Source organism: Ottowia flava (assembly GCF_008017535.1).
In the GTDB taxonomy this organism is placed as follows: domain Bacteria; phylum Pseudomonadota; class Gammaproteobacteria; order Burkholderiales; family Burkholderiaceae_C; genus Ottowia; species Ottowia flava.
The window spans coordinates 54,428-108,408 of record NZ_VRUA01000009.1; the positions used below are offsets into that span (position 1 = coordinate 54,428).

General features: G+C 66.1%; 56 protein-coding genes, 2 tRNA genes and 1 pseudogene (1 of these 59 cut by a window edge). 20 read left to right on the top strand and 39 right to left on the bottom strand.

Annotated features, from left to right (window positions below; genetic code table 11):
- Positions 1 to 138: 138 nt before the first annotated feature.
- The 3 genes from FVQ98_RS10705 to FVQ98_RS10715 all read left to right on the top strand — a co-directional run bounded on the left by FVQ98_RS10705 (position 139) and on the right by FVQ98_RS10715 (position 2,582).
- The gene (locus FVQ98_RS10705) at positions 139 to 558 is read left to right on the top strand and encodes a MarR family winged helix-turn-helix transcriptional regulator (RefSeq protein ID WP_147913433.1); all 420 of its coding nucleotides are present in this window, start codon (positions 139 to 141) and stop codon (positions 556 to 558) included.
- 164 nt (positions 559 to 722) lie between these two features.
- Entirely contained in the window at positions 723 to 2,138 is a 1,416-nt protein-coding gene (locus tag FVQ98_RS10710; protein ID WP_147913434.1) for an FAD-binding oxidoreductase, read from the top strand.
- A 48-nt stretch (positions 2,139 to 2,186) separates the two neighbouring features.
- Positions 2,187 to 2,582: a DUF3427 domain-containing protein gene (locus tag FVQ98_RS10715; protein WP_147913435.1), complete on the top strand. Its 396-nt coding sequence runs from the start codon at positions 2,187 to 2,189 to the stop codon at positions 2,580 to 2,582.
- A 91-nt stretch (positions 2,583 to 2,673) separates the two neighbouring features.
- Here the strand turns inward: FVQ98_RS10715 and FVQ98_RS10720 are convergent, their stop codons facing one another.
- A complete protein-coding gene (locus FVQ98_RS10720; protein WP_147913436.1) occupies positions 2,674 to 4,443 on the bottom strand; it encodes a DEAD/DEAH box helicase in 1,770 nt (589 codons plus the stop codon).
- Positions 4,444 to 4,993: 550 nt separating this feature from the next.
- Positions 4,994 to 5,503, bottom strand: a complete 510-nt coding sequence (locus FVQ98_RS10725; protein WP_147913437.1) for a MarR family winged helix-turn-helix transcriptional regulator — start codon at positions 5,501 to 5,503, stop codon at positions 4,994 to 4,996.
- Between the two features lie 163 nt (positions 5,504 to 5,666).
- Here FVQ98_RS10725 and FVQ98_RS10730 point away from each other — a divergent pair, with 163 nt between their 5' ends.
- From FVQ98_RS10730 to fahA, 4 genes are read left to right on the top strand one after another with little or no spacing between them, the layout of a single operon-like run.
- Positions 5,667 to 7,358, top strand: a complete 1,692-nt coding sequence (locus FVQ98_RS10730) for an FAD-dependent monooxygenase (protein ID WP_147913438.1) — start codon at positions 5,667 to 5,669, stop codon at positions 7,356 to 7,358.
- 20 nt (positions 7,359 to 7,378) lie between these two features.
- Positions 7,379 to 7,573, top strand: a complete 195-nt coding sequence (locus FVQ98_RS10735) for a DUF2783 domain-containing protein (RefSeq protein WP_147913528.1) — start codon at positions 7,379 to 7,381, stop codon at positions 7,571 to 7,573.
- Positions 7,574 to 7,615: 42 nt separating this feature from the next.
- On the top strand, positions 7,616 to 8,164 hold the full coding sequence (locus FVQ98_RS10740) for a VOC family protein (RefSeq protein ID WP_147913439.1): 549 nt from the start codon (positions 7,616 to 7,618) through the stop codon (positions 8,162 to 8,164).
- A 28-nt stretch (positions 8,165 to 8,192) separates the two neighbouring features.
- Positions 8,193 to 9,506, top strand: a complete 1,314-nt coding sequence (gene fahA, locus FVQ98_RS10745) for a fumarylacetoacetase (RefSeq protein ID WP_147913440.1) — start codon at positions 8,193 to 8,195, stop codon at positions 9,504 to 9,506.
- 202 nt (positions 9,507 to 9,708) lie between these two features.
- Here fahA and FVQ98_RS10750 read toward each other — a convergent pair whose 3' ends face one another.
- The 16 genes and pseudogenes from FVQ98_RS10750 to iscR all read right to left on the bottom strand — a co-directional run bounded on the left by FVQ98_RS10750 (position 9,709) and on the right by iscR (position 18,767).
- Entirely contained in the window at positions 9,709 to 10,098 is a 390-nt protein-coding gene (locus tag FVQ98_RS10750; RefSeq protein WP_147913441.1) for a tautomerase family protein, read from the bottom strand.
- Between the two features lie 49 nt (positions 10,099 to 10,147).
- On the bottom strand, positions 10,148 to 10,564 hold the full coding sequence (locus tag FVQ98_RS10755; protein WP_147913442.1) for a MarR family winged helix-turn-helix transcriptional regulator: 417 nt from the start codon (positions 10,562 to 10,564) through the stop codon (positions 10,148 to 10,150).
- A 267-nt stretch (positions 10,565 to 10,831) separates the two neighbouring features.
- Positions 10,832 to 11,308 carry a hypothetical protein gene (locus FVQ98_RS19670; protein WP_187265703.1) on the bottom strand — a complete coding sequence of 159 codons (477 nt, stop codon included), beginning with the start codon at positions 11,306 to 11,308 and terminating at the stop codon, positions 10,832 to 10,834.
- Between the two features lie 36 nt (positions 11,309 to 11,344).
- Positions 11,345 to 11,500: pseudogene (locus tag FVQ98_RS20320) on the bottom strand (DUF6538 domain-containing protein); the annotation flags it as partial.
- Positions 11,501 to 11,586: 86 nt separating this feature from the next.
- Positions 11,587 to 11,662: transfer RNA gene (locus tag FVQ98_RS10765), tRNA-His, on the bottom strand.
- A 258-nt stretch (positions 11,663 to 11,920) separates the two neighbouring features.
- A tRNA-Val gene (locus FVQ98_RS10770) sits at positions 11,921 to 11,995 on the bottom strand.
- Between the two features lie 35 nt (positions 11,996 to 12,030).
- Positions 12,031 to 12,753: a DNA polymerase III subunit epsilon gene (gene dnaQ / locus FVQ98_RS10775; protein ID WP_147913444.1), complete on the bottom strand. Its 723-nt coding sequence runs from the start codon at positions 12,751 to 12,753 to the stop codon at positions 12,031 to 12,033.
- 12 nt (positions 12,754 to 12,765) lie between these two features.
- Complete coding sequence (gene fdx / locus FVQ98_RS10780) at positions 12,766 to 13,104, bottom strand: ISC system 2Fe-2S type ferredoxin (protein ID WP_147913445.1); 339 nt, start codon at positions 13,102 to 13,104, stop codon at positions 12,766 to 12,768.
- Positions 13,105 to 13,119: 15 nt separating this feature from the next.
- Positions 13,120 to 14,979: a Fe-S protein assembly chaperone HscA gene (gene hscA, locus FVQ98_RS10785; RefSeq protein ID WP_147913446.1), complete on the bottom strand. Its 1,860-nt coding sequence runs from the start codon at positions 14,977 to 14,979 to the stop codon at positions 13,120 to 13,122.
- A 54-nt stretch (positions 14,980 to 15,033) separates the two neighbouring features.
- Positions 15,034 to 15,555: a Fe-S protein assembly co-chaperone HscB gene (gene hscB, locus FVQ98_RS10790; protein WP_147913447.1), complete on the bottom strand. Its 522-nt coding sequence runs from the start codon at positions 15,553 to 15,555 to the stop codon at positions 15,034 to 15,036.
- Between the two features lie 5 nt (positions 15,556 to 15,560).
- Positions 15,561 to 15,797, bottom strand: a complete 237-nt coding sequence (locus FVQ98_RS10795; protein WP_147913448.1) for a hypothetical protein — start codon at positions 15,795 to 15,797, stop codon at positions 15,561 to 15,563.
- Position 15,798: 1 nt separating this feature from the next.
- Complete coding sequence (iscA, locus tag FVQ98_RS10800; protein WP_147913449.1) at positions 15,799 to 16,122, bottom strand: iron-sulfur cluster assembly protein IscA; 324 nt, start codon at positions 16,120 to 16,122, stop codon at positions 15,799 to 15,801.
- Between the two features lie 26 nt (positions 16,123 to 16,148).
- Complete coding sequence (locus tag FVQ98_RS10805; RefSeq protein WP_147913450.1) at positions 16,149 to 16,472, bottom strand: cupin domain-containing protein; 324 nt, start codon at positions 16,470 to 16,472, stop codon at positions 16,149 to 16,151.
- 6 nt (positions 16,473 to 16,478) lie between these two features.
- Positions 16,479 to 16,865, bottom strand: coding sequence for a Fe-S cluster assembly scaffold IscU (iscU, locus tag FVQ98_RS10810; RefSeq protein ID WP_147913451.1), 387 nt, complete (start codon positions 16,863 to 16,865; stop codon positions 16,479 to 16,481).
- Between the two features lie 71 nt (positions 16,866 to 16,936).
- Positions 16,937 to 18,157 (bottom strand): IscS subfamily cysteine desulfurase, encoded by a 1,221-nt coding sequence (locus FVQ98_RS10815; protein WP_147913452.1) that lies wholly within the window; start codon positions 18,155 to 18,157, stop codon positions 16,937 to 16,939.
- Positions 18,158 to 18,233: 76 nt separating this feature from the next.
- Entirely contained in the window at positions 18,234 to 18,767 is a 534-nt protein-coding gene (iscR, locus tag FVQ98_RS10820; protein WP_147913453.1) for a Fe-S cluster assembly transcriptional regulator IscR, read from the bottom strand.
- Positions 18,768 to 19,190: 423 nt separating this feature from the next.
- On the opposite strand from iscR, the gene FVQ98_RS10825 reads away from it, so the two are divergent.
- Complete coding sequence (locus FVQ98_RS10825; RefSeq protein WP_147913454.1) at positions 19,191 to 19,769, top strand: BON domain-containing protein; 579 nt, start codon at positions 19,191 to 19,193, stop codon at positions 19,767 to 19,769.
- A gap of 194 nt (positions 19,770 to 19,963) precedes the next feature.
- Here the strand turns inward: FVQ98_RS10825 and uvrB are convergent, their stop codons facing one another.
- Entirely contained in the window at positions 19,964 to 22,027 is a 2,064-nt protein-coding gene (gene uvrB, locus FVQ98_RS10830; protein ID WP_147913455.1) for an excinuclease ABC subunit UvrB, read from the bottom strand.
- Positions 22,028 to 22,328: 301 nt separating this feature from the next.
- Between uvrB and FVQ98_RS10835 the strand changes: the two genes are divergently transcribed.
- Positions 22,329 to 23,525 carry an amino acid aminotransferase gene (locus FVQ98_RS10835; protein ID WP_147913456.1) on the top strand — a complete coding sequence of 399 codons (1,197 nt, stop codon included), beginning with the start codon at positions 22,329 to 22,331 and terminating at the stop codon, positions 23,523 to 23,525.
- A 120-nt stretch (positions 23,526 to 23,645) separates the two neighbouring features.
- Here FVQ98_RS10835 and dnaB read toward each other — a convergent pair whose 3' ends face one another.
- From dnaB to tolB, 8 genes are all read right to left on the bottom strand, one after another.
- Positions 23,646 to 25,061: a replicative DNA helicase gene (gene dnaB / locus FVQ98_RS10840; protein ID WP_147913457.1), complete on the bottom strand. Its 1,416-nt coding sequence runs from the start codon at positions 25,059 to 25,061 to the stop codon at positions 23,646 to 23,648.
- Positions 25,062 to 25,245: 184 nt separating this feature from the next.
- A complete protein-coding gene (gene rplI, locus FVQ98_RS10845) occupies positions 25,246 to 25,698 on the bottom strand; it encodes a 50S ribosomal protein L9 (RefSeq protein WP_147913458.1) in 453 nt (150 codons plus the stop codon).
- 19 nt (positions 25,699 to 25,717) lie between these two features.
- Positions 25,718 to 25,999 carry a 30S ribosomal protein S18 gene (gene rpsR / locus FVQ98_RS10850; protein ID WP_147913459.1) on the bottom strand — a complete coding sequence of 94 codons (282 nt, stop codon included), beginning with the start codon at positions 25,997 to 25,999 and terminating at the stop codon, positions 25,718 to 25,720.
- Positions 25,986 to 26,306 carry a primosomal replication protein N gene (gene priB, locus FVQ98_RS10855; protein WP_147913460.1) on the bottom strand — a complete coding sequence of 107 codons (321 nt, stop codon included), beginning with the start codon at positions 26,304 to 26,306 and terminating at the stop codon, positions 25,986 to 25,988. The genes rpsR and priB overlap by 14 nt, the downstream gene beginning before the upstream one ends.
- A 27-nt stretch (positions 26,307 to 26,333) precedes the next feature.
- A complete protein-coding gene (gene rpsF, locus FVQ98_RS10860; RefSeq protein WP_147913461.1) occupies positions 26,334 to 26,702 on the bottom strand; it encodes a 30S ribosomal protein S6 in 369 nt (122 codons plus the stop codon).
- A gap of 223 nt (positions 26,703 to 26,925) precedes the next feature.
- Positions 26,926 to 27,708, bottom strand: a complete 783-nt coding sequence (ybgF, locus tag FVQ98_RS10865) for a tol-pal system protein YbgF (RefSeq protein WP_147913462.1) — start codon at positions 27,706 to 27,708, stop codon at positions 26,926 to 26,928.
- 11 nt (positions 27,709 to 27,719) lie between these two features.
- Entirely contained in the window at positions 27,720 to 28,253 is a 534-nt protein-coding gene (gene pal, locus FVQ98_RS10870) for a peptidoglycan-associated lipoprotein Pal (RefSeq protein WP_147913529.1), read from the bottom strand.
- A gap of 58 nt (positions 28,254 to 28,311) precedes the next feature.
- Positions 28,312 to 29,613 (bottom strand): Tol-Pal system beta propeller repeat protein TolB, encoded by a 1,302-nt coding sequence (gene tolB / locus FVQ98_RS10875; RefSeq protein WP_147913463.1) that lies wholly within the window; start codon positions 29,611 to 29,613, stop codon positions 28,312 to 28,314.
- A 192-nt stretch (positions 29,614 to 29,805) separates the two neighbouring features.
- Between tolB and msbA the strand changes: the two genes are divergently transcribed.
- Positions 29,806 to 31,656 carry a lipid A export permease/ATP-binding protein MsbA gene (msbA, locus tag FVQ98_RS10880; protein ID WP_147913464.1) on the top strand — a complete coding sequence of 617 codons (1,851 nt, stop codon included), beginning with the start codon at positions 29,806 to 29,808 and terminating at the stop codon, positions 31,654 to 31,656.
- A 55-nt stretch (positions 31,657 to 31,711) separates the two neighbouring features.
- Here msbA and rng read toward each other — a convergent pair whose 3' ends face one another.
- The 8 genes from rng to FVQ98_RS10920 form a co-directional block, all read right to left on the bottom strand.
- On the bottom strand, positions 31,712 to 33,202 hold the full coding sequence (rng, locus tag FVQ98_RS10885) for a ribonuclease G (protein WP_147913465.1): 1,491 nt from the start codon (positions 33,200 to 33,202) through the stop codon (positions 31,712 to 31,714).
- A gap of 27 nt (positions 33,203 to 33,229) precedes the next feature.
- Positions 33,230 to 33,832 carry a Maf family protein gene (locus tag FVQ98_RS10890; protein WP_147913466.1) on the bottom strand — a complete coding sequence of 201 codons (603 nt, stop codon included), beginning with the start codon at positions 33,830 to 33,832 and terminating at the stop codon, positions 33,230 to 33,232.
- Between the two features lie 40 nt (positions 33,833 to 33,872).
- Positions 33,873 to 34,343 carry a 23S rRNA (pseudouridine(1915)-N(3))-methyltransferase RlmH gene (gene rlmH, locus FVQ98_RS10895; RefSeq protein WP_147913467.1) on the bottom strand — a complete coding sequence of 157 codons (471 nt, stop codon included), beginning with the start codon at positions 34,341 to 34,343 and terminating at the stop codon, positions 33,873 to 33,875.
- Positions 34,344 to 34,352: 9 nt separating this feature from the next.
- Positions 34,353 to 35,105, bottom strand: a complete 753-nt coding sequence (gene rsfS, locus FVQ98_RS10900) for a ribosome silencing factor (protein ID WP_147913468.1) — start codon at positions 35,103 to 35,105, stop codon at positions 34,353 to 34,355.
- Positions 35,105 to 35,743, bottom strand: coding sequence for a nicotinate-nucleotide adenylyltransferase (nadD, locus tag FVQ98_RS10905; RefSeq protein ID WP_147913469.1), 639 nt, complete (start codon positions 35,741 to 35,743; stop codon positions 35,105 to 35,107). The genes rsfS and nadD overlap by 1 nt, the downstream gene beginning before the upstream one ends.
- Positions 35,734 to 36,654 carry an oxygen-dependent coproporphyrinogen oxidase gene (gene hemF, locus FVQ98_RS10910; protein WP_147913470.1) on the bottom strand — a complete coding sequence of 307 codons (921 nt, stop codon included), beginning with the start codon at positions 36,652 to 36,654 and terminating at the stop codon, positions 35,734 to 35,736. Before hemF ends, nadD begins: the two co-directional genes overlap by 10 nt.
- Complete coding sequence (gene purD, locus FVQ98_RS10915) at positions 36,654 to 37,940, bottom strand: phosphoribosylamine--glycine ligase (RefSeq protein ID WP_147913471.1); 1,287 nt, start codon at positions 37,938 to 37,940, stop codon at positions 36,654 to 36,656. Before purD ends, hemF begins: the two co-directional genes overlap by 1 nt.
- Before the next feature lie 262 nt (positions 37,941 to 38,202).
- Positions 38,203 to 38,931, bottom strand: coding sequence for a YebC/PmpR family DNA-binding transcriptional regulator (locus tag FVQ98_RS10920; protein WP_147913472.1), 729 nt, complete (start codon positions 38,929 to 38,931; stop codon positions 38,203 to 38,205).
- 60 nt (positions 38,932 to 38,991) lie between these two features.
- Here FVQ98_RS10920 and FVQ98_RS10925 point away from each other — a divergent pair, with 60 nt between their 5' ends.
- From FVQ98_RS10925 to FVQ98_RS10935, 3 genes are all read left to right on the top strand, one after another.
- A complete protein-coding gene (locus tag FVQ98_RS10925; protein ID WP_147913473.1) occupies positions 38,992 to 40,527 on the top strand; it encodes a helicase HerA-like domain-containing protein in 1,536 nt (511 codons plus the stop codon).
- Between the two features lie 76 nt (positions 40,528 to 40,603).
- Positions 40,604 to 41,236, top strand: coding sequence for a uracil phosphoribosyltransferase (gene upp / locus FVQ98_RS10930; protein WP_147913474.1), 633 nt, complete (start codon positions 40,604 to 40,606; stop codon positions 41,234 to 41,236).
- 138 nt (positions 41,237 to 41,374) lie between these two features.
- Complete coding sequence (locus FVQ98_RS10935) at positions 41,375 to 42,457, top strand: YeeE/YedE family protein (protein WP_147913475.1); 1,083 nt, start codon at positions 41,375 to 41,377, stop codon at positions 42,455 to 42,457.
- Positions 42,458 to 42,501: 44 nt separating this feature from the next.
- Here FVQ98_RS10935 and FVQ98_RS10940 read toward each other — a convergent pair whose 3' ends face one another.
- From FVQ98_RS10940 to FVQ98_RS10950, 3 genes are all read right to left on the bottom strand, one after another.
- A complete protein-coding gene (locus tag FVQ98_RS10940; protein ID WP_147913476.1) occupies positions 42,502 to 42,942 on the bottom strand; it encodes a CopD family protein in 441 nt (146 codons plus the stop codon).
- Positions 42,943 to 43,190: 248 nt separating this feature from the next.
- Positions 43,191 to 43,733 carry a peptide-methionine (S)-S-oxide reductase MsrA gene (gene msrA / locus FVQ98_RS10945; protein ID WP_147913477.1) on the bottom strand — a complete coding sequence of 181 codons (543 nt, stop codon included), beginning with the start codon at positions 43,731 to 43,733 and terminating at the stop codon, positions 43,191 to 43,193.
- A 22-nt stretch (positions 43,734 to 43,755) separates the two neighbouring features.
- Positions 43,756 to 44,652 (bottom strand): LysR family transcriptional regulator, encoded by an 897-nt coding sequence (locus tag FVQ98_RS10950; protein WP_147913478.1) that lies wholly within the window; start codon positions 44,650 to 44,652, stop codon positions 43,756 to 43,758.
- Positions 44,653 to 44,757: 105 nt separating this feature from the next.
- On the opposite strand from FVQ98_RS10950, the gene FVQ98_RS10955 reads away from it, so the two are divergent.
- The 5 genes from FVQ98_RS10955 to FVQ98_RS10975 all read left to right on the top strand — a co-directional run bounded on the left by FVQ98_RS10955 (position 44,758) and on the right by FVQ98_RS10975 (position 51,450).
- Positions 44,758 to 45,942, top strand: a complete 1,185-nt coding sequence (locus tag FVQ98_RS10955; protein WP_147913479.1) for an acyl-CoA dehydrogenase — start codon at positions 44,758 to 44,760, stop codon at positions 45,940 to 45,942.
- A 173-nt stretch (positions 45,943 to 46,115) separates the two neighbouring features.
- Positions 46,116 to 47,138 (top strand): bifunctional riboflavin kinase/FAD synthetase, encoded by a 1,023-nt coding sequence (locus FVQ98_RS10960; RefSeq protein WP_147913480.1) that lies wholly within the window; start codon positions 46,116 to 46,118, stop codon positions 47,136 to 47,138.
- A gap of 126 nt (positions 47,139 to 47,264) precedes the next feature.
- On the top strand, positions 47,265 to 50,096 hold the full coding sequence (gene ileS / locus FVQ98_RS10965) for an isoleucine--tRNA ligase (RefSeq protein WP_147913481.1): 2,832 nt from the start codon (positions 47,265 to 47,267) through the stop codon (positions 50,094 to 50,096).
- Between the two features lie 183 nt (positions 50,097 to 50,279).
- Positions 50,280 to 50,795, top strand: a complete 516-nt coding sequence (gene lspA, locus FVQ98_RS10970) for a signal peptidase II (RefSeq protein ID WP_147913482.1) — start codon at positions 50,280 to 50,282, stop codon at positions 50,793 to 50,795.
- 94 nt (positions 50,796 to 50,889) lie between these two features.
- Positions 50,890 to 51,450 (top strand): HdeD family acid-resistance protein, encoded by a 561-nt coding sequence (locus tag FVQ98_RS10975; RefSeq protein ID WP_147913483.1) that lies wholly within the window; start codon positions 50,890 to 50,892, stop codon positions 51,448 to 51,450.
- A 147-nt stretch (positions 51,451 to 51,597) separates the two neighbouring features.
- Here the strand turns inward: FVQ98_RS10975 and FVQ98_RS10980 are convergent, their stop codons facing one another.
- Positions 51,598 to 52,578, bottom strand: coding sequence for a quinone oxidoreductase family protein (locus FVQ98_RS10980; RefSeq protein ID WP_147913484.1), 981 nt, complete (start codon positions 52,576 to 52,578; stop codon positions 51,598 to 51,600).
- Between the two features lie 94 nt (positions 52,579 to 52,672).
- On the opposite strand from FVQ98_RS10980, the gene FVQ98_RS10985 reads away from it, so the two are divergent.
- Both FVQ98_RS10985 and FVQ98_RS10990 read left to right on the top strand, forming a co-directional pair.
- Entirely contained in the window at positions 52,673 to 53,575 is a 903-nt protein-coding gene (locus FVQ98_RS10985; RefSeq protein WP_147913485.1) for a DMT family transporter, read from the top strand.
- Between the two features lie 79 nt (positions 53,576 to 53,654).
- Positions 53,655 to 53,981 carry the 5' portion of a hypothetical protein gene (locus FVQ98_RS10990; RefSeq protein ID WP_147913486.1) on the top strand. Its footprint extends 192 nt past the window's final position, so 327 of the gene's 519 nt are visible here — the first part of the coding sequence; the start codon lies at positions 53,655 to 53,657; the stop codon falls past the right edge of the window.

Genomic DNA, 53,981 nt, shown 5'->3' on the forward strand with positions numbered 1-53,981 from the left:
GGCGCCAAGGTCAAGTGGTTGGCGCGGCCTTCATAATATCTATACTTACTATTCGCGTCCATACTGTATGAATACATATCAATTGACCGACACAACGCCCGTCAGCTCAGCACCAACGCACCGGAGGCCGCAGGAGCCATGAATTCACTCGACATGGCGGGCCACCTGATCCGCCGGCTGCACCAGCAGTCCACCCAGACCTTTGCCCAGCGCACGCAGATGGCGGGCTTCGATTTGACGCAGGTGCAGTTCGCCGCGCTGGACGCCATCCGCGCGCACCCCGGCATCGACCAGGCGGGCGTCGCCGAGCGCATCGCCTACGACCGCGCGACGATCGGCGGCGTGATCGAGCGGCTGGAGCAGAAGGGCTGGATCCTGCGCACCGTGAGCGAGCGCGACCGCCGGGCGCGCGTGCTGTCGCTGACCGAGGACGGCGAGGCGATGTTCGCCGCCCTGCTGCCCGTGGTGCAGGCCTTGCAGGTCGACATCCTGGAGCCCCTGAACGCGAACGAGCGTGAGCAGTTTCTGGGCATGGCGCGTCAGGTGATTGAAGGCTGAACGAAATCACCACGCGCGGGCCAGGCGCACCGCCCTGCGCCTAAGATGAAGTCCGCGTGCACCCGCTGCCCGTGCGACGCCGTGAAAGCCCAGAATAGTCATCGAATCGGCCTGAAGCCCTAGATGAATCTGCGCAACCAGCTACCACTTCAATAGCATTCAGCATGACTTCCTCTGCCCTTGTCCAAGCTCTGCAGCAAGCCGTCGGCACCGCCCACGTGCTGACCGACGGCGATTTGACGGCGTACGAACAAGACTGGCGCCGCCGCGCCCGCGGCCGCGCGCTGGCCGTGGTGCGCCCGGCCGACGCCGAGCAGGTGGCCGCCGTGGTGCGCGCCTGCGCCCAGCACGGCGGCACCATCGTGCCGCAAGGCGGCAACACGGGCCTGGCCGTCGGCTCGGTGCCGGACGAGACCGGCACGCAGGTCGTGCTCAGCCTGCGGCGCATGGACAAGGTGCGCGCCATCGATGCGGCCAACCTGACGCTCACGGTCGAAGCCGGCGCGATCCTGCAGAACCTGCAAGCCGCCGCGGCCGACGCAGGCTTTCTGTTCCCGCTCAGTCTGGCGGCCGAAGGTAGTTGCACCATCGGCGGCAACCTGGCGACCAACGCCGGCGGCACGCAGGTCGTGCGCTACGGCAACGCACGCGAGCTGTGCCTGGGCCTGGAAGTGGTCACGCCGCAGGGCGACATCTGGCACGGCCTGACCGGCCTGCGCAAGGACAACACCGGCTACGACCTGCGCGATTTGTTCATCGGCAGCGAAGGAACGCTGGGCATCATCACCGCCGCCACGATGAAGCTGTACCCGCAGCCGGCCGCCAAGCTCACCGCCTGGGCTGCCGTGCCGTCGATGGAGGCCGCGGTCGAGCTGCTCGGCCTGGCGCACGGGCAACTGGGCGCGGGCTTGACGGGCTTTGAAGTGATGGGCCAGTTCGCCCTCAGCCTGGTCGACAAACACTACCCGCAACTGCGCGTGCCGCTGTGGCGCGAATCGCTCTGGTGCGTGCTGCTGGAAAACTCCGACAGCGAATCCGAAGCCCACGCGCGCGACCGCTTTGAAGCGCTGCTGGAAGGCGCGCTGGCCGCCGGCTGCGTCACCGACGCCGTCGTCGCCGAGAACCTGACCCAGGCAAAGGGCCTGTGGCACATCCGCGAAAGCATTCCGCTGGCCCAGGCCGAAGAGGGCCTGAACATCAAGCACGACATCAGCCTGCCGGTGTCGCGCATTCCCGCCTTCGTCGCCGAAACCGACGCCCTGCTCGCGCGCGAAGTCCCCGGCGTGCGCCTGGTCGACTTCGGCCACCTGGGCGACGGCAACCTGCACTACAACGTGCAGGCGCCCGAGGGCGGCGATGCGCAGGCCTTCCTGCGCGATGAAGAAGACCGCATCAACGCCCTGGTGTTCGACGCCGTCGCGCGGCATAACGGCTCGATCAGCGCCGAACACGGCATCGGCAGCCTGAAAGCAGCCAAACTGCCTCACTACAAATCAGCCGTCGCCTTGCAGCTGATGCGCAGCATCAAGCAGGCGCTGGACCCGCAGGGGCTGATGAATCCAGGGCGGGTGCTTATCTAATCTAATGCCCAGGAGCCCTTGGCGCACACTCGAAGCCAGCTAGAAACCATGTCGCAAGTCACTTTCGCATCGATCATCGTTGGCCAAACCTACTCTCGAGAAACACTCGCGAAGCTGTGGGACTACTCAAGCTTCCACGCGATTGCGCGAGGGGTCGTTACACCAGCCCAAGACGACAAGATCATCCTGTTTGTCACGGAACACAAGCAGAACTCAGCCGAACCCTATCAAGACGCCCTCACAGGAGATCGTCTGGAGTGGGAAGGTCCGACGGATCACTTTGGTGAACAACGAATTCTTGGCGCACGCGAGAGTGGTGATCAGATTCACCTCTTCCACCGCGCTCAGCACCGGATGCAGTTCACCTACCTTGGAAAACTTACGCTGGTTAGCCAGCAGCTCTTTTCTGACCGACCAAGCCGGTTCGTCTTCGCCCTACCTTAACTGATAGCGCACAAAAAAAGCCGCACAAGGCGGCTTTCAAGAAAAAGTGGGCGCGGCATTCACCGCGCCCTGGGGTTCACACCCCGTTGGCTTAACGACTTTTCGGTGCGTAAGGCTTGGCGGCGCGCGGTGCGCCAGCGGGGCGGGCGGCCGGGCGGGCGCCGTGTTTGGCGTGGGCCGGTGCCGGGCGGCCGCTATCGAAGCGGGAGCTGCCTGCGCCTTCCTGGCGCCGGCCGGAGCCCGATTTACCTTCAAAACCGCCACCGATCATGCGGGGGCCGCGGCGCTCTTCAAAGCGGCGTTCGCCACCACCGAAACGGTCACCACCAAAGCGGTCACCACCACCGCCGAAGCTGCGGCGCGGGCCGCCGCGGCCACCGCCGCCGCCTTTGCGCGCAGGGGCGTCCTGCGTGATGGGCGGGTAGTGGCGCGTTGGCTCCAGGCCTTCGATCAAGAGCGGCTTGAACGGCTGGCGTGTGTGCGCTTCGATGTCGGCCAAGCGGCGGCGGTCGCGGAACTCGGCCAGGGTGATGGCCAGGCCGTCGCGCCCAGCGCGGCCGGTGCGGCCGATGCGGTGGGTGTAGTCCTCGGCCTTCATCGGCAGGCCGAAGTTGATGACGTGGGTCACCGTAGGCACGTCAATGCCGCGGGCGGCCACGTCGGTGGCGACCAGGATTTGCACACGGCCGTCGCGGAGGGCCGACAGGCGGCGGTTGCGCACGGCCTGGCTCAAGGCGCCGTGCAGGGACACGGCGGCAAAGCCGGTCTGCTGCAGCTCTTCGGCCAGCTGTTCACATTCCACCTGCGTGCAGGCGAAGACGATGGCCTGGTCGATGCTCGGGTCGCGCAGCCAGTAGTCCAGCAAACGGCGCTTGTGCTCGGGGCTGTCGGCCCAGTACAGCTCCTGGCGGATGTTGGCGTGCTGCTCTTGCGGCGTGGCGATCTGCACTTTACGGACCTTGGCGCCGTTGTCGTGCATGACGCGCATGGCCAGCTGCTGGATGCGCGGCGCAAAGGTGGCGCTGAACATCATGGTTTGCTGGCGTTGCGACGTCAGTTGGTGCACTTCAGCCAGATCGTCGGCAAAGCCGAGGTCGAGCATGCGGTCGGCCTCGTCCATGACCAAAAAGCGCACCTGGTCCAGCTTGATCTGGCCGCTGCGGGCCAGGTCCAGCAGACGGCCGGGCGTGGCCACCATCAGGTTGGCGTTCTGCAGGCGGGCGATCTGCAGCTGGTACGGCATGCCACCGACCACGCTGGCCACACGCAGGCCGCGGCAGTGCTTGACCAGGTCGATCGCGTCGGCGGCCACCTGTTGCGCCAGTTCGCGCGTGGGGCACAGCACCAGCGCACCCGGCACGGCCGGCTTGAAGTGGCGCGAATCGGTCGGGTTCTTGCGGCGCGGACGCTTGGGCGCGGGCTCGCCCGCCGACAGCGCGGCGGTGACCTTGGCGTCCCACGCGGCCTTTTCAGCGGCGGCGATTTCGTCTTGCTGCTGGATCAAGGTGTGCAGCACGGGCAGCAAGAAGGCCGCGGTTTTGCCGCTGCCGGTCTGGCTGCTGACCATCAGGTCGTTGAAGGCACCGCCACCTTCCTCACCGGCCAGGGCCAGCGGGATCGTGCGTTGCTGCACGGCGGTCGGTTCGGTGTAGCCCATGTCGCGCACGGCGGCGACGAGCTCGGGCGCCAGGCCCAGGGCGGCAAAGGCCGCGCCGGGCACGGCGGTGTCGTCGGCCGCGGGTGCGGCGACATCATCAGCAGGCGTGGCCGCGGCAACGGCCACCGCATTTGCTGCGTTTTCAATAGCTGCCTGCGCAGGCTCATCCTGCGTCAGCGCGTGATTTTCTTCAAAAGAAGCCATGATTGCTCTCAAAACTTTCCCGCGCGTTGCACAGCCTGGCGGCCATGGGTGATGGTGCGCGTCATATGGTCGGGTGCCCAAAAAATCAGCCAGGCGCACCCACGGGTTCAATAACAACACCCACCATCTGACGACAACGCGTACGCGGTAGCTGGTGCGGTGACCCGGTGGGTCTGACCAGCCTTCGCGCCGGGAATCGATCTGTGGCTGACCCGAGAAGGGCAACACGCGGATCGCAAGTGGCCGCCTGAGTGGCAGACGAAGTGCCTGCCCGGCAGCCACACGAGAGAAGGAAGATGTGGCGGTTTTCTTCGCGCTGGGCGACGGGCCTGAGTCAGACCCGGGTGCCTTGAAAGCGGTGCGGCCCTTTTGGCGCTGCCAACCACTCCTTGACGCGAAACCGCGAATTATAGAACGAAATTTCTTAATGTGCAACCAAGCGGCATGGTCGCGCCAGAATGCAAACGCCTCGGACGTTCAATGTTCAGGCCGACGCGGCTTGCCGCACATGCGAGCGCCCACTCTCTTTTCAACCAAGGCGCTGCAGCACTCAGACCTCGTCGGGCGGCGCCTCGCTCACCACCCGCGCATGCGCGACCAGACGCGTCAACAGCCGGTCGAACTGCGCCTGCTCGGCGGCCGACAAGCAGGCCACGATCTGCTGGTTGCGCCGTTCCACCGCCGCCATCAGCCGGTGCCACAGGGCTTCACCTTCAGGGGTAAAACTCAGCACCACCCCACGCGCGTCCAGCGGGTCGGGTTTTTTCAGCACCAGACCGCGGTCCACCAGCGACTGCGCGGCGCGGCTGGCCTGGCCCTTGTCCACGTTGGCCAGGTGCGCCAGGTCCTTGACCGACAGCGGGGCAAAGGCACCCACCGCGCTCAGGCAACGCGCTTCGCCCAAGGGCAGACCGATCTCGGCTTCGTACGTGGCCTGCGATACCCGGTCCGTGAGCTTTTGCAGGGTGTGCAGCCGGTGCGTGAAGCTTTCACCCAGTGGCCGCACGGGCGCCGCACCGGGGTGGGCAGTCTGGGACGAGGCGGGCGATGGGCGTGACATGGGTCAAATTATAGTTGCGAGCGCAACCAATTTGCGGAACAATGCGGCATCTTGGCACGGACGCTTGGCCGCAGGCACGCGGTGATCGCGGCCACGCCCTCGGTCGTCGTCGACGCACGGGGGCGCCACTCGATCCACCCTTTTCCACGCCCGTTTGTCGCCCATGCACCAGCCCGCCGACACGCCCCGTCCGTCGATCTATTACGACTACCAGGTCCACGCGCCCTGGCTGGCGTCGCAGCACGGTGCGCAGCCGCGCCATACCGTCGTCATCGTCGGCAACGGGCCGTCGGGCATGGTCACTGCGCTGGAATTGGCGCGCCATGGTGTGCCCAGCGTGATACTGGCGGCCGAGTTGCAGGTGTCGCAAGGCAGCCGCGCCATCGTGTTCACGCGCCGGTCGATGGAGATCCTGCAGCAGGTCGGCACCGCCCAGCGCATGACCGAAAGCGGCCTGCCCTGGCGCTACGGCAACAGCATCTACCAGGGCCGCACCGTGTTCCGCATGGAGGCGCCCCACGAGGCGGACGATCGCTTCTTTCCCATGCTCAACCTGCAGCAGCAGTACATGGAGGAATACCTGATCGACGCCTGCGCCGCGCACCCGCTGATCGACTTGCGCTGGGGCAACAAGCTCGTCGACATAGCGCAAAACGATGACGGCGTGCGCGCCACCGTCGACACGCCCGAAGGCGACTACGCGCTGCAGGCCGACTGGCTGGTGGACGCGTCGGGCGGTCGATCGGCCATCCGCGACGCGATGGGTGTGCGCATGGAAGGCGCGTCGTACGAAGGCCTGTTCGTGATCGCCGACATCCGCATCGACTTGCCGCTGCCGACCGAGCGGCTGGCGTATTTCGACCCCGACTGGAACCGTGGCAACACCATCCTGATGCACCGCGAGCCGCACGGCATCTGGCGCGTGGACTACCAGCTGCCGCCGGGCGAATCGCCCGAAGACGCGCTGCGCCCCGAATCGCTGAAAAGCCGCATCGACGCGCAGCTGGCCATGATCGGCTTTGGCGGCACGCCATGGGAGATGGACTGGTCGTCCGTCTATTCCGCGCGCACGCTGACCCTGCCTGACTACGTCAACGGCCGCGTGCTGTTCGTCGGCGACGCGGCGCACCTGCTGCCGATCTTCGGCGTGCGCGGCGCCAACACCGCGTTCCAGGACGCGCAGTCGCTGGCCTGGCACCTGGCCTTTGTGGTGCGCGGCTGGGCCGGGCGCCGGCTGCTGGCGAACTTCAGCGCCGAGCGCGTCGGCGCCGCGCGCGAAATCATCGACGAAGCGGGCAAGAGCACCCGCTTCATGGCGCCGCCCAGCCGCGGCTTTCGCGTGCTGCGAGACGCGGTGCTGTCGCTGTCGCTCACGCAGGACTTCGTGCGCCCGCTCTACCACTGGCGCACCTCGCGGCCGCACGAATACACGCATTCGGCCCTCAACAGCACGGGCGACGACAACGCGCTGTTCAGCGCCGGCCCGGCGCACGGCGCGCCGCCGCTGAACGTGCGCCTGGGTGCCGACGACTTCCTGCTGGACCACCTGGGCGGCAGCTTTGACCTGCTGTACTTCACCGAAGCCGAGGCCCTGCCCGCGCCGCTGCAAGCCGTGGTCGCCGACGTGCGCGCCCGTGGCGTGCCGCTGCGTGTGACCGCCGTGGGAACCGGCCGCGCCGTGGCGGGCGCCGATCAAGCGCTCGCCGACGCCGACGGCCACTTCCGCCGCCGTTACGGCGTCACCGCCAGCGGCGGGGCCTACCTGCTGCGCCCTGACCAGCACATCTGCGCGCGCTGGCTGACGCTGGACGCCACGCGCCTGAAGGCGGCGTTCGACGCCGCCCTCCCCCAATGAGCCACGCTGCCGACACCACCATGACCGCAAGCACTTCCGCCCTGAGCATTCCCGACCTCGAGACCGTCTACGACGCGCTCGCCACCGCCATCGACCAGGCCGGCCCCGACAAGGCCGAGCTGTTCCTCGTCAAGCTCGCACTGCTCAATGCCAACGCGCTGGGCCACCCCGCCGTGGTGCAGCAACACATCCAGTCCGCGCTGCAGGACTTGTAAGCAGCCACCCGTTCGTTTTCAACCCACCCCAAGGAGACACCCATGGCCATCGTTGACCGCATCCACCACGTCGCCTACCGCTGCAAGAACGCCAAGCAGACCGTCGAGTGGTACCAGAAGTACCTCGACATGAACTTCATCCTGGCGATCGCCGAGAACGAAGTGCCCTCAACCAAAGAGCCCGATCCGTACATGCACATCTTCCTGGACGCGGGCAACGGCAACGTGCTGGCGTTCTTCGAGCTGCCCACGCAGCCCGAGATGGGTCGCGACCCCAACACCCCCAGCTGGACGCAGCACCTGGCGCTGAAGGTCGATTCGGTCGACACGATGCTCAAGGTCAAGGAAAAGCTGGAAGCCGATGGCATCAACGTCATCGGCCCAACCGACCACACCATCTTCAAATCCATCTACTTCTTCGACCCGTCTGGCCACCGCCTGGAGCTGGCCGCCAACACCTCCACGCCCCAGATGGACAAGGCACTAGACGAAGTCAAGTGGGATATGCTCAATGAGTGGGACCGCACCAAGAAGGCCCCTGAGCATGCGCGCTGGATGCACGACGGCAGTGGCAAGGTCGGCGCGCACTGAAAACGCCCTTCCTCCAAGAGACAGACGCATGGCAACGCTGAACGAAACGCACGACCCGAAACTCACCAGCTGGGTGGTTTCGGCCAACCACGGCACGACCGATTTCCCGATCCAGAACCTGCCCTTCGCCGTGTTCCGGCGCCAGGGCAGCGCCGAAGCGTGGCGCGGCGGCGTTGCCATCGGTGACCAGATCGTGGACATGGCCGCAGCCGTTCAGGCTGGCGTGTTCAGCGGCGATGCGTTGGCCCCGGCGCAGGCCGCGGCCGAACCCACCCTCAACCATTTGATGGGGATGGGTGCCCAAGCGGCGTCCAGCCTGCGCAAGGCGCTCTCAAAAGCATTGCAAACCGGCTCAGCGCAAGAAGCCGCGCTGAAAGCCTGCCTCGTGCCGCAGGCCGATGCCGAATTCACCCTCCCCGCGCGCATTGGCGACTACACCGACTTCTACACCTCGGTCTACCACGCCACCAACATCGGCAAGCAGTTCCGGCCCGACAACCCCCTGCTGCCCAACTACAAGTGGGTGCCCATCGGCTACCACGGCCGCTCGTCGTCCATCGGCGTGTCTGGCCAGGCCTTCAAGCGGCCCAAGGGCCAGGTCAAGCCGCCGGACGCCGACGCGCCCGTGCTCAAGCCCAGCGCGCGCATGGACATCGAGTTGGAAATGGGCGTCTTCGTCGGCCAAGCCAACGAACTGGGCGACCCGGTCACCATCGATCAGGCCGAATCGCACATCTTCGGGCTCGTGCTCTTCAACGACTGGTCGGCGCGCGACATCCAGCCCTGGGAATACCAGCCGCTGGGGCCCTTCCTGGCCAAGAACTTTGCCTCGACCATCTCGCCCTGGATCGTGACGATGGAAGCGCTCGCGCCCTTCCGCGCCGCCTTCAGCCACCCCGAAGGCGATCCGCAGCCCCTGCCCTACCTGAGCAGCGACGCCAACAGCGCCGAAGGCGGGCTGGACATTCAGCTGGAAGCCTGCATCGTCACGCCCCAGATGCGCGACGCCCAGGCCGCGCCCGAGCGCTTCACGCTCACCAACTACCGCCACGCCTACTGGACGGCGGCGCAGATGGTCACGCACCACACCGTGAACGGCTGCAACCTGCAGCCCGGCGACCTGCTGGGCACGGGCACGCTGTCCGGCCCCACGCTCGATTCGGCCTGCGCGCTGATCGAACTCACGGTGGGCGGCAAGAACCCGCTCAAGCTGAAGAACGGCGAAACCCGCACCTGGCTGGAAGACGGCGACACCATCATCCTGCGCGGCTGGTGCGACAAGCCGGGCGCTGCGCGCATCGGCTTCGGCGAGTGCGTGGGAATGGTGCTGCCCGCGGCTTGACGGGCGGGGCATCGATTGCCGGTGCTTTCTTCACCGTTTTTTTGCTTTTGATTTGATAGCTGCCCGCGCTGATCTGTCAAGGGTCTGCGCGCCATAGCGCCAGAATTTCACGCGCCGGCTGAACGCCTGACGTTTTCGGCCGCCACCGCGACGCGGCGGCGGCCTCACCCATCCTGGGCATGGGCAGCACCACGGCGCACTGTCAGTGCTGGTAACGGTACTCCTGCGTCAGCCCGCCGTAGCCGTACGACGCCGCACGCACGTCCTGCACGTAGATGTAGCTTTCCTCGTGCACCTCGCCCAACAGGCGCTGGAACTGGGCGTACACCGCGCGGATGTACTCGGCCTTTTCGTCCTTGGTGTTGGTCTCGTCGGTGATCTTGATGTCCATGTAGAAGCTGCTTTTGCCCTGCTCCGACAGCAGCGCACCGCCGACCAGCCACTGATCAGGCTTGGCGTAGTCGATCGCGATGGCGGTCACCTCGGGTTTCTTGTGCAGGATGCGGCTGGTCAGATCGAGCAGCATCGTCGCGATGTCGCGCGTCAGCGCCGGAGAAGCTTCAGCGGCGACTTTCACATTCAGGATAGGCATGGTCAAACTCCTTTAGTTAGCATTGCAACCGTATGGTCAAAAAAAGCACTCACTTCAGGGCGGAGTGCACACCGCGGATATCGTTCACCAACGTGGCGAAGACAGCTTCGCCCAGCGCCTTCTTCAGGCGTTTTGTCACCTGGGCGCTGGCCGCATTCAACGCGGACTCGATCGCCCGCGCCTCGTCGGTCGGCTGCACCGACACCTGACGTGTGTCGCCCTCGCCGATGGCCCGCACGACCAGCCCCTTGGCTTCCAGCCCGTCCAGCGCCCGCGTGGCGGTCGGGCGCGAAATGGCGAATTCGTCTGCCAGTCGCGAAGGCGAGATGCCGGGCTGCTGCAGCACCGCACGCAACACGAAGCCCTGCGGCGGCGCCAAACCCAAGGGCCGAAACGCCGCGGCCCATTCGCGCTCCAACCGCCGCGCCAGCGCGGAGGTGTTGAAGTACATGCATTCATCGAACATGGTGCGACTCTAGTGCGCCTTAGTTAGCGTTGCAACTATCTATTTTTAACCATGTCGTCATGCGGGTTGACTGCTGGCTGGCGTGCGCGGCAATCACGGTTGACACCGCGCGCAGCCTGGCTCATGTGCTGGCGGCAAGCGATTCGCCTCGCTACCCGCACAAGGGCTTGCCGGCGGCTGTTCCGCCCGGGGAACTCGAGGATCTGCACGCGCCCACCCGCCAGTTGGCCGGGTCATTCGCTATCCACCAGCGCGCGCCTTCGAGCGTCACGCCGGTCGCTCTGGCGTGACAATCCGGACGAAGCGATTCAACGTTATGGGCGGGCAGCAACAACGCCTGCACGCTAAGCTCCAGCGCTGGTTGGGGATGAAAACGTTGCCCGTCGGCAAGCGGACCAATAGCACGTGGTGAGTCTTCGCATCGCGGGCGATCATGTCATTCGCGACGCTGTGGTCTTCAAACACCCTGAGCACTTCATTGGGCGCTTCTGCGTCGGTCGCCCAAACTGAATCGGGCCTGGGAAGGCACTCATTCCCCACGATGTCGCTCAACGACGCGCGAACACCAGTTGACGCGGAGGCCGGGAGCCTGCACCAAAGCTGCACTTGGCGATCGGCAACCGCTTGCAAGAGATCGCCCGAACCCAGGCCCGTCGCCTCAACCGCGTCCGCAACGGAGACATACCCGGTGGAAAGCAGCCTGGGGCTACCGTGCGCAAGCTGCAGGATTTGATCGTCGTTCACTCGGCCACCGTCCAATGTGAAGAGGTAGCTGCGCCACTGAGCGAAAAGACGGGCATGCACAACTTTGGCGCGCCCAAGCTCATGACAGCCGGTTGAGCGCACCAACTCCCGCTTGCCGACTGCTGATCGAAGTCTGAGGGGTACAACAAGCCCTGCCTGCCAGACGCCGCCGCGCCGGAATAGTCCCTGCATACTGCCCCCGATGTGTAGCGGGCTTGTGTAGCAGTACCCCTGAAAATGAGAAAAGCTCTTGATAAATCAAGAGCTTATGGGGTATTTGGGGTGGCTGATGGGACTCGAACCCACGACGACCAGAATCACAATCTGGGACTCTACCAACTGAGCTACAGCCACCGTCTGGAACTGCGCATTATAGCTGCGAAGTACGGGATCTCGAAAGTTGGGCTTGAATCGCCCCAGTTTTCCTAGATGTAGTTTCTCAACACGCTGTCCCCGTCGAATGCGACTCGCGTGATGGGAGTCATCGACAGCGCTGATTCAGATGCCCACTGGCCAGCAGTTCAATCAGCCGGGGACTGCCCAAATTACACCGGAAACTACACCGCAAAGACAAACGCTCTGATGTATGTAGCATCAGAGCGTTGATTTGTCTGGTGGGTGATGCAGGGTTTGAACCTGCGACCCCTGCCGTGTGAAGGCAGTGCTCTACCGCTGAGCTAATCACCCTCTTCGGCGCCGTATGGAGCCGTCGAAAGATGGAATTATATACCAGTGTTTTCCGCGGCTACAACACGCCACACGGTTTTTCCGTTGCTTGACTTGTCGAGCTGGCCCAGCACTTCCTCATGGGCGCCCAATTCAAGGTCGTTGGCGAGCAGGATGGGCAGTTCAAACGCCGAGTAGTCCACGCGCTCAGCCGGCCCGCCCGAATGCCCCAAGTCACCCAGATCGATGAGCAGCGCTTCCTGCCCGCGCGTCAGCGCGATGTAGACATCGGCGAGCAACTCCGCGTCCAGCAGCGCGCCGTGCAGCGTTCGGCCAGAGTTGTCCACGCCCAGGCGGTCGCACAGCGCATCCAGGCTGTTGCGCTTGCCGGGGTACAACTGCTTGGCCATGACCAGCGTATCGGTCACGCCGCCGACATGGCCCTGCAGGGCCGGCTTGCCCAGACGCTCCAGCTCCTTGTCAAGAAAGCCGACGTCGAACGCCGCGTTGTGGATGATCAGTTCAGCGCCCTGCAGATAGGTCAGGATATCGTCGGCCACCTCGGCAAACTTCGGCTTGTCGCTCAGGAATTCCTTCGTGAGTCCGTGGACGCGCAGCGCATCCTCGTGGCTGTCGCGCTCGGGGTTCACGTAGAAGTGCAGGTTGTTGCCGGTGAGGCGGCGGTTGAGCAACTCCACACAGCCGATCTCGATGATGCGGTCGCCGTTGTCGGCCGAAAGCCCCGTGGTTTCGGTGTCCAGAACAATCTGTCGTGCCATTTCTGATTCGCCTCAGTGGTTTTCTTTGGCGTGGTTGATCGAGTAGCGCGGGATCTCGATCGTCAGGTCGTCCTTGCCGACGATGGCCTGGCACGAAAGGCGTGACTGCGGCTCCAGGCCCCAGGCGCGGTCAAGCAGGTCTTCTTCTTCCTCCTCGGGCGGTTCGAGCTTGTCGTAGCCCTTGCGCACGATGCAGTGGCAGGTGGTGCAGGCACGGCTCATCTCGCAGGCGTGCTCGATCTCGACGCCGTTGTCGAGCAGCGCCTCACAGATCGAATCGCCCACATTGGCTTCGATTTCCTTGCCTTCGGGGGCGTATTCGGGATGGGGGAGTATGGTGATCTTGGTCATGTCAGTCCACCAGATTCAAAGCGATTCGACTTTTTTGCCGGACAGCGCTTTCTGGATACCGGCGTTCATGCGCGCGGCAGCAAAAGCTTCCGTGCCGTGCGCCAGCGCTTCGGTCGAGGCTTCGATGGCGGCGGCGTCGGTGCTGTTGGCAGCGATGGCACGCAGGGAAAGCATCAGCGCATCGATCTCGGCCTGCTCTGCTGCGCTGAGCAACGCGCCATCCACGTCCAGCGCACTTTGGGTGGCCAGCAGCATGCGGTCGGCCTCGACCTTGGCTTCAACCAGTGCGCGCGCCTTCACATCGGCATCGGCGGTCGTAAAGGAGTCCTGCAGCATGGTGGCGATCTGCTCGTCGGACAGGCCATAGCTGGGCTTGACGTCAATCTGCGCCTCCACGCCGCTGGTCTGCTCGCGTGCCGACACATTCAACAAGCCGTCGGCGTCGACCGTGAAGGTGACGCGGATGCGTGCCGCGCCCGCCGCCATCGGCGGAATGCCGCGCAACTCAAAGCGGGCCAGGCTGCGACAGTCCTGGACCAAATCGCGTTCGCCCTGCACCACGTGCAGCGCCAGCGCGGTCTGGCCGTCCTTGTAGGTGGTGAAGTCCTGCGCCATGGCGACGGGGATGGTCTGGTTGCGCGGCACGATGCGCTCCACCAGGCCGCCCATGGTTTCGATGCCGAGCGACAGCGGGATCACGTCCAGCAACAGCAGATCGCCTGCCGAATCGTTGCCGGCCAACTGGTTGGCCTGCACGGCCGCGCCCAGCGCGACGACCTCGTCCGGGTTGAGGTTGACCAGCGGGTCGCGCCGGAAAAACTCGGCCACCGCCTGACGGATGACGGGCATGCGCGTGGAGCCGCCCACCATGACCACGCCCTGGACCTCGTCCACGTTCAGGTGCGCATCGCGCAAGGTGCGGCGCACCGCGGCCAGGCAGCGCGCCGTCAGGGCCGAGGTTGCCGTGTCAAACGCCGCTCTATCCACCTCTAATTCGACCTTGGCGCCCGCCAGATCAGCGCGGGCAGCTACACTTTCTGAAGCAGTCAAGGCCTCTTTGGCCTGTCGGGCGGCGCGCTGGATGGCGGCGCGATCGGCGGCTGTGGCGGCCTGTGCGCCAGACTGCGCCAGCAACCAGTCGGCCAGTGCGCGGTCGTAATCGTCGCCGCCCAGGGCCGAGTCGCCGCCGGTGGCGATGACCTCGAACACGCCCTGGGTGAGGCGCAGGATGGAGATGTCGAAGGTGCCACCGCCCAGGTCGAACACGGCGTACACGCCTTCCACGCCGTGGTCCAGCCCGTAGGCGATGGCGGCGGCCGTTGGTTCGTTGATGAGCCTCAGCACGTTGATGCCGGCCAGGCGCGCCGCGTCTTTCGTGGCCTGACGCTGCGCGTCGTCAAAGTACGCGGGTACCGTGATCACGGCACCGTACAGGTCGTCGTTGAAGGTGTCTTCGGCACGGTAGCGCAGCGTGGCCAGAATCTCGGCGCTGACTTCGACCGGCGACTTGGTGCCCAGCACGGTCTCGATGCCCACCATGCCGGGTTGGTCCACCAGGCGGTAGGGCAGCTTGGCGGCATCGGCCACGTCGTGCAGGCCACGGCCCATCAGGCGCTTGACCGAAGACAGCGTGTTTTCCGGGTCCTGCGCCGGGTCCACCAGCGCGTCGTAGCCAATCTGCCGCTGGCCACCCGCCAGGTAACGCACCACGCTGGGCAACAGCACGCGGCCCTGGTCGTCGGGCAGGCATTCGGCCACCCCGTGGCGCACGGCGGCCACCAGCGAATGGGTGGTTCCCAGGTCGATACCGACCGCCACGCGCCGCTGGTGCGGGTCGGGCGATTGACCGGGTTCGGAGATTTGAAGCAAGGCCATGAAGTACAGCGTCGCCGCGAAGCCCCGGGTTGCGCCCTGCTCCGCCGCGAATCCTTATCGTGATTCCAAGGTTTCGTGCCGCCGCCCGACGTCGGCGGCCAGCTTGTCCAGGAACATCAACGCGCGCACGGATTGCGCGGCGCCCGGCCAGTCCTTGTCCTGGTCGAGTTGACGCTCTATTTTTTGAAGCATGTCGCGCCCGAGCTGCCTGGCTTCGTCGTCGATTTCGTCCAAAGCCTCAGCAGAATGAGCGTCGTCCAAGCGTTCGCGCAACTCCATCTGCTGCATCAGGAAGTCGGGCGGCATCGCCGTGTTGTTCTCGGCCTGGATCGGCGCGCCGTTCAGCTCGCACAGGTAGGCCGCGCGGCGCTGCGGGTCCTTCAGTCGCTGGTAGGCCTCGTTGATGCGGGCCGACCACTGCATGGCCGCGCGCTGGGCGGCAGCGCCCTGGGAGGCAAAGCGGTCGGGGTGCACTTCGCGCTGCAGCTCCTTCCAGCGCACGTCCAGCTGCGCGCGGTCCTGCGCAAAGCGCGCGGGCACGCCAAACAGCTCGAAGTCGGTGGATTGCAGGTTCATGGCGCTCAGGCGGCGGTGGCCAGCGGGCGGCACATGGCGGTCGGCAACTCGGCCAGCGCAGCGGCGGGGGCCTGGACGTCCCAGATGTCGACGCAGCAGCCGCAGCCCTGGTTGTCGGCGCACTGGATGCGCGGGCCCCAGCGCTGGAACCACGCGTTCACCGCGGCGACTTCACGCTCGTTGTCGATGGTGACGCTGACCGTGGCGCGTGCCAGCGGCAGCCCCGCTTCGCCGTCGCCCATGTCAGACGCGAAAGCTCTCGCCGCAGCCGCAGCGGTCGCGTTCGTTTGGGTTGTTGAAGCGAAAGCCTTCGTTCAGCCCCTCGCGCACGTAGTCGAGCTCGGTGCCGTCGATGTAGGCCAGGCTTTTCGGGTCGATCATGAGCTTGACACCGTGCACCTCAAACAGCGCGTCCTCAGGTGCCACCTCGTCCACGTACTCGAGCTTGTAGGCCAGGCCGGAGCAGCCCGTGGTCTTGACGCCCAGGCGCACGCCGACGCCCTTGCCACGCTTGGTGAGGTACTTGCTGACATGCCGCGCAGCGGCTTCGGTGAGTGAGACAGCCATGGGCTTAGCGAATTCGAATCGTTGGGTCAAAGGGCGACGGTAACCAGCACCGAGGCGGACGCGGTCGCCGTCAACGCGTGCGTCACGCCGCGCGCGACGTACATCAGATGGCCGGCGGGCAGCGTGTGGGTGTCGCTGGCGACCTCCACTTCCACCACGCCTTCGAGGCACTGCAACGTGATCTCGCCGACGACCTTGTGCGTGGGCATGCGGTAACCGGTGGGCAGCACCAGGCGCATCACTTCCAGGTCGGCAGACTTGAAGAGCGCAATCGACTGCGCCCCATCGATGCGCGCGCCGTACGGGCGCACATCGATCACCTCACCTTGGGTGGCGTGATGCAGTGCCATGGCGCATCAGCTCACGTGCTTCTTGCGGTAGTCGTCCACCGCGGCCTTGATGGCGTCTTCGGCCAGGATGGAGCAGTGGATCTTTACCGGCGGCAGCGCCAGCTCTTCGGCGATCTGGCTGTTCTTCAGGTCGGCCGCCTGGTCCAGCGTCTTGCCCTTGACCCATTCGGTCACGAGCGAGCTGGACGCGATGGCCGAGCCGCAGCCGTAGGTCTTGAAGCGCGCGTCTTCGATGACGCCGGTGCTGGGGTTCACCTTGATCTGCAGCTTCATCACGTCGCCGCAAGCCGGTGCGCCGACCATGCCGGTGCCCACGCTGTCGTCGCCCTTGTCGAAGCTGCCGACGTTGCGGGGGTTTTCGTAATGGTCAATGACTTTTTCAGAATAGGCCATGTCAATACTCCTATTTAAATAGCTGGCTGCGCAGTTGGCTGTAAGGCTGCAGCCTGATTTGATTCAAAAACTCAGTGGGCCGCCCACTGGATGGTGCTGAGGTCGATGCCGTCCTGGTGCATCTCCCACAAGGGGCTCAGCTCGCGCAGTTTGGCGACGTTTTCGCGGATCGCCTTGACTGCGGTGTCAATCTCCTCTTCGGTCGAGAAACGGCCGATCGTGATGCGCAGGCTGCTGTGCGCCAGCTCGTCGCTGCGGCCCAGGGCGCGCAGCACGTAGCTGGGCTCCAGACTGGCCGACGTGCAGGCCGAGCCGCTGGACACCGCCAGGCCCTTGATGCCCATGATGAGCGATTCGCCTTCGACGAAGTTGAAGCTCATGTTGATGTTCTGCGGGATGCGCTGCGTCGGGTGGCCGTTCATGAACACCTCTTCCACGCCCTTCATGCCGTCCACGAAACGGTTGTGCAGCGCCCAGGCCTTCTCGTTGTCCTTGGCCATCTCTTCCTTGGCGATGCGGAAGGCTTCGCCCATGCCGACGATCTGGTGCGTGGGCAGCGTGCCCGAGCGCATGCCGCGCTCATGCCCTCCGCCGTGCATCTGCGCTTCCAGGCGGATGCGCGGCTTGCGGCGCACGTACAGCGCGCCAATGCCCTTGGGGCCGTAGGTCTTGTGGCTGGCCAGGCTCATCAGGTCGATGGGCATGGTCTTGACGTCGATCGCGACCTTGCCGGTGGCCTGCGCCGCGTCGACGTGGAAGATGATGCCGTGCTCGCGGCAGATCTTGCCGATGGCGTCGATGTCCTGAATGACGCCGATCTCGTTGTTGACCAGCATGACGCTGGCCAGGATGGTGTCGGGGCGGATCGCGGCCTTGAATACGTCCAGGTCGATCAGGCCGTCTTCCTTGACGTCGAGGTAGGTCACCTCGAAGCCCTGGCGCTCCAGCTCGCGCATGGTGTCCAGCACGGCCTTGTGCTCGGTCTTGACGGTGATCAGGTGCTTGCCCTTGCCCTTGTAGAACTGGGCCGCGCCCTTGATGGCGAGGTTGTCGGACTCGGTCGCGCCGCTGGTCCAGACGATCTCGCGCGGGTCGGCGCCGATCAGGTCGGCGACCTGTTCGCGCGCTTTTTCAACGGCCTTCTCGGCCTCCCAGCCCCAGGCGTGGCTGCGGCTGGCGGCGTTGCCGTACTGCTCGCGCAGCCAGGGGATCATGGCGTCCACCACGCGCGGGTCGATCGGCGTAGTGGCGGCGTAGTCCATGTAGATGGGAAAGTGCGGTGTCTGGCTCATGGCGGGAATCTCGATCGCGGGTTGAATTCAGGTGTTTTCTGGTTGCAGCCCTAGAAGGATCTGCGCAAGCAGCTACTTATTTGGTAGCAATCTCGCCCAGGGCGAACACCGAGTTGGGCGCTGTCACGCGGATCGGCTTGACCACGGGGCTGCTGGAAATCGCGCGCTTGGTGGCCGGCTTGCCTTCGATCTCGATGCCGTTGGCGTGTTGGTCGTCCACCAGCTTCTGCAGCGTGACGGACTCCAGAAACTCCAGCATGCGGGCATTCAGCGACGTCCACAGGTCGTGCGTCATGCAGCGACCGCCGTCGCCGTGGCAGTTTTCCTTGCCGCCGCAATGGGTGGCATCCAGCGGTTCGTCGACCGACGTGATGATGTCGGCCACCGTGATGTCGCCCGCCTTGCGGCCCAGCGAATAGCCGCCGCCAGGGCCGCGGGTGGATTCGACCAGCTCATGGCGGCGCAGCTTGCCGAACAGCTGTTCCAGGTAGGAGAGCGAAATCTGTTGGCGCTGGCTGATGGCGGCCAGCGTGACTGGGCCGCTGTCTTGGCGCAGGGCCAAGTCGATCATGGCGGTGACGGCGAATCGGCCCTTGGTGGTGAGGCGCATCTCGAACTCCTTGAGTGTCCTGGGGCGGGCGCGGCAGATGTCGCGCACCGGTGGATGGGGCGGCGACTTGCCGATGCTTGCGGCAGCGCCGCCATATCCGAGTGATTTCCTCAAGTATACCGCAAATCCGACCAAAGTCAGGGGGTTTATCCCTTTTGAAGACCAGGGGAGCGCACCAGATCAGCCTCCAGTCGGCCCGAACGTGCCATGGCGGAACCGTTTGCGCCGCCGGAGGGGCCCCGAGGCGCTGGCTGCGCGCAGCCGCGGCCCGCAAGGCAATGCGACGGCGCCGGTTGCGGTTTGTCCTACACGAGTTTCATCGGGCGCCGACGCGCTGGGCTCGGCGGGCGCTCCAGAATCGGCAGCGTCGGGTGCACATGGATTGCGCCCTGTCAATGGATACTTTACAGAGAGAGGAACCTCATGAACGACACCATCCATCGCCTGTCCCTGATCGCCGCCGCTGCTGCCCTGGCCGTGGGCTTGGCCGCATGCAACAAGAATGACGACCGCACGCCGGGCGAAAAGCTGGATTCGGGCATCGCCCAGACCGAAGCCGCCGCTGACGAAGCCAAGGCCAAGGCCGCCGAAGCGGGTCAGGACATCAAGGATGCGGCGAAAGAAGCTTCCGCCGACGCCAGCGCAGCAGCCACCGAGGCCAAGAACGACATGAAGGACGCCGCGGCTGATGCCAAAAACGCCGCCGAGAAAGCGGGCGCCGATATCCGCGCCGGTGCCTCGGACCTGGCAGCGAGCGCCAGCGCCGCTGCCGGTGCGGTCGCCGCCGTCATGGACGATGCGGGCATTACGGCTTCGGTGAAAACCGATTTGGCCAAGGACCCCGACCTGAGCGCTCTGGCCATCAACGTCGACACCAAGGACGGTGTGGTCACGCTGAACGGCCCGGCCCCCAACGCTGCGGCCAAGGACCGCGCTGAAACCATCGCCAAGGGCGTGAAAGGCGTGAAGTCGGTGTCCAACAACCTGGCCGTGAAAGGCTGATCGCCGCGCTGACCTTCGCCGCTCGCGCGCAAGCGCGTGCCGGCAGATTTTTACCTTAAAAATAGCTGCCTGCGCAGGCCGAATCTGCGCAGGCAGCTATTTTTTTGTGAGAAAAATCCGCACCGCAACAGTTGGACGGCAGGCATGTCGACGCCACCTGGGCACAACAACGTGCTCTGCGCTGTCCCAACCGGTCAAGCCGCGAGGTTGTCGCTGCCTGGCGCCCCGAGGGTGCGCTGCTTGAGCAGGTGCAGCTGGTCGCGCACCCGCGCGGCCTGCTCGAATTCCAGGTTGCGCGCGTGCTCCAGCATCAGCTTTTCCAGGCGCTTGAGCTCCTTGGCCAGGTCCTTTTCGGACATCGCCTCTTCTTCCATGCCGGCGCCGACCAGCGCCGCCCGCCGGTCGTTGCCCTGCCCGCTCTTTTCGCTGTAGACGCCGTCGATCAGGTCGCGCACCTGCTTGACGATGCCGCGCGGCGTGATGCCATGCTCCTCGTTGAAGGCGATCTGCTTGGCACGGCGCCGCTCGGTCTCACCCATCGCCTTCTTCATCGATTCGGTGATGCGGTCGGCGTACAGAATGGCCTTGCCGTTCACGTTGCGCGCGGCGCGGCCGATGGTCTGGATCAGTGAACGCTCGGCGCGCAGAAAGCCTTCCTTGTCTGCGTCCAGGATCGCCACCAGCGACACCTCGGGAATGTCCAGCCCTTCGCGCAGCAGGTTGATGCCGACCAGCACGTCGAACGCGCCCAGGCGCAGATCGCGAATGATCTCGACGCGCTCGACGGTGTCGACGTCGGAGTGCAGGTAGCGCACCTTCACACCGTTGTCCGTCAGGTATTCGGTCAGCTGCTCGGCCATGCGCTTGGTCAGCGTGGTGATCAGCACGCGCTCGTGCTTTTGCACGCGGTCGCGGATCTCCTGAAGCACGTCGTCCACCTGGTGCGTGGCCGGGCGCACTTCCACGAGCGGGTCGACCAGGCCGGTGGGGCGGACGACCTGCTCGACCACGTTGCTGGCGTGGGTCTTTTCGTAATCGGCAGGCGTGGCGGAAACGAATATGACCTGGCGCATGCGCGCCTCGAACTCGTCGAACTTCAGCGGCCGGTTGTCCAGCGCGCTGGGCAGGCGAAAGCCGTATTCCACGAGCGTGGTCTTGCGCGCCTTGTCGCCGTTGTACATGGCGTTCAGCTGGCCGATCATCTGGTGGCTTTCGTCCAGGAACATGATCGCGTCGCGCGGCAGGTAGTCGGTCAGCGTGGCCGGCGGGTCGCCCGGGCGCGCGCCCGACAGGTGGCGCGTGTAGTTCTCGATGCCTTTGCAGTGGCCGACTTCGGCCAACATCTCCAGGTCGAAGCGCGTGCGCTGTTCCAGCCGCTGCGCTTCGACCAGCTTTCCATCGCCCACGAATTGCTTGAGGCGGTCGGCCAGCTCCAGCTTGATGGTCTCGACCGCAACCAGGGTCTTCTCGCGCGGCGTGACATAGTGGCTGGATGGGTAGATGACAAAGCGCGGCACCTTCTGCTGCACGCGGCCGGTGAGCGGGTCGAACAGCGAGATGGATTCGACCTCCTCGTCGAACAACTCAAAGCGCACCGCTAACTCGGAATGTTCGGCCGGGAACACGTCGATGGTGTCGCCGCGCACGCGGAAGCTGCCGCGCTGGAAGTCGATGTCCTGTCGCTGGTACTGCATGCGCACCAACTGCGCGATGGCGTCGCGTTGGCCCTGCTTGCCGCCCACCTTCAGGATCATCCGCATCTGCAGGTAATCGTCCGGCGCGCCAATGCCGTAGATGGCCGACACCGTGGCCACGATCACCGTGTCGCGCCGCTCCAGCACGCTCTTGGTGGCCGACAGGCGCATCTGCTCGATGTGCTCGTTGATCGCGCTGTCCTTCTCGATGAACAGGTCGCGCTGCGGCACGTAGGCCTCGGGTTGGTAGTAGTCGTAGTAGCTGACGAAGTACTCGACCGCGTTCTTCGGAAAGAACTCGCGAAACTCGCTGTACAGCTGCGCCGCCAGCGTCTTGTTGGGCGCGAACACGATGGCCGGCTTACCCAACCGGGCGATCACGTTGGCCATGGTGAAGGTCTTGCCCGAGCCCGTCACGCCCAGCAGCGTCTGGAACACCTCGCCGTCGCGCACGCCTTCCACCAGTTGCTCGATCGCGGCAGGCTGGTCGCCCGCGGGCGGGTACGGCTGGAACAGCTGAAACGGCGAATCCGGGTAGGTGATGAACTGCCCTGGCGTGGGCATGTCCGCCTCCACGGCGCGAGGCTGGGCGGCAACGGTGGCGGAAATTGGTGTGGATGGCATGGCGGAACAGATGCGGGCGGGTCGCCGAAGGGCAAGCCGACCACCTTACCCGATGCGGGCAAGGTGTGCACGCCGGCCACGCCGCGAGCGCCTCTGGCAAAGCCCACAGCAGTGCGGCGCCTTGGGGCCATACACGCATGGTCAACCTGCACTTGCGCCCAGGCGCTGCCGACAAAGCCATCAAGGCCTAAAATCCGAGGGTTTCACCCTAACCACCCTTCTCTCCAGGCAGGCCCATCCCATGTCCCTTTTCTCCGCCGTCGAAATGGCACCGCGTGACCCCATCCTGGGTCTGAACGAGCAATTTGCCGCCGACACCAACCCCAACAAGGTCAACCTGGGTGTGGGTGTGTACTTCGACGAAAACGGCAAGCTGCCTCTGCTGCAGTGCGTGCAGGCGGCAGAAAAAGCGCTGATGGACAGCCCCAAGCCGCGCGGCTACCTGCCTATCGACGGCATCGCCGCTTACGACAACGCCGTCAAGAAGCTGGTCTTCGGCGCCGAATCCGACGTCTACAAGGCCGGCCGCATCGCCACCGTGCAGGGTCTGGGCGGCACGGGCGGCCTGAAAATCGGCGCCGACTTCCTGCGCCACCTGAACCCGAACGCCAAGGTGCTGATCAGCGACCCCAGCTGGGAGAACCACCGCGCCCTGTTCACGCAGGCGGGCTTCAAGGTCGAGACCTACCGCTACTACAACGCCGGCACGCGCAGCCTGGACTTCGACGGCATGCTGGCCGACCTGAAGGCCGCCGCGCCCGGCACCGTGGTCGTGCTGCACGCCTGCTGCCATAACCCCACAGGCTACGACATCACGCCCGCGCAATGGGACCAGGTGATTGAAGTGGTCAAGGCCGGCCAGCTGACGCCCTTTCTCGACATGGCTTACCAGGGCTTTGCCAACGGCATCGCCGAAGACGGCGCCGTGGTGGGCAAGTTCGTGGCCACCGGCATGGACTTCCTCGTGTCGACCTCGTTCAGCAAGAGCTTCAGCCTGTACGGCGAGCGCGTGGGCGCCCTGTCGGTGGTCTGCGCCAGCAAGGAAGAAGCGGCCAAGGTGCTGAGCCAGCTGAAGATCATGATCCGCACCAACTACTCCAACCCGCCCACGCACGGCGGCGCCGTGGTCGCGCTGGTGCTGGAAGACGACAAGCTGCGCGCGCAGTGGGAGCAGGAACTGGGCGCCATGCGCACCCGCATCAAGGCCATGCGCCAGAAGCTGGTCGAGGGCCTGAAGGCCGCGGGCGTGAAGCAGGACATGGGCTTCATCACGACGCAGATCGGCATGTTCAGCTACTCGGGCCTGTCCAAGGACCAGATGGTGCGCCTGCGCAATGAGTTCGGCGTGTACGGCACCGACAGCGGCCGCATGTGCGTGGCCGCGCTGAACGACAAGAACATCGACTACGTCTGCGCGTCAATTGCCAAGGTGATGTAAGGCAGCGCTGGGCGCGCAAAGCACCCACAAAAAAGAGCGTCCCCGGACGCTCTTTTGCTTTGTATTTGATAGCTTCTTGCGCAGGTGGTTGTAGGGCTAGAGGCCTATTTCTCTTGAAAATCAGTAATCGTCGCACATGCCCTGCGGCATGCTTTCGAAACGCGTCAGCGGCTTCAGGAACGACAGCTTCACGGTACCCGTCGGGCCGTTTCGTTGCTTGCCGATGATGATCTCGGCGACGCCCGGCTCGCGCGAATCCTTGTTGTAGTAGTCGTCGCGGTAGATGAACATGATGATGTCCGCGTCCTGCTCGATGGCGCCCGATTCACGCAGGTCGCTCATCATGGGGCGCTTGTCGGTGCGCTGCTCCACGCTTCGGTTGAGCTGCGACAGCGCGATCACCGGGCATTGCAGTTCCTTGGCCAGCGCCTTCAGGCCTCGCGAGATTTCGCCGAGCTCGGTCGCACGGTTCTCACCGTCGGAGCTGCTGCCGCTCATGAGCTGCAGGTAGTCCACCACGATCAGGCCGAGCTTGCCGCACTGGCGCGCCAGGCGCCGCGCGTTGGCGCGCAACTCGCTGGGCGTCAGGCCCGGCGTTTCATCGATGTGCAGGCTGACGGTGCGCAGGCGTTCGATGGCTTCGGTCAGCCGCGGCCATTCCTCATCGGTCAGCTTGCCGGTGCGCAGGTGGCCCTGGTCGATGCGCCCGATGGAGCCGACGATACGCACCGCCAGCTGGGACGCGCCCATTTCCATCGAAAACACCGCGACCGGCAGGCCCTCGTTCAGCGCAACGTGCTCGGCGATGTTGATGGCGAACGCGGTCTTGCCCATCGATGGGCGCGCGGCCAGCACCACCAGATCGCCACCCTGCAGGCCGGCCGTCATGCGGTCCAGGTCGTAGAAGCCGGTGGGCACGCCCGTCACGTCGTTGGGGTTGTCCGCCATCTCCTGCACGCGGTCTAGCAGGCTGACGACCAGGCTGTCCATCGACTGGAAGCCCTGCTTCATGCGCGAGCCTTCCTCGCCAATGTGGAAGATCTTGGATTCGGCCTCGTCCAGGATCTTGTCCACCGCCTTGCCCTGCGGGTTGAAGGCGCTGGTGGCGATCTCGTCGCTGGCCGACACCAGCTTGCGCAGGATGGAGCGCTCGCGCACCAACTCGGCATAGCGGCGGATGTTGGCGGCGCTGGGCACGTACTGCGCCAGCGCGTTGAGGTACGTCAGCCCACCCACCTCATCGGCCTTGCCCTGGCGCTGCAACTCCTCGTTGACGGTGATGACGTCGGCAGGCTTGCTCTCGTTCACCAGCTTGGCCACGGCCGCGTAGACCAGCCGGTGCTCGTAGCGGTAGAAGTCGCTGTCGATCAGCACGTCGCCCACGCGGTCCCACGCCCCGTTGTCGAGCAACAGGCCGCCCAGCACGCTGGATTCGGCTTCGATGGAATGCGGTGGGATGCGCAGCTGGGCGACCTGCCGGTCGAGCGGCGCGTCGTCACCAAGGTCGGGAAAACTGGAGGGGAAGACGGAAGACATGGGCCAAAAAACTCTCGCACCATGCTACGCCGAAGCGGCGCCGGCGTCACGGGACAAGTCTGTGGACAAGCGGTGCAGCGGCTTGGGGCAAGTGCCCATGGCCTGTGCACAGCCAGGGATCAGAAACAACAAAGCCGCCACGCCTTGCAGCGGGCGGCTTGTCAGCGCCAGTGGCGCTTGGGCGTCAGGCGGTTTCGCCGTAGACCGCGACGGTGATCTCGGACTCCACGTCGGTGTGCAGGGCCACCAGGATCGTGCTGTCGCCCACGACCTTGATCGGGCCGTTGGGCAGGCGGATCTGCGACTTGTGCACGTCGAAGCCTTGCTTTTTCAGCTCGTCGGCGATGTCGTGGTTGGTGACCGAGCCGAACAGGCGGCCGTCGACGCCGGCTTTCTGCGTCAGCTTGATGGTCTGGCCGTTAAGCTTCTCGCCCATAGCCTGAGCAGCAGCCAGCTTCTCGGCGGCCTGCTTCTCGAGTTCGGCACGGCGTGCTTCGAACTCGGCTTTGGCGGCTTCGGTGGCGCGACGGGCGCGGCCCGTGGGGATCAGGAAGTTGCGGGCGTAACCGTCCTTGACCTTGACGACGTCGCCCAGGTTGCCCAGGTTGACGAGCTTGTCCAGAAGAATGACTTGCATGGTATTGGCTCCTTCAGACTCAGACGCGGTGCTGGTCGGTATACGGCAGCAGGGCCAGGAAGCGCGCACGCTTGATGGCCGTGTTCAGCTGACGCTGGTAGATGGCACGCGTGCCAGTCAGGCGGGCGGGCACGATGCGGCCGTTCTCGCTGATGAAATCGCGCAGCTGGTCGACGTCCTTGTAGTCGATTTCTTCGACACCGGCGACCGTGAAACGGCAGAAGCGCTTGCGCTTGAACAGCAGCGATTGCGTGTTGCGCTTGGGACGCTTGTCCTTGTTGAATTTCTTAAACGTGGCCATGTGAGGCTCCTTGAATCTGATCTTGCTGAAAATCCTGGATGTGAAGTACCACCGATTTCGCGTTGCGCGGGCTGGCCAGAAAACCGCTGAACTGCCAGTGACTGCCCATCGACTGCCGGGCAAGCCGCTCTGCGATGGCGCCGATGGCGACCGCCTTGAGCACCAGCTTGACCGACCGCATGCTTCCCGCCTCTTCGACCTGTGACTCGTGTTCGAGCCTCAGATCCAGCGCCGGCAAGCCGGCGGGCGTGAAGCGCAGTGCGCTCGATTCGGCAATGACAGCGGCGAGGCGGGTCAGGTTGGCCATGGCACGGCCCCCACGTCACGCGGAATATCAGTTGCTGGTGGCTTCCGCTTGCTGGGCCTTGCGGGCCTCTTCGCGCTCGACGGTCTTCATCATCGAGGATGGGCCGGTATCGGCCTTTTTGCGCAGCACAGTCAGGTGGCGCAGTACCGCGTCGTTGAACTTGAAAGCGTGCTCCAGTTCGCTCATCACGGCCTGGTCGGCTTCGATGTTCAGGCACAGGTAGTGGGCCTTGGCCAACTTGTTGATCTGGTAGGCCAGCTGACGGCGGCCCCAGTCTTCTTGGCGATGGATCTTGCCGCCACCGGCGGTGATCATGCCCTTGTAGCGCTCCAGCATGGCCGGAACCTGTTCACTCTGATCCGGGTGAATCAGCAGAATGATTTCATAGTGACGCATTGACTCTCCTTGTGGATGAGCGGCCTGCTGAGCGCAGACCGAGATGAAAGCCGCCCCCGGCGTCATGACGAGGTGCGGCAAGGGAACCCAACATTATAGCGAAAATCCCCGATCCTTCGCTGGAAAGATCGGGGACTTGGCTTGAACGCCAGGACAGGCTGCCGCGCCGTGAAGCAGATACAGGGGACTCGCGCCGCCCGCAGCGGCGCACGCCCACCCGCCGTTATTTCAGGCGCGCGAGGCGTTCCTTGCCCGCCTGTGCCGCCTCAGACTGGGGATAGGTCTTGAGCAGCGATTCCAGGGTGGCCCGCGCTGCGCGCGTGTCCTTCAACTCGATCTGGCAATTCGCGATCGACAACATCGCCTCAGGCGCACGCTGGTGATTGGGCGCGGCCGTCAGCAAGGACCGGAAGTTGGTGATGGCTTCCTTGTAGTTGCGCGTGGCGTACTGCGCATTGCCCAGCCACAACAGCGCGGAAGGGGCCAATGCGCTGCGCGGATAGCGCTTTATGAAGCTGGCGAATCCCGACTGCGCACCTGTGAAATCACCTGCACGGAACTGGGCCAGCGCCGCCTCGTAGTCCTGCTTTTCGTTGGCGGAGCCCTCCCCGGGCAGCGGCATGGTGCCGTTGCCGTTACCGGCCTCGGCTCCAATGCCCGGCGCCGTCTCGATCTTGCGCACACGCTCGTCCAGCGCGCGCTGGCTCTCCACCTGGGCTTTCTTCAACTCCGAGATGTCGCGCGTGAGCTGTTCTTCCTGGCCACGAGAGCGGGCCAAGTCACCGCGCAGCGATTCGATCTGCTGCTGCAGATCCAGCATGCTGCGGCGCATCTGCGCGTTTTCCTCAACCAGGCGGTTCTGCGCCGCGATGGACTGATCGAAGCGCTGGCGCAGATCCAGAATCGCCTGGCGCGCCTGGTCGTCACCAAACAACTGCGCCTGCGCACCCTGACCAGCCACACAGCACAAGGCCAGCACGGCCGCGCGAAGGGAGTTCATGCGCATCATCGGGCTGTTCAACGGTAACGAATTTCGACGCGGCGGTTCTTGGCGTAGGCATCTTCAGAACTGCCCTGAGCCGCCGGCTTTTCCTCGCCGAAACTCACTGCCTCGATCTGTGCGTCGCTCGCGCCCACCAGCGTGAGCGCACGGCGCACCGCTTCGGCACGCTTCTGGCCAAGCGCGAGGTTGTATTCGCGGCTGCCGCGCTCGTCGGTATTGCCTTCCAGCGATACGCTGCGGCCCTTGTTGGCCTGCAGGAAACGCGCATGCTGGTCCACGACGCCCTGGTACTCCGGCTTGACCGTAAAGCTGTCGTAGTCGAAATAGATCGTGCGATCCACGCCAGCCGGGCCTGCTGCATCGGCACCCGATTGGCCAGCCTGAACCTGCGTGACGGTGCTCTGACCAGCCCCTTGGCTGTCCGCACCGCCAGTGCCGGTCGTGGCCGAAGTGTCCGAACCCTGGATAGGTGGATCCAGCTTGACGTTCGAACCGCAACCCGCAAGAACCATGGCCAAGGCGGCCACCATCAAATAACGCTTCATCATGTCGAATACTCCTGATTCAAAAAAACGAGAGGGGAAAATGCGGATGCCCGGCTCCGGGTCAGCGCTGGAAGGGGCCCCAGGACGGCTCGCGGATGTCACCGCCCTTGCCTGCCAGGCGCGCCTTGATCTTGCCGTCCACGGTGGTGGTCATCAGCGCCTCGCGACCGCCCTGGCGGGTGGCATAGACGATCAGTCGGCTGTTGGGGGCGAAGCTGGGGTTTTCGTCGTCGGAAGTATCGGTCACCGACGTCACATTGCCCGAAGCCAGTTCCATGACCTGTAGCTTGAAGCCGCCCGTGCGGCTGACATAAGCCAGCCAACGGCCGTCCGGGCTGATCGAGGGCGACACGTTGTAGCTGCCGCTGAAGGTCACGCGCTGCGCTGCGCCGCCGCCGGCCGACATGCGGTAGATCTGTGGCGCGCCGCCGCGGTCGCTCACGAAGTAGATCGAGCTGCCATCGGGTGAGAAAGTCGGCTCGGTATCGATGCTTTGCGATTGCGTCAGACGGCGCGGCTCGCCCCCACTCGCGCTGATGATGTACAACTGCGAGCCGCCATCGCGCGACAGCGTCACAGCCAGACTGCGGCCATCGGGCGACCAGGCGGGGGCCGAGTTGGAGCCGCGGAAGTTCGCCAGCAAACGGCGGCGCCCGGTGGACACATCGTGCACGTAGATGACGGGCTTGCGCGACTCGAACGACACATACGCCAGTTGCGAGCCGTTGGGTGACCAGGTCGGGGAAATGATCGGCTCTGGGCTGCCCAAGGCAGCCTGCGCGTTTTCACCGTCCGAATCGGCCACCCACAGCGTGTAGCGGCTACCGGCCTTGGTGACGTAGGCCAGCCGCGTGGAAAACACGCCTTTTTCGCCCGTCAGCTTTTCGTAGATGTAGTCGGCAATCTTGTGCGCAGCCAGGCGCAGGTCGGCCTGCGGCACGACGTAGCCCTGCCCGCCCAGGTCCTGGCCCTTGACCACGTCCCACAGGCGAAAGCGCACGTCCCAGCGCCCGTCCGGCAGGCGCGTGACGCTGCCGCCGGCCAACGCGTCGGCGGTGCGCTGACGCCAAACCGACATATCCGGCCGCATGGTTTCATCCATCGACTGGCCCGAGGTGTCTACCGAGCGGAACTGACCTGAACGCTCCAGATCCGCGCGAATAATGGCGCTGATCTTCTGCGGCGAGGCTTCTTCGCCCCGGAACGGCACCAGCGCGATCGGCAATTGGGTCAGGCCGACGCCCGAAACTTCGACGCGAAACTGCGCCAATGCAGGGGTGAAAGGGGCAGCGGCGATGGCGGTCACCAGACCGCGGCGTTGCCAGTTGGGGGAAAGCGGGGAGTCTGAGCGAGAAGATGTCATAACAAAGGCGGCAGCGATTGGCACCCGTAGGCGGCGAGTCGTGGCACGGCGGCAATGGTAACAAGCCTGCGTGAATGCACGTTTCAAACTGTGAATTTGTCCAGACTCGGGTGATGGAGTTCCCGCTTGCCGCGAAATTTCTGCAAGGCCGCAGGCCTTCGTAGAATGCCCGCTTCCGCCTTTTGCCGCCCTATGAGTTCCCGCCTGCCCCAGTCTCCTGCCGCATCGGCTGCCGCGCAGCGCCCGCTCGCCGCACGGCTGGCCAGGCTGTGGACGTATTTCAGCGAATACCGCCTGGGCTGGTTGATCGCTGGGCTGGGCACGCTGATCAGCGCGTTGACCGAGGCGTCCGTCCCCGCCCTGCTCAAGCCCCTGCTGGACGAGGGCTTCACCCAGGGCAGCCTGCCGATCTGGATCGTTCCGCTGGCCATCGTCGGCCTGTTCGCCCTGCGCGGCTTTGCCCACTTTGCCAGTCAGTATGCGCTGGCACGCATCGCCAACGATGGCATGGTCAAGCTGCGCGCCCAGTTGTTCGACCGCCAGCTGAACGCCGACCTCACGCTGTTCGCCCGCCAGAGCGCCAGCCAGCTGGCCAACACCATCGTCTACGAAGTGCAGACCGGCACCACGCTGCTGGTGCAGGCGGTGCTGAACCTGGCGCGCGACAGCTTCTCGGTCGTCGCGCTGATGGCCTACCTGTTGTATCTCAATTGGTCGCTCACGCTGATCGTGCTGGTGCTGGTGCCCATCGTCGGTGTGATCATGAAGGTCATGTCGCGGCGCCTGTACCGCTACACGCGGCTGGCGCAGGCCACCACGGACGAATTGGCCTACGTGGTCGAAGAAAACGTGCTGGCCCACCGCATGGTGCGTCTGCACGGCGCGCAGGCGCAGCAGGCCACGCGCTTTGACGGGCTGAGCCGCCACCTGCGCAACCTGTCAATCAAGGCCACCAGCGCCTCGGCCGGCGCCATGCCGCTGGCGCAGATGGCCGCGGCGGTGGCGCTGTCGGTGGTGATCGGCATCGCGCTGTACCAGGGCCAGAGCAGCGAAGGCCGCAGCATCACGGTGGGCGGCTTTGTGTCCTTCATCGGCGCCATGCTGATGCTGATCCAGCCGCTGCGCCGCCTGACCGACGTGGTCGGCCCGATCACGCGCGGGCTGGCGGCGCTGGAGCGCGGCCTGGACATGATGGCCGAGATCCAGCCCGAGCCCGGCTCCTCCGCGCCTTCCCCCGACGCGCCCGTGCCCCGCGCGCGCGGCGAGATCGCGCTCGAAAACGTCAGCGTGCGCTATGCCGACGATGCCGATCCGGCGCTTCAGCACCTCAGCCTGCACGTGCGCGCCGGCGAAACGGTCGCGCTGGTCGGGCCATCGGGTTCGGGCAAGACGACGCTGGTCAACCTGCTGCCGCGCTTTGTCTTGCCCACCAGCGGCCAGGTGCTGCTGGACGGCACCGACATCCGCGACTGGCCGCTGCATGCGCTGCGCGCGCAGTTCGCCCTGGTCAGCCAGGACGTGACGATGTTGAACGACAGCGTGGCCGCCAACGTGGCGCTGGGCGCGGCGCAGATCGACCGCGAACTTGTGCAGCGCTGCCTGGACGACGCCAACCTGTGGGGCCACGTGTCGGCCTTGCCGCAGGGCATCGACACCGTGCTGGGCCACAACGCCACGCAGCTGTCGGGCGGTCAGCGCCAGCGCCTGGCGATCGCCCGTGCGCTCTACAAGGACGCGCCGGTGCTGCTGCTGGATGAAGCGACCTCGGCGCTCGACACCGAAAGCGAACGCCTGGTGCAACAGGCCATCGCCCGCGCCATGACCGGGCGCACCACGCTGGTCATCGCCCACCGCCTGTCGACCATCGAACACGCCGACCGCATCGTGGTGATGGAGCGCGGGCGCATCGTCGAATCGGGCACGCACGCGGCGCTGATCCGCGCCGGCGGTCTGTACGCGCGGCTGAACCATTTCCCCGGTGTCGCCATCGGCCCCGCCGCGGACAACGCCACCGCAGACGATTCGCCCAGAACTATCTTTTAAGTAGCTGCCCGCGCAGGTGGTTGTAGGGCTGCCGCCCTAAAACGCTTGAAAATCGTTACAGCAGCACGATGTCGTACTGGTCCGGCCCCAACGCGTTTTCGGCCTGCAGCGAGATCGGCTTGCCAATGAAGTCCGACAGGCCGGCCAGGTGCTGGCTTTCTTCGTCCAGCAGCATCTCGATGACGGCAGGCGTGGCCACCACGCGGAATTCCTTGGGGTTGAACTGGCGCGCCTCGCGCAGGATTTCGCGCAGGATGTCGTAGGCCACCGTGCGCACCGTGCGCACGCGGCCGGCGCCATGGCACTGCTCGCAGGTCTCGCTCAGCAATTGCGCCAGCGACTCGCGCGTGCGCTTGCGCGTCATCTCGACCAGCCCCAGTGGCGAGAAGCCGCCCACCTGCGTCTTCACCCGGTCGCGTGACAGTTGCTTGCGGAATTCACTCAGCACCGCCTGCTGGTGCTCCGTCTGCGTCATGTCGATGAAGTCGGCGATCACGATGCCGCCCAGGTTGCGCAGGCGCAGCTGGCGCGCAATCGCCTGCGCGGCCTCCAGGTTGGTCTTGAACACCGTGTCGTCAAAGTTGCGCGTGCCGACGTAGCCGCCCGTGTTGACGTCGATGGTGGTCAGCGCCTCGGTCTGGTCAACGATCAGGTAGCCACCCGACTTCAAATCCACCCGTCGGCCCAGCGCCTTGGTGATCTCTTCATCGACGTTGTAGAGGTCGAAGATCGGCCGCTCGCCCTTGTACAGCTGCAGGTGCGCGGCCGCGGCGGGCATGAATTCGCGCCCGAAGGCCGACAGCGCGTCGAACTGCTCGTGCGAATCGATCAGGATCGACTGCGTGGCCTCGCCCGTCAAATCGCGCAGCACGCGCTGCAGCAGGCTCAGGTCTTCGTGCAGCAGGCTGGCCGGCGGCTGGCGCGTCGCGGTCTCCCGGATGCGAGTCCAGGCCTTGCGCAGGTAGGCGATGTCCTCGCCCAGTTCGGCGTCCGACGCGTCTTCGGCGTTCGTGCGCAGGATAAAGCCGCCGGTCTTGCCCTCCGGCACGCCCTCGCTGGCCAGCGTCTGCAAGCGCGTGCGCAGGCTCTCGCGTTGCGTCAGCGGGATCTTCTGCGACACGCCGATGTGGTCGTCCTGCGGCAGGAACACCAGCATGCGCCCGGCCAGGCTGACCTGCGTCGACAGCCGCGCACCCTTGGTGCCGATCGGGTCCTTGATGACCTGCACCATCAGCGTCTGGCCTTCAAACACCTGCTTCTCAATCGGCCGTTGCGGCGTGGCGGCGCGGCTGGCGCTGATGCTCTCGCCCTCCAGCGGGCGCTGCCACAGGTCGGCCACGTGCAGAAAGGCCGCGCGCTCCAGCCCGATGTCGATGAAGGCCGACTGCATGCCCGGCAGCACACGCGCCACCTTGCCCAGGTAAATGTTGCCGACCAGGCCGCGCTCCAGCGTGCGTTCGACGTGCACTTCCTGCACCGCGCCATGCTCGATGACGGCCACGCGCGTCTCCTGCGGCGCCCAGTTGATCAGAATGTCTTGCTGCATGTTTGGTAGCTGCCTGCGCAAGCCCCACTAGGGCTGGCGGCCGATTTCTTTCAAAAGCGTGGCGGTTTCAAACAGCGGCAAGCCCATGATGCCGCTGTAGCTGCCGCTGATGTGTTCGATGAACGCCGCCGCCCTGCCCTGGATGGCGTAGGCGCCGGCCTTGCCCTGCCATTCGCCGCTGTCGACGTAGGCGGCGATGGTGGCCGCGTCCAGCGCGGCAAAGCGCACGCGCGATTCGCTGAGCGCTTCCACACGCTGCTCGCCCAATTGCACCGCCACCGCGGTCAGCACGCGGTGCGTGTGGCCCGACAACGCGCCCAGCATCTCGGCCGCGTCCTGCGCGTCGGCCGGCTTGCCCAGAATGCGCCGGCCCAGCGCCACCGTGGTGTCGGAACACAGCACCGGCGCAGGCGGCAGATGGCGCTCGCGCATCCGGCGCAACGCGTCCTGCAGCTTCAACTCCGTCACGCGGCGCACATAGGTGGCGGGCGCCTCAGCGGGTCGCACGGCTTCCAGCGCCTCGGCCGCGTCCGCATCGTCGGGCAACAGCAGACTGAGGCGAACCCCCAACTGCTCCAGCAACTGGCGCCGACGCGGGCTTTGGGAGGCGAGGTAGATGAATTCGGCCATCGGTACATCTTAGAGGGCCGTTTTCAACGCGCCCTCGCACTCATTCACGGTGGTACGGGTGACCGGCGTTGACCGACCAGGCGCGGTACAGCTGTTCGACCAGCAGCACGCGCACCATGGCGTGGGGCAAGGTCAGGTCGGACAGGCGGATGCGCTCGTGCGCGGCGCGGCGCAGTTCGGGGTCGAGGCCGTCGGGGCCGCCGATCAGCAGCGCGACGTCGCCGCCCAGGCCTTGCCAGTCGGTCAGGCGCATGGCCAGCGCCTGCGTGGTGAGCGGCGTGCCGCGTTCGTCCAGCACGACGGTGTGCGTGCCTTTGGGGATGGCCGCTTCGATACGCTGGCGCTCGGCCGCCATCAGCTGCGCGGCGGTCTTGCCGCCGGCGCGCGGCTCGGTCTTGATGGCTTTGAGCTCCAGCTTGAGCTCAGGCGGAAAGCGCTTGGCGTAGTCGTCCCAGGCGGTTTGCGCCCACGCCGGAACGCGCTGCCCGACGGCGACGACCAGCAGCCTCATGCGCGCCGATCAGCGGCTGGCGCGCGGGATGGCGGCCTTCTTGGCGGGCGCTTTCTTGGCCACGGCCTTCTTGGCCGGGGCGGGCTTGCCTGCAGACTTCGCTGCCGGACGCGCAGACGACTTGGCCGCGGTCTTGGCCGGCGCCTTGGGCTTGTTGACCACCTGCACAGGTAAAGCCGCGGCGGTTTTGCGCGACGCAGTCTTGGCGGCAGGTTTCTTGACCGGCGCCTTCTTGGCCACGGCCTTCTTGGCGGCGGCGGCCTTCACGGGCGCTTTGGCGGGTGCTTTCTTGGCCGGTGCGGCTTTGGCGCTGGCCTTCTTGGCGGCCGGCTTCTTGGCCGGCGCTTCGGGCTCACCCATGGCGGCGGACTTGCGCTGGGCGCCGGCGGCGCGCGCGTCCGGGCCCTTCAGGCGCACCGGCTTGTCGCCCCAGATTTCTTCCAGGTTGTAGTACTGGCGGATGGCCGGCTGCATGACGTGGACCACGGCGGGGCCGCAGTCGACGATGATCCATTCGCCGTTCTCTTCGCCTTCGATCCGGGGTTTGCCGAAACCGGCGTCGCGAAGCTTGTCGCGCACGCTGGCGGCCAGCGCCTTGGTCTGGCGGTTGGACGTGCCGCTGGCGACGACAACGCGTTCAAACAGCGGCGACAGGTGTTCGGTGTTGAACACCCGAATGTCCTGGGCCTTGATGTCTTCCAGGGCATCGACGATGGTGCGCTGGAGTTTCTGGACGTCTTTTTTGGCGGCGGTTTCGCTCATCAGGTAGGGGAATAAAGGTGGTGTTTGGCAATATACCCGGCGACGGCGGGCGCCACCAGATGGTCAATGGGCAGGCGGGCGGCAACGCGCCGGCGCACTTCGGTCGCGCTGTGGGGCAAAGGCGGCAGCGGCAGGACCCGTACGCGGCCCGGCGCCACGCGCAGGCTCGGCAACGGGTTTTCAGCATCCAATTGCATCGCAGCCCCCGCTACATCTGCGCGAGCAGCTATGCTAATCGTAGCAATATCCACGATATCCTGCGCCCGGCGCCAGGTGTGAAACGCCGCGGCCTGGTCGGCGCCGATCTGCAGAAACAGCTCGGCGCCCGGCCATTCGGCGCGCAGCTCGGTCAATGTGTCGATGGTGTAGGTGGGGCCGTCGCGGCGCAGTTCGCGGTCGTCGACCAGCACTTGGGGCAGATTGGCGAACGCCAGTTGGCACATCGCCAAACGGTCGGCGGCGGGGCTGAGCGGGCGGCTTTTGTGCCACGCATCGCCGGTCGGCACGATCAGCAAGTGGTCCAGCGCGAACGCGGCAATGGCGGCCCGCGCCAGGGCGACGTGGGCCTCGTGCGGCGGGTCGAAGGCACCCCCAAAGACGCCAACGCGCTGCAGCGGCGCGTCCGCCCTCACACCCATGCGCGCGGCACCAGGTAGCGCTCGGTCAACGCGGCTTCGGGAGAGCCGGGCTCGGGCTGGTACTGGTAGGTCCAGGCGACTTGCGGCGGCATCGACAGCAGGATGGATTCGGTGCGCCCGCCCGATTGCAGGCCGAAGTGCGTGCCGCGGTCCCACACCAGGTTGAATTCGACATAGCGGCCGCGGCGCACCAGTTGGTGCTGGCGCTCGCGCTCGCCCCAGGCCATGCCCATGCGGCGCTGCACGATGGGCAGGTAGGCATCCAGAAAGGCGTCGCCCACGGCGCGCATCAGCGCCAGGCCGTTGTCCGTGCCGCCTTCGGCAAAGTCGTCGTAGAAGATGCCGCCGATGCCGCGCGGCTCGCTGCGGTGCTTGTTGAAGAAGTAGTCGTCGCACCAGGCCTTGAAGCGCGGGTACTTGTCGTCGCCAAAGGCTTGGAGCGCGTCGTGGCAGACGCGGTGGAAGTGCGTGCAGTCTTCGTCAAAGCCGTAGTAGGGCGTCAAATCCATGCCGCCACCAAACCAGCACACCGGCGCCTGACCCGAGTGGCCGGCGGCGATCATGCGCACGTTCATGTGCACGGTGGGCACATACGGGTTGCGCGGGTGGAAGACCAGCGACACGCCCATGGCTTCGAACGGGGCACCGGTCAGTTCGGGCCGGTGCTGCGTGGCCGACGGCGGCAGCTTCGGCCCGCGCACGTGCGAGAAACCGCAGCCCGCGCGCTCGAACACGGCGCCGTCTTCCATGATCATCGTCACGCCGTCGCCTTGCAGCGGCTCGCCCGGCGCCTTGCGCCATTCGTCGCGCAAAAAGGCCGCCTTGCCGTCCACCGACGCGATGGCGTGGGTGATGCGCTGCTGCAGGTCGACCAGGTAGGCGCGCGCGTCGGCGGTGTCGGTGATCGCCATCAGCTGCTGGCCTTGACGGCGCGGTGACCGATGTCCCGGCGGTACTGTATGCCGTCGAAGTGGATGCCGCGCGCGGCGTCGTACGCCTTGGTCTGCGCCTGCTTGACCGAATCGGCCAGCGCGGTGACGCACAGCACGCGCCCGCCAGACGTCACGACCTTGTCGCCGTCCATCGCCGTGCCGGCGTGGAAGACCATCACGTCGTCGCTGGCCTTGGGCAGGCCGGTGATCAGGTCGCCCTTCTTCGGGTTCAGCGGATAGCCGCCGGCGGCCATGACCACGCCCAGGGCGACGCGGCGGTCCCATTGCAGCTCGACCTCGTCCAGCTTGCCCGAGGTGGCGGCCATCAACACGTCGACCAGGTCGGACTTCAGGCGCATCAGGATCGGCTGGGTCTCCGGGTCGCCCATGCGGGTGTTGAATTCCAGCGTCTTGGGTTTGCCTTCGGCGTCGATCATCAGGCCCGCGTACAAAAAGCCGGTGAAGGGAATGCCGTCCTTGTCCATGCCGCGGATGGTGGGCAGGATCACGTCGCGCATGGCGCGCGCGTGCACGTCGGGCGTGACCACGGGCGCGGGCGAATACGCGCCCATGCCGCCGGTGTTGGGGCCTTCGTCGCCGTCCTTCAGGCGCTTGTGGTCCTGGCTGGTGGCCATCACGGCCACGTTCTTGCCGTCACACAGCACGATGAAGCTGGCTTCTTCGCCCTGCAGGAATTCCTCAATCACCACCCGCGCACCGCCTTCGTTGTGCGACACGCCCAGGCTGTTGCTGCCCAGCATGTCGTCAATGGCCGCGTGCGCTTCTTCCTTGGTAGCAGCCACCACAACGCCTTTGCCGGCCGCCAGGCCATCGGCCTTGACGACGATGGGCGCGCCCAGCTTGTCGACGTAGGCGTGCGCGGCCACCGGGTCGGTGAAGGTTTCGTACGCCGCGGTGGGAATGCCATGGCGCTTCATGAAGTCCTTGCTGAAGGCCTTCGAACTTTCGAGCTGCGCCGCCGCCTTGGTCGGCCCGAAGATGCGCAGGCCGTGCGCGCGGAATTCGTCCACCACACCGGCGGCCAGCGGCTGCTCGGGGCCGACCACCGTGAGGCCGATTTTTTCGGCCTGCGCCCATTCGCGCAGGGCCACCACGTCGGTGATGGGCAGGTTTTCCAGATGGGTTGACAGCGCCGTGCCGCCGTTGCCGGGGGCCACGTACACCTGCTGCACCTTGGGGGATTGGGCCAGTTTCCAGGCCAGTGCGTGTTCGCGGCCACCGCCGCCAATCACCAGAATCTTCATGGGTCTATTTCACTTGTGCACGGCGCATGTCGCCGAAGCTGCTGTCACGGCCGGGCTGCTGCAGCGGCCGCGGGAGGCGCCGGCCGGGCGCCATCGGGGTTTGCCACCGGTTTGTCTGCCTTTTGCTCAGGTGGGCAGTCGTCGTGGTTGTAGCCGGCGGCCCAGCCGCCGCCTTCACCAGAGACACACCAGGATGCGTCGCCGCCGCATGCGCCCAACGCCAGGGTGGCGCAGGCCAGGCCGGCGGTGCGCAGCCAAGGGGTCACTCCAGCTCCACATTCGCGTTGTGGAACACGTCCTGCACGTCGTCCAGGTCTTCCAGCACGTCGAGCAGCTTCTGCATCTTGGCGGCATCGTCGCCGCTCAGGTCGATGGTGTTCTCGGCGCGCATGGTGACTTCGGCGACTTCGGGCGTCAGGCCGGCGGCTTCCAGGGCGTTTTTCACGGCCTCGAACTGTGCCGGGTCGGTCAGCACCTCAATGGCACCTTCCTCATCGGCGATGACGTCGTCGGCGCCCGCTTCCAGGGCGACTTCCATCACCTTGTCTTCGCTGGTGCCAGGCGCAAAGATCAGCTGGCCGACGTGCTTGAACTGGAAGGCCACCGAGCCTTCGGTGCCCATGTTGCCGCCGTACTTGCTGAAGGCGTGGCGCACTTCGGCCACGGTGCGCACGCGGTTGTCGGTCATCGTGTCGATGATGATGGCCGCGCCGCCGATGCCGTAGCCCTCGTAGCGGATTTCCTCGTAGCTCACGCCTTCGAGGTTGCCCGTGGCCTTGTCGATGTTGCGCTTGACGGTGTCGGCGGGCATGTTGGCCGCCTTGGCCTTTTCGATCGCCAGCCGCAGACGCGGGTTGGCGTTCGGGTCGCCCCCGCCGGTGCGCGCGGCCACCATGATTTCACGCACCACGCGCGTCCAGACGCGCTGACGTTTTTCGTCCTGGCGGCCCTTGCGGTGCTGGATATTGGCCCATTTGCTGTGTCCGGCCATGAAATTCTGCTTCCTGAAGTGCTTGGGATAATGCGGCGATTTTACTTTTGACGCACCGCCATGGCCGAACCCCTGCTTATCGCCCAGCACGGCGACATCCAAACCTTCATCCTGCCGGGCCTGGCCAACCGCCACGGCCTCATCACCGGCGCCACCGGCACGGGCAAAACCGTCACGCTGCAGAAGATCGCTGAATCGTTCAGTGCGATCGGCGTGCCGGTCTTCATGTCCGACGTGAAGGGCGACCTGACCGGCATCAGCCAGACCGGCACCATCAGCGGCAAGATGGCCGACATCCTGAAGGAGCGCGGCCTGCCCGCGCCCGCGCCCATGGCCTGCCCCGTCACGCTGTGGGACGTGTTTGGCGAGCAGGGCCACCCGGTGCGCGCCACCATTTCCGACATGGGCCCGCTGCTGCTGGCGCGCATGCTCGACCTGAACGAAACCCAGTCGGGCGTGCTGAACCTGGTGTTCAAGATCGCCGACGACAACGGCCTGCTGCTGCTCGATCTGAAGGACTTGCGCAGCATGCTGACCTTCGTGGCCGACAACGCCAAGCAGTTCACCACCCAGTACGGCAACGTCAGCAGCGCCAGCGTGGGCGCCATCCAGCGCGGCCTGCTCACGCTGGAAAGCCAGGGCGGCGACAAGTTCTTCGGCGAGCCCATGCTCAACATCGAGGACATGATGCAGACCGTGGGCGGCAAGGGCGTGGTCAACATCCTGTCGGCCGACAAGCTGATGACCTCGCCGCGGCTCTATGCCACCTTCCTGCTGTGGCTGCTGTCCGACCTGTTCGAGCGCCTGCCCGAGATCGGCGACCCCGACAAGCCCAAGTTCCTGTTCTTCTTTGACGAAGCGCACCTGCTCTTCAACGACGCGCCCAAGGCGCTCTTGGAGCGCATCGAACTGGTGGTGCGCCTGGTGCGCTCCAAGGGCGTGGGCGTGTTCTTCGTCACGCAAAACCCGATCGACGTGCCCGACACCGTGCTGGCGCAGTTGGGCAACCGCGTGCAGCACGCGCTGCGCGCCTTCACCGCGCGCGACCAGAAGGCGGTCAAGGCGACGGCCGAAACCATGCGCGGCAACCCCGACCTGAACATCGAGCAGGCCATCACCGAGCTGGGCACCGGCGAGGCGCTGGTCAGCTTCCTGGATGAAAAAGGCCGCCCGGGCGTGACGCAGCGCGTCTTCGTCATCCCGCCGGGCAGCCAGATCGGCCCGATCAGCGACGCCCAGCGCGCCGAGCTGATCAAGTCGTCCCTCGTGGCCGGCACCTACGAGCAGACGGTCGACCGCGAATCGGCCTACGAGCTGCTGGCCCAGCGCGGCGCCCAGGCCGTGCCCGCCGGCCAACCTGGCGCCCCCGCAGCGCCCGGCGCCACCGGCGCCGCGGGTGCGCCTGCGGCCGACAACGGCGGCTTGTTCGGCGATCTGATGACCATGGGCAAGGAAGCCCTGTTCGGCCGCACCGGCCCGCGCGGCGGCCAGTACGACGGTCTGGTGCAGAACGTGGTCAAGGGTGAGATGCGCCGCATGGGCCGCGAACTGGTGCGCGGTGCGCTGGGCAGCCTGCTGGGCGGCAAGAAGCGCTGAGCTTCAAATTTACAAGAAATCGACCTATCGCCCTACAACCACCTGCGCAACCAGCTACTCAAACAATAGCAAACAAATGCCCGCCCAAGTCCACCACATCACCCACCCGCTGGTGCAGCACAAGCTCACGCTGATGCGCAACAAGGAAGCCAGCAGCACCACCTTCCGCACGCTGCTGGGCGAGCTGGCCATGCTGATGGCCTATGAAGTGACGCGCGACACGCCCACACAGCTGGTCGAGATCGAGACGCCGCTTGAAAAAATGATGAGCCCCATGATTGACGGCAAGAAGCTGGTGTTTGCCAGCATCCTGCGCGCCGGCAACGGCATGCTGGACGGCCTGCTGCGCGTGGTGCCCAGCGCGCGCATCGGCCACGTCGGCCTGTACCGCGACCCGCAGACGCTGCAGGCGGTCGAGTACTTCTACAAGATGCCGGGCGACCTGACCGAGCGCGATGTGATCGCCGTGGACCCGATGCTGGCCACTGGCCATTCGGCCGTTGCTGCGCTGACGCGGCTGAAGGCGGACAAGCCGCGCTCGCTCAAGTTTTTGTGCCTGCTGGCCGCGCCCGAAGGGCTGAAGACGCTGACGGCCGCCCACCCCGATGTGCCGATCTACACCGCCGCGATCGACCGCGAGCTGAACGACCACGGTTACATCCTGCCCGGCCTGGGCGACGCGGGCGACCGGATCTTCGGAACGAAGTAAAGGCGCTGCCCGCGCTCCAAGGCGCGGCAGCACCTGTTCGAACACCGCACGACGTGCGGCACGCTGCGCCGCTGTTCCACTGCTGCGGCGCTTTCATGGACCCTCACGCGGGCAAGCCCACGCCATTCACCCATCGACATGGAATCCGAAGTCAGTCATGTGCTCTGGGCGGGCCTCGCGCTCGGCGCCGCTTTTGGCGCCGCCGCGCAGGTCAGCCGCTTCTGCCTCTTGCGCGGCCTGCGCCAGTCCGTGGGGCGGGACGACGCCCAGCGCGACGGCTCACCGGCGCTGCAGGCCTTCGCTCTCGCCCTGGCGGTAGCGCTGCTGGGCGCGCAGGCGCTGGCGTACCTGGGGCAGATCGACTGGGCGAATGCGCCCGTCGTGCGCGCGCGCTTTTCGGTGACGGCGGTGTTCATCGGCGGCTTGCTGTTCGGCGTGGGCATGGCGCTGGCACGCAGTTGCGGTGCGCGCGCGCTGGTGCTGCTGGGCAGCGGCAACCTGCGCGCACTGGTCACGCTGCTGGGCCTGGCCATTGCCGCGCAGGCGTCGCTCACGGGCGTGCTTGCCCCGCTGCGCAACTGGCTTCAAGGCTGGGGCACGGTGACGCTGACGCACGCCACGCTGCCCGCGCAACTGCAGGCGCAAGGCCTGCCGGCGCCGCTGGCCGTCGGGTTGGCCACGGCCGTGCCCGTGCTCGCCTTGCTGCTGTTCGCCGTGCGCCGCCCGAGCCTGCGGCGCAGCCGGCGCGAGTGGCTGGGCGCGCTGGCGATTGGCGCGCTGGTGGCCGCGGGCTGGTGGATCAGTGCCCACGTCGGCGTCGATCCGTTCGAGCCGATCCCGATGAGCTCGCTCAGCTTCGTCGGCCCGGTGGCCGACGCCCTGCTCTACCTGCAGATGTCGCTGGGGCGCAAGTTCAGCCTGGGCGCGGCCATCGTCGTCGGCACGCTGCTGGGTGCGCTGGTGGCGGCACTGGCCACGCGCACCGCGCGCTGGGAGGGCTTTGACAGCCCATCGCGCCTGGCCGGCTCGATCGTCGGCGGCCTGCTGATGGGGTTTGGCGGCGTGGTCGCTGTGGGCTGCACCATCGGCCAGGCCTTGAGCGGCCTGTCGGCGCTGGCGTTCGCCAGCGTGCCGGCGGTGGCGGGCATTGTGGTGGGTGCGCTGATCACGCTTCGGCTGCGGCCGCGTGGCCTGGGCGCCGGGAAACCGTTGCCGGCCTGAACGCGGCCTTCAGCCGGCGTTGACTCAGCCAATCGCCTGCCGCGCTACACCCCGCCGAAGCGCAGCGAAACGCCCACGGCGACAAACGCCACCGAAATCAGCGTCACCGCCGCCACGTGCCACGCCATCAGCGGCAGCGTCGCCGCCGTCAGGCGCGGAATCACCCGCCGCCGGGCGTGCGTGGCGATCAGCGCCGTCAGCACCAGCAGGCCCAGCTTGAGCGCGATGGCGCGCGCGACCGGTGTTTCGGGCGACAGCCAGGCACCCACACTCGGCACCATCTGCCACGCCATCCAGACGCCGGTGACGACCTGCACCACCAGCGCGGGCATGCCGATGCGCTCGTAGCCCTGCTCAAAGCGCAACAGTTGCTCGGGCGAACGCTCGCGCACCACACGCGGCAGCCAGGCGAGGGCCAGCACCAGATGGCCACCGGTCCAGATGGTGGCCCCCAGAACATGCAGGAAAAGTGCGGTGGCGTACATGGGGCGAAAAGCGCGGGCGGAGTCGAGAGAGGCGCAGCACGTCGCTGCACGCCGCCTGATGCCCTATTTTTCGCCGCCTTGGCCTCCGCCGCCTTGACACGCATCAGGTTTCACAGAAATCCATTACTATCTATTTGATAGCTGGCTGCGCAGATGGTTGTAGGGCTAGAGGCCAAAATCCCTTGAATTTTTGCCAACCTTGGCCCACAGCAGCCCGGCTGCGCGGGCAGCCACAGCCGGCGCGCGTCTCAGGCTTTCGCCATCGCACGGAACGTCTTGCGAAACTTCGCCACCTTGGGTGCGGCCACGGCCATGCAGTAGCCCTGCGTCGGGTTTTTCTCGAAGAAGTCCTGGTGGTAGGCCTCGGCCGGGAAGTAGTGCGTCAGCGGCTCGACCTCGGTCACGATGCTACTGTCGTACAGCTTGTCCTGGCTGGCCTCGCGGATCAGGTCGTTGGCGACGGCCTGCTGCTCGGGCGTGGTGAAGTAAATGCCGCTGCGGTACTGCGTGCCGACATCGTTGCCCTGGCGGTTGAGCTGCGTCGGGTCGTGCACCACAAAGAAGATTTCCAGCAGCTGGCGCGTGCTGATCTGCGCCGGGTCGTACACCAGCTTGGCGACTTCGTTGCAGCCCGTGCGGCCGGTGCACACCTGCTCGTAGGTCGGCGCGGTTTCCTGGCCGTTGCTGTAGCCGCTCTCCACGTCCAGCACGCCGCGCACTTCCTTGAAGACAGCTTCGGTGCACCAGAAGCAGCCGCCGCCGAGCACGAGGGTTTCGGTTTTTTCAGTCATATCGATCTCCTGAGGGGCCATGCTAGCCGCCCTCGGCCACGGTCTGCACCGCGCCCAGGAACAACCCCAGCGCCGGCTGGCCCTGCGCCGGGCGCCACAGGCAGCGCGTTTCGTAGCGCGGCAGCGCGCCGTGCGGGTCGGTCACCGGCACAAACACCGCGCCGGCCAGGCCCGACAGGCGCAGAGCCTCGGGCACCAGCGCCACCGCCAGCCCCTGCGCGACCAGCGAAGTGACGCTCAGCCAGTGGCGCAACTCGTGCAGCGGCTGCGGCGCGAAGCCTGCCGCCTGGCACGCGGCGAGGATGCGCGCGTGGTAGTCGGGCGAGACCTCGCGCGAAACGATGGCCAGCGCCTCGCCCGCCAGCGCCGAAAGCGGCACCGCGCGCTCGGCCGCCAACGCATGGCCGTGGGGCACGCAGGCGACGAAGGGCTGGCTCGAAATCAGCTGTTCGGCCAGGCCTTCGGGCGCGCGCGGCACGTGGGCAAAACCCACGTCCAGCCGCCCGTGCAGCAGCTCGACCAGCTGGTCGCTGGAACTCATCTCGCGCAGCGTGAGCGCCAGGCGCGGGTGCTCGGCCTGAAAGCGCCGCAGCATCTGCGGCAGGCCGCGGTACAGCACCGTACCGGCAAAACCGAGTTGCAGCCGGCCGACCTGCCCGCTGGCAGCGTCGCGCGCGGCGTCCAGCGCCTGCGCTGCCTGGTCCAGCGCGGTTTGCGCGGCCGGCACCAGCGCCCGGCCCGCCGCGGTGAGCTGCACGCCGCGGCTGTTGCGCACGAAGAGCGGCGCCCCGACCTCGGCCTCCAGCTGCTGGATCGCCACCGTCAGCGGCGGCTGGCTGATCGCCAGCCGCTGTGCCGCGCGGCCGAAGTGCAATGCGTCGGCCAGCGCGAGGAAATAGCGCAGGTGGCGGAGCTCCATGAATACTCAATACCTATCAATTTATCGTTATTCGATATTAGACAGCTATTCATGCCCGCGTCACAATCCCACCATCGCGACCCGACAACACCCAGGAGACCGGACATGAAAGCCAAAGCCACTTTCAATTGGGCAGACCCCTTCCTGCTGACCGAACAGCTCACCGACGACGAGCGTCAGGTGCAGGAAGCGGCCCGCGCCTACTGCCAGGAAAAGCTGCTGCCGCGCGTGCAGATGGCCTTCCGCAATGAAACGACCGACGCCAGCATCTTCCGCGAGATGGGCGAGCTGGGCCTGCTGGGCGCCACCATCCCCGAGCAGTACGGCGGTGCCGGCCTGAATTACGTGTGCTATGGCCTAGTGGCGCGCGAGGTCGAGCGCGTCGATTCCGGCTACCGTAGCATGATGAGCGTGCAAAGCTCGCTGGTGATGGTGCCGATCAACGAATTCGGCACCGAAGCGCAAAAGCAGAAATACCTGCCCAAGCTGGCCAGCGGCGAGTGGATCGGCTGCTTTGGCTTGACCGAGCCGAACCACGGCTCCGACCCCGGCAGCATGATCACGCGGGCCAAAAAGGTCGACGGCGGCTACAGCTTGAGTGGCGCCAAGATGTGGATCACCAACAGCCCGATCGCCGACGTGTTCGTGGTCTGGGCCAAGGACGACGGCGGCCAGATCCGCGGCTTCATCCTCGAAAAGGGCTGGAAAGGCCTGACGGCCCCGGCCGTGCACGGCAAGGTCGGCCTGCGCGCCAGCATCACGGGCGAAATCGTCATGGACGAGGTGTTCTGCCCCGAAGAAAACGCCTTCCCGGACGTGCGCGGCCTCAAGGGCCCGTTCACCTGCCTGAACAGCGCGCGCTACGGCATTGCCTGGGGCGCCATGGGCGCCGCCGAAGACTGTTTCCACCGCGCCCGCCAGTACGTGTTGGACCGCAACCAGTTCGGCCGCCCGCTGGCCGCCAACCAGCTCATCCAGAAAAAGCTGGCCGACATGCTGACCGACATCGGCCTGGGCCTTCAGGGCGTGCTGCGTCTGGGCCGCATGAAGGACGAGGGCGTCGCCCCGGTCGAGTTGACCTCGGTGCTCAAGCGCAACAACTGCGGCAAGGCGCTGGACATCGCCCGCGTGGCGCGCGACATGATGGGCGGCAACGGCATCAGCGACGAGTTCGGCGTGGCCCGCCATCTGGTGAACCTGGAGGTGGTCAACACCTATGAGGGCACGCACGACGTGCACGCGCTGATCATGGGCCGCGCGATCACGGGGATTGCGGCGTTCGCGAACTGATCACCCGCCGCGCGGCGACTTGAAGGGCGGCGCCCCAGCCCCCAGCTGAAGGCCTGCGCCACGTGCGCGGGCCTTTTGTTTTCTGGCCACCGGGTGGCCCTTGGCTATGGCGCATGATCAGGGGTTTGAACGGCGGCCATCGCCCCCGGCCATCAGCGCTTCTATAACGACCCATGAAAATCTTCCGCGGCCTGCGCCACCCCGGTATGGCACCGGGCTGCGCCCTGACCATCGGCAACTTCGACGGCGTGCACCGTGGCCACCAGGCCATGCTGGCGCTGCTGAAGAACGAGGCTGCGCACCGCGGCGTGCCCAGTTGCGTGATGACATTCGAGCCGCACCCGCGCGACTATTTCGCCGCCGTCACCGGCAAGCCTGATTTGGCGCCGCCGCGCATCACCACCTTCCGCGACAAACTGGCCGAGTTGGCGCGCTGCGGCGTGGACCAGGCGATCGTGCTGCCGTTCAACGCCGAATTGGCCAGCCAGCCGCCGCAGGCCTTCATTGACGACGTGCTGGTCGGCGGCCTGGGCGTGCGCTACGTGCTGGTGGGCGACGATTTCCGCTTTGGCGCCAAGCGCGCGGGCGACTACGCGATGCTGGACGCCGCCGGCACGCAGTTGGGTTTTGACGTGGCGCGTATGCAGAGTTACGAAGTGCACGGCCTGCGCGTGTCCAGCTCGGCGGTGCGCGAGGCGCTGGACCAGGGCCGGCTCCAGGACGCCGCCGCCCTGCTGGGCCGCCCCTACAGCATCAGCGGCCACGTGGTGCACGGGCGCAAGCTGGGCCGCGCGCTGGCCGAGAGCGTGCCGGGCGCGGCAGATGGCTTTCGCACACTCAACCTGCGCTTTTCGCGCCGCGCCCACGCCTGGAAACCCGCCGCCAGCGGCATCTTCGTGGTCGAAGTCCACGGCCTGGCCGATCGGCCACTGCCGGGCGTCGCCAACCTGGGCGTGCGCCCGTCGCTGGACCCGACCGACGTGAACGGCGGCCGCGTGCTGCTGGAAACCCATTGCCTCGACTGGCCCGCGCACCTGGGGCCGGAAGGGGCCTACGGTAAAATCATCCGCGTGGATCTGCTGCACAAATTGCACGACGAGTTGCGCTATCACAGCCTCGCGGCGCTGACCGAAGGCATAGCGCGCGATCGCGACGACGCGCGCGCCTGGCTCGCCAGCCGTTCGGCACGAATTTGAAGGGGCGGCGGGCGCCCCTTGCCGACGCGCCAACGCCAGTTGCCCCACTCCCGATTTCATAGCTGCCTGCGCAGGTGCAGCCTGCGCCAGCGGCCAATTTGATTCAAATTTTCCGTTGCCGACACCATGAGCCAGGACAAGACCGATTACCGCAGCACGCTCAACCTGCCCGATACGCCCTTCCCGATGCGCGGCGACTTGCCCAAGCGCGAGCCCGGCTGGGTGCAGGAATGGGATGAAAAAGGCCTGTACAAGCGCCTGCGCGATGCCCGCCACGGGCGCGAGAAATTCATCCTGCACGACGGCCCGCCCTACGCCAACGGCACGCTGCACGCGGGCCATGCGGTCAACAAGATCCTGAAGGACATGATCGTCAAGGCGCGCCAGCTCAAGGGCCTGGACGCGCACTATGTGCCGGGCTGGGACTGCCACGGTCTGCCGATCGAAAACCAGATCGAAAAGCTGTACGGCCGCAACCTGAGCCGCGACGAGATGCAGGCCAAGGGCCGCGCCTACGCCACCGAGCAGATCGCCGCGCAGATGAAGGACTTCAAGCGCCTGGGCGTGCTGGGCGAATGGGACAACCCCTACAAGACGATGAACTTCGCCAACGAGGCGGGTGAGCTGCGTCTGTTCAAGCGCCTGATCGAGCGCGGTTTTGTCTACCGCGGCCTCAAGCCCGTGTACTGGTGCTTCGACTGCGGATCGGCCCTGGCCGAGGCCGAGATCGAATACCAGGACAAGAAGAGCAACACCGTCGATGTCGCCTTCGAGGCGGCCGAGCCCGAGAAGCTGGCCGCCGCCTTTGGCCTGCCCAAGCTGGACAAACCCGCCTTTGTGGTGATCTGGACCACCACCGCGTGGACCATCCCCGCCAACCAGGCCCTGAACATGGGCCCGGACATCGAGTACGCGCTGGTCGATACGCCCAAGGGATTGCTCGTGCTGGCCAAGGCGCGCGTGGAAGACAGCCTGAAGCGCTTTGGCCTGGAAGGCACCGTGCTCGCCACCACCACCGGCGACAAGCTGGGCGGCCTGAACTTCAAGCACCCGCTGTACGACGTGCATGAAGGGTATCGCCGCCTGGCGCCCGTCTACCTGGCCGATTACGCCACCGACACCGACGGTACCGGTATCGTCCACTCGTCGCCCGCCTACGGTATCGAAGACTTCAACTCGTGCGTGTCGCACGGGCTGGCGCACGCCGACATCCTGAACCCGGTCCAGGGCGGGGGCAGCTACGCCGACGACTTCCCGCTGTTCGGCGGCATGAACATCTGGAAGGCCGTGCCCGAGATCGTCAAGACGCTCGACAACGCCGGTCGCCTGCTGGCCACCAGCACCATCACGCACAGCTACCCGCACTGCTGGCGCCACAAGTCGCCGGTGATCTATCGCGCCGCGTCGCAGTGGTTCGTGCGCATGGACGATGGCGAAGGCGTGTTCACCAAGGACAAGGCGCCCGAAAGCCTGCGCAGCACGGCGCTGCGCGCCATCGAAGACACCGCCTTCTACCCGCCTTCCGGCAAGGCGCGCCTGCGCGACATGATCGCCGGGCGCCCGGACTGGGTCATCAGCCGCCAGCGCGCCTGGGGCGTGCCGATCGCCTTCTTCCTGCACAAGGAAACCGACGAGCTGCACCCGCGCACGCTGGAGATCCTGGACCAGGCCGCCGACATCATCGAGCAAGGCGGCATCGAGGCCTGGAGCCGCGTGACGGCCGAAGAAATCCTGGGCGACGAGGACGCGCAGCACTACCGCAAGTTCAACGACATCCTCGAGGTGTGGTTCGATTCCGGCTCGACTTTCTTCCACGTGCTGTGCGGCACGCACCCCAACGAGCACCACACGGACGGACCCGAGGCCGACATGTACCTCGAAGGGCACGACCAGCACCGCGGCTGGTTCCACTCGTCGCTGCTGCTGGCCAGCGCCATCCGCGGCCGCGCGCCCTACCGCAGCCTGCTGACGCACGGGTTCACCGTCGACGCGCAGGGCCGCAAGATGAGCAAGTCGCTCGGCAACGGCATCGACCTGCAGGAAGCCAACAAGAAATGGGGCGCCGAGCTGCTGCGCCTGTGGACGGCTTCCAGCGACTATTCCGGCGACATCGCGGGCGACGACAAGATCATGGCCCGCGTGATCGACACCTACCGCCGCATCCGCAACACGCTGCGCTTTCTGCTGGCCAACACCAGCGACTTCGACCCCGCCAAAGACGCCGTGTCGGCCAGCGAGATGCTGGAGATCGACCGCTGGGCGCTCGCCCGCGCGGCCGAATTCCAGCGCGAGGTGCTGGCGCACTTCGAGGTGTACGAATTCCACCCGGTGGTCGCCAAGCTGGCGCTGTTCAGCTCGGAAGACCTGGGCGGCTTCTACCTCGACGTGCTCAAGGACCGGCTCTACACCACGGCGCCGGGCAGCCTGGCCCGCCGCAGCGCCCAGACCGCCCTGTGGAACCTGACGCACGCCATGCTGCGCTGGATGGCGCCCTTCCTCAGCTTCACGGCCGAAGAGGCCTGGAAGCTGTTCGGCACCAGCGACTCGATCTTCTTCGAGGAGTTCTGGAAGCTGCCCGAGCCAGACACCGCGCTGCTGGCCAAATGGGCCCGCATCCGCGAACTGCGCGAGGTGGTCAACAAGGAAATCGAAACGCTGCGCGAGCAGGGACAGGTCGGCTCATCGCTGCAAGCCAAGGTCACGCTGACGGTGCCGCCGGAAGACCACGCGCTGCTGGCCAGCCTGGGCGACGATTTGAAGTTCGTGTTCATCACTTCCGCTATCGACTTGGTAGCTGGCAGCGCGCTCCAGGTCAGCGCCACAGCCTCTTCGAGCCCGAAGTGCGAACGCTGCTGGCACTACCGCGACGACGTCGGCGCCGACGCGGCCCACCCCACCTTGTGCGGCCGCTGCGTGAGCAACCTGTACGGCGCGGGCGAATCCCGCACGGTGGCGTGAGTAGGAAACACCCCCCTCAGTCGCCTGACGGCGCCTTCCCCCCTCTGCTTCGCGAGGGGGGACAACGCCGACGCCCGGCGCAGGTCCGGGCGTGGCGTTCGCTGGTGTGGGCGCCGCGCGTGCACATCGGTCGACAGGTGTTCTGCAACACGACAAACGCGCTTTGCGGCGCAGGAAACTGAGATGGCGAGTTCGCGTTCTTCCGGCCGTTCGATGGCCATCTGGTTGGCGCTGGCGGCGCTGGTGGTGTTGGCGGACCAGTTCACCAAGCAGTTGATCCTGGGGCATTACCGGCTGGGCGACAGCACCTACGTCACTAGCTTTTTCAACGTCGTGCGGGCGCACAACACGGGCGCGGCGTTCTCGTTCCTGGCTGGCGCGGGCGGGTGGCAGCGCTGGTTCTTCATCGCGCTGGCGCTGGCGGCGGTGGGCTTCATCGTGTGGCTGCTGCGCTCGCACGCGGGGCAGAAACTGTTCGCGTTCAGCCTGAGCATGATCCTGGGCGGCGCGGTGGGCAACGTGCTTGACCGCATGATGCACGGCTACGTGGTGGACTTTCTGGACTTCCACTGGGATTTCCTCGGTGGCATCTTCCGCGGCGGCCACTTCCCGGCGTTCAACGTGGCGGACGCCGCCATCACGGCGGGTGCCATCGGCCTGATCCTGGACGAGATACTGCGCGTGCGGCGCACGCGCTGACATTCGCGCGGGCGCTTGGATGACAGGCGCGGGGTGCCACCGCCCAACGCCCGGGAGTACATTGGGTTTCCGCGTTCACTCCAGGGAGCCCTCCATGCCGCGCCTGCCCGCCACCGACCTCGCCGCTGGTATGGCCCGCAACTGGTGGGTGCTGCTGCTGCGCGGCATCGTCGCCATCGTGTTCGCGGTGCTGACCTGGATGCAGCCCGCAATTTCTCTGGCGGCGCTGGTGCTGGTGTTCGGCATCTACGTGCTGGCGGACGGCATTCTGGGCATCTGGGCCGCGTTTTCCGGTCGTCAGGAACACCGCCATTGGTGGGTGCTGCTGCTGTGGGGCCTGGTCAGCGTGGCCGTTGGCGTGCTGACCTTCATCAACCCCGGCATCACCGGCCTGGTGCTGCTGATGTACATCGCCGCCTGGGCCGTCATCACGGGCGTGCTGCAGATCGTGGCGGCGATCCGGCTGCGCAAGGAAATCCAGGGCGAATGGCTGATGGGCCTGAGCGGCTTGCTGTCGATCGTGTTCGGCGGCTTGTTGGTCGCGCGGCCGGGCGCCGGTGCGCTGGCCGTGGCCTGGATCATTGCCGCCTACGCCTTCATCTTTGGCGTGCTGCTGGTCATGCTGGCCTTCAAGGTGCGCAAGCTGAACGGCTGACCGGCTGGCCTGCCGGGGCCTCGGCTACCGCTTCACCGAGCCCCTCTTACTATCAATACAGTAGCTGGCTGCGCAATCTGCTGTAAGGCTGGAGGCCGATCTGGCTTGAAAATGCCGCATCAGCCAACAGCCCATGGCACGCGCCGGTCAGGGCAGGAGAATGGTCGAGCCGGTGGTCTTGCGCGCCTCCAGCAGGCGGTGCGCGCCCTGCACATCGGCCAGCGGAAAGCGCTGCTCGATGTGGATCTTGACCTTGCCGCTTTGCACCACCTGGAACAAATCGTCCGCCATGGCCTGGCAGTTCTCGCGCGTAGCAATGTGGGTGAACAGCGTGGCGCGCGTCACGTACAGGCTCTTGGGCGCCAGCACCGCGGGCGCGAACGGCGGCACCGGGCCGCTGGCGTTGCCAAAGCTGGCCATCAGACCGAACGGGCGCAGGCATTCCAGCGAGCCGGCCCAGGTGTCCTTGCCGACCGAGTCGTACACCACCTTCACGCCCTGGCCGCCGGTGATGTCCTTCACGCGCGCCACGAAGTCTTCGGTGCGGTAGTTGATGGCGTGGGCCGCGCCATTGGCCAGAGCCAGCTGGCATTTCTCGTCCGAGCCGGCCGTGGCAATCAATTCGTAGCCCAACGCCTTGGCCCACTGGCAGGCGATCAGGCCGACACCGCCCGCGGCCGCGTGCCACAGTATCTGGTCGCCCGCTTGCAGGCCACCCACCGGCAGCGTGCGGCGCAGCAGGTACTGCGCGGTCAAGCCCTTGAGCATCATGCCGGCGGCGGTGTCAAAGCCGATGTCTTCAGGGAGCTTGCACACCGCCAGCGCGGGCATGACGCGCGCCTCGCTGTAGCTGCCGGGCGGGTTGCTGGCGTAGGCCGCGCGGTCGCCCACCTTCAGGTGCGTGACGCCCTCGCCCACGGCTTCGACCACGCCGGCACCTTCCATGCCCAGCGTCAGCGGCATCGGGAACGGGTACAGCCCCGTGCGCTGGTACACGTCGATGTAGTTCAGGCCGATGGCTTCGTGGCGGATGCGGATCTGGCCGGGGCCGGGCTCGCCCACGGGCAGGTCCACCAGCTTCATGGCTTCGGGGCCACCGGGTTGATCGATCTGGACGGTCAGGGCCATGCGTTATTTCCTCAGGAATGGATGGGGACAGAACCGCCGATGTTGCCACGCCTGCGATGGGCGCGTGGCCATCGTGGCACCATTGGCGTCACGCATGTCTTCATCCCGCCTGACCCCTGCGGCCGCCGCGCTGCTGACCATTCCGCCCTTTCTGTGGGCCGCCAACGCCGTCGTCGGCCGCGTCGCGGTGGACCTGATTTCGCCGGTCACGCTCAACTTCTTTCGCTGGGCGCTGGCCTTTCTCATCTTGCTGCCGCTGGGCGGCTGGGTGCTGCGAAGCGGAAGTGGGATATGGACGCACTGGCGGCGCTTTGCCTTGCTGGGTCTGCTGGGCGTGGGCCTGTACAACGCGCTGCAGTACCTGGCGCTGCAGACCTCCACGCCGCTGAACGTGACGCTGGTGGCGTCGAGCATGCCGCTGTGGATGCTGGCCATCGGCCGCCTGTTCTTTCAGGCGCCGGTGTCGCGCCAACAGCTTGCCGGCGTGGCGCTGTCCATCGCCGGTGTGGCGCTGGTGCTGGCGCGGGGCGATCTGGCCCAACTGGCGCGCCTGCGCCTGGTGCCGGGCGATCTGTACATGCTGGCCGCGTCGATCTGCTGGGCCTGGTATTCATGGCTGCTGTCGCGCCGGGCCGAACCCGACGGCATCCGCGCCGACTGGGCCGCCTTTTTGCTCGCGCAGATGGTGTACGGCCTGGCGTGGTCGGGCGCGCTGGCCGGGGGCGAATGGGCGCTGGGTAGCGGGCGCTTGTACTGGGGCTGGCCGCTGGCGGCAATCCTGGCCTTTGTTGCCATCGGCCCCGCGGTCATCGCCTACCGCTGCTGGGGCATGGGCGTGCAGCGCGCCGGGCCCGCGGTGGCGGGCTTTTTCTCCAACCTCACGCCGGTGTTCGCCGCCATCATGTCGACGCTGTTCCTGGGCGAATCGCCGCGCTGGTACCACGCCATCGCCTTCGCGCTGATCGTGGCGGGCATCGTGGTGTCGTCGCGGCGCTGAAGTTGACGGTCGCGGCCTACAGCGGGCAACGCCGCGACTTCGTAGACTCGGCGGTTTGTGCCATCCCACGGAGACCCTCATGGCGTTGAACCTGAGCGAAGACGAACTGCAACTGCTGGCCGCCCTGCCCCAATCCATCGGTTCGGCCGTGGCCTTTGCCGGGCGCAGCGGGCTGTTCGGCACCGGCAAGGAGATGTTTGCCTCCGGCCAGGCGCTGATGTCGGGTGTGAAGAACTACCCCGACAACGAGTTGATCCAGGCCATCGTGCCGGACCCTTCTGCCGCCGATAAGAGTGCCGAGCTGGACCAGGCCCGCAAGACGCGCGACTGGGCCATGGCCCGCATGAAGGACAAGCAGATCACCTCCGCCGAGAAGCTGACCGCGCAGACGCTGGAAGACGCGCGT

Bases quoted from the DNA above. Each gene is read 5' to 3' on its own strand.
- rlmH (WP_147913467.1), bottom strand. From the start codon at position 34,343: ATGAGGCTGCTGGTCGTCGCCGTCGGGCAGCGCGTTCCGGCGTGGGCG.
- fdx (WP_147913445.1), bottom strand. From the start codon at position 13,104: ATGACCAAGATCACCATACTCCCCCATCCCGAATACGCCCCCGAAGGC.
- FVQ98_RS10815 (WP_147913452.1), bottom strand. From the start codon at position 18,157: ATGAGCCAGACACCGCACTTTCCCATCTACATGGACTACGCCGCCACT.
- FVQ98_RS10755 (WP_147913442.1), bottom strand. From the start codon at position 10,564: ATGTTCGATGAATGCATGTACTTCAACACCTCCGCGCTGGCGCGGCGG.
- FVQ98_RS10735 (WP_147913528.1), top strand. From the start codon at position 7,379: ATGACCGCAAGCACTTCCGCCCTGAGCATTCCCGACCTCGAGACCGTC.
- FVQ98_RS10980 (WP_147913484.1), bottom strand. From the start codon at position 52,578: ATGGCCCTGACCGTCCAGATCGATCAACCCGGTGGCCCCGAAGCCATG.
- rpsR (WP_147913459.1), bottom strand. From the start codon at position 25,999: ATGGCCACGTTTAAGAAATTCAACAAGGACAAGCGTCCCAAGCGCAAC.
- FVQ98_RS10705 (WP_147913433.1), top strand. From the start codon at position 139: ATGAATTCACTCGACATGGCGGGCCACCTGATCCGCCGGCTGCACCAG.
- FVQ98_RS10835 (WP_147913456.1), top strand. From the start codon at position 22,329: ATGTCCCTTTTCTCCGCCGTCGAAATGGCACCGCGTGACCCCATCCTG.
- fahA (WP_147913440.1), top strand. From the start codon at position 8,193: ATGGCAACGCTGAACGAAACGCACGACCCGAAACTCACCAGCTGGGTG.
- priB (WP_147913460.1), bottom strand. From the start codon at position 26,306: ATGGCCAACCTGACCCGCCTCGCCGCTGTCATTGCCGAATCGAGCGCA.
- FVQ98_RS10750 (WP_147913441.1), bottom strand. From the start codon at position 10,098: ATGCCTATCCTGAATGTGAAAGTCGCCGCTGAAGCTTCTCCGGCGCTG.
- pal (WP_147913529.1), bottom strand. From the start codon at position 28,253: ATGATGAAGCGTTATTTGATGGTGGCCGCCTTGGCCATGGTTCTTGCG.
- dnaQ (WP_147913444.1), bottom strand. From the start codon at position 12,753: ATGGCACGACAGATTGTTCTGGACACCGAAACCACGGGGCTTTCGGCC.
- FVQ98_RS10720 (WP_147913436.1), bottom strand. From the start codon at position 4,443: ATGGCTTCTTTTGAAGAAAATCACGCGCTGACGCAGGATGAGCCTGCG.
- FVQ98_RS10805 (WP_147913450.1), bottom strand. From the start codon at position 16,472: ATGGCACTGCATCACGCCACCCAAGGTGAGGTGATCGATGTGCGCCCG.
- FVQ98_RS10940 (WP_147913476.1), bottom strand. From the start codon at position 42,942: ATGTACGCCACCGCACTTTTCCTGCATGTTCTGGGGGCCACCATCTGG.
- FVQ98_RS10950 (WP_147913478.1), bottom strand. From the start codon at position 44,652: ATGGAGCTCCGCCACCTGCGCTATTTCCTCGCGCTGGCCGACGCATTG.
- FVQ98_RS10925 (WP_147913473.1), top strand. From the start codon at position 38,992: ATGGCCGAACCCCTGCTTATCGCCCAGCACGGCGACATCCAAACCTTC.
- ybgF (WP_147913462.1), bottom strand. From the start codon at position 27,708: ATGCGCATGAACTCCCTTCGCGCGGCCGTGCTGGCCTTGTGCTGTGTG.
- iscU (WP_147913451.1), bottom strand. From the start codon at position 16,865: ATGGCCTATTCTGAAAAAGTCATTGACCATTACGAAAACCCCCGCAAC.
- iscR (WP_147913453.1), bottom strand. From the start codon at position 18,767: ATGCGCCTCACCACCAAGGGCCGATTCGCCGTCACCGCCATGATCGAC.
- hscB (WP_147913447.1), bottom strand. From the start codon at position 15,555: ATGAACCTGCAATCCACCGACTTCGAGCTGTTTGGCGTGCCCGCGCGC.
- FVQ98_RS10740 (WP_147913439.1), top strand. From the start codon at position 7,616: ATGGCCATCGTTGACCGCATCCACCACGTCGCCTACCGCTGCAAGAAC.
- rng (WP_147913465.1), bottom strand. From the start codon at position 33,202: ATGCAGCAAGACATTCTGATCAACTGGGCGCCGCAGGAGACGCGCGTG.
- rpsF (WP_147913461.1), bottom strand. From the start codon at position 26,702: ATGCGTCACTATGAAATCATTCTGCTGATTCACCCGGATCAGAGTGAA.
- msrA (WP_147913477.1), bottom strand. From the start codon at position 43,733: ATGACTGAAAAAACCGAAACCCTCGTGCTCGGCGGCGGCTGCTTCTGG.
- uvrB (WP_147913455.1), bottom strand. From the start codon at position 22,027: ATGCCCACGCCAGGGCAGTTCATCACCTACCCGGATTCGCCGTTTCAG.
- purD (WP_147913471.1), bottom strand. From the start codon at position 37,940: ATGAAGATTCTGGTGATTGGCGGCGGTGGCCGCGAACACGCACTGGCC.
- rplI (WP_147913458.1), bottom strand. From the start codon at position 25,698: ATGCAAGTCATTCTTCTGGACAAGCTCGTCAACCTGGGCAACCTGGGC.
- FVQ98_RS10730 (WP_147913438.1), top strand. From the start codon at position 5,667: ATGCACCAGCCCGCCGACACGCCCCGTCCGTCGATCTATTACGACTAC.
- FVQ98_RS10920 (WP_147913472.1), bottom strand. From the start codon at position 38,931: ATGGCCGGACACAGCAAATGGGCCAATATCCAGCACCGCAAGGGCCGC.
- rsfS (WP_147913468.1), bottom strand. From the start codon at position 35,105: ATGAGCGAAACCGCCGCCAAAAAAGACGTCCAGAAACTCCAGCGCACC.
- FVQ98_RS10715 (WP_147913435.1), top strand. From the start codon at position 2,187: ATGTCGCAAGTCACTTTCGCATCGATCATCGTTGGCCAAACCTACTCT.
- FVQ98_RS10725 (WP_147913437.1), bottom strand. From the start codon at position 5,503: ATGTCACGCCCATCGCCCGCCTCGTCCCAGACTGCCCACCCCGGTGCG.
- hemF (WP_147913470.1), bottom strand. From the start codon at position 36,654: ATGGCGATCACCGACACCGCCGACGCGCGCGCCTACCTGGTCGACCTG.
- msbA (WP_147913464.1), top strand. From the start codon at position 29,806: ATGAGTTCCCGCCTGCCCCAGTCTCCTGCCGCATCGGCTGCCGCGCAG.
- ileS (WP_147913481.1), top strand. From the start codon at position 47,265: ATGAGCCAGGACAAGACCGATTACCGCAGCACGCTCAACCTGCCCGAT.
- FVQ98_RS10710 (WP_147913434.1), top strand. From the start codon at position 723: ATGACTTCCTCTGCCCTTGTCCAAGCTCTGCAGCAAGCCGTCGGCACC.
- lspA (WP_147913482.1), top strand. From the start codon at position 50,280: ATGGCGAGTTCGCGTTCTTCCGGCCGTTCGATGGCCATCTGGTTGGCG.
- iscA (WP_147913449.1), bottom strand. From the start codon at position 16,122: ATGGCTGTCTCACTCACCGAAGCCGCTGCGCGGCATGTCAGCAAGTAC.
- FVQ98_RS10960 (WP_147913480.1), top strand. From the start codon at position 46,116: ATGAAAATCTTCCGCGGCCTGCGCCACCCCGGTATGGCACCGGGCTGC.
- FVQ98_RS10975 (WP_147913483.1), top strand. From the start codon at position 50,890: ATGCCGCGCCTGCCCGCCACCGACCTCGCCGCTGGTATGGCCCGCAAC.
- FVQ98_RS10825 (WP_147913454.1), top strand. From the start codon at position 19,191: ATGAACGACACCATCCATCGCCTGTCCCTGATCGCCGCCGCTGCTGCC.
- FVQ98_RS10955 (WP_147913479.1), top strand. From the start codon at position 44,758: ATGAAAGCCAAAGCCACTTTCAATTGGGCAGACCCCTTCCTGCTGACC.
- FVQ98_RS10935 (WP_147913475.1), top strand. From the start codon at position 41,375: ATGGAATCCGAAGTCAGTCATGTGCTCTGGGCGGGCCTCGCGCTCGGC.
- nadD (WP_147913469.1), bottom strand. From the start codon at position 35,743: ATGGGTGTGAGGGCGGACGCGCCGCTGCAGCGCGTTGGCGTCTTTGGG.
- dnaB (WP_147913457.1), bottom strand. From the start codon at position 25,061: ATGTCTTCCGTCTTCCCCTCCAGTTTTCCCGACCTTGGTGACGACGCG.
- tolB (WP_147913463.1), bottom strand. From the start codon at position 29,613: ATGACATCTTCTCGCTCAGACTCCCCGCTTTCCCCCAACTGGCAACGC.
- FVQ98_RS10890 (WP_147913466.1), bottom strand. From the start codon at position 33,832: ATGGCCGAATTCATCTACCTCGCCTCCCAAAGCCCGCGTCGGCGCCAG.
- FVQ98_RS10985 (WP_147913485.1), top strand. From the start codon at position 52,673: ATGTCTTCATCCCGCCTGACCCCTGCGGCCGCCGCGCTGCTGACCATT.
- FVQ98_RS10795 (WP_147913448.1), bottom strand. From the start codon at position 15,797: ATGGGCGACGGCGAAGCGGGGCTGCCGCTGGCACGCGCCACGGTCAGC.
- upp (WP_147913474.1), top strand. From the start codon at position 40,604: ATGCCCGCCCAAGTCCACCACATCACCCACCCGCTGGTGCAGCACAAG.
- hscA (WP_147913446.1), bottom strand. From the start codon at position 14,979: ATGGCCTTGCTTCAAATCTCCGAACCCGGTCAATCGCCCGACCCGCAC.